This is a genomic window from Halomonas sp. A11-A (genome assembly GCF_003182195.1).
GTDB classification, from domain to species: Bacteria; Pseudomonadota; Gammaproteobacteria; order Pseudomonadales; family Halomonadaceae; genus Halomonas; species Halomonas alkalicola.
Genome location: NZ_QGTM01000009.1, coordinates 1 through 57,288, shown reverse-complemented (window position 1 = coordinate 57,288; position 57,288 = coordinate 1). Strand labels below are relative to the sequence as shown.

46 protein-coding genes and 1 riboswitch (1 of these 47 only partly in view) are annotated in these 57,288 nt (G+C 68.7%); of the genes, 22 read left to right on the top strand and 24 right to left on the bottom strand.

What is annotated here, in order from left to right:
* Window positions 1-742 carry the 5' portion of a LysR family transcriptional regulator gene (locus DER72_RS08530; RefSeq protein WP_110069608.1) on the bottom strand. The gene continues 209 nt to the left of window position 1, outside the view, so only the first 742 of its 951 coding nucleotides appear in the window; its start codon is at window positions 740-742; the stop codon falls past the left edge of the window.
* A 115-nt stretch (window positions 743-857) separates the two neighbouring features.
* Here DER72_RS08530 and DER72_RS08525 point away from each other — a divergent pair, with 115 nt between their 5' ends.
* Complete coding sequence (locus DER72_RS08525; protein WP_110069574.1) at window positions 858-1,931, top strand: tartrate dehydrogenase; 1,074 nt, start codon at window positions 858-860, stop codon at window positions 1,929-1,931.
* An 86-nt stretch (window positions 1,932-2,017) separates the two neighbouring features.
* Here DER72_RS08525 and wrbA read toward each other — a convergent pair whose 3' ends face one another.
* Window positions 2,018-2,614: an NAD(P)H:quinone oxidoreductase gene (gene wrbA / locus DER72_RS08520; RefSeq protein ID WP_110069573.1), complete on the bottom strand. Its 597-nt coding sequence runs from the start codon at window positions 2,612-2,614 to the stop codon at window positions 2,018-2,020.
* A gap of 123 nt (window positions 2,615-2,737) precedes the next feature.
* Entirely contained in the window at window positions 2,738-3,613 is an 876-nt protein-coding gene (locus DER72_RS08515) for a class I SAM-dependent methyltransferase (RefSeq protein WP_110069572.1), read from the bottom strand.
* A gap of 189 nt (window positions 3,614-3,802) precedes the next feature.
* On the opposite strand from DER72_RS08515, the gene DER72_RS08510 reads away from it, so the two are divergent.
* From DER72_RS08510 to DER72_RS08485, 6 genes are all read left to right on the top strand, one after another.
* Window positions 3,803-4,831, top strand: coding sequence for a succinylglutamate desuccinylase (locus tag DER72_RS08510; RefSeq protein WP_110069571.1), 1,029 nt, complete (start codon window positions 3,803-3,805; stop codon window positions 4,829-4,831).
* 232 nt (window positions 4,832-5,063) lie between these two features.
* Entirely contained in the window at window positions 5,064-5,834 is a 771-nt protein-coding gene (locus DER72_RS08505; RefSeq protein WP_110069570.1) for an ABC transporter ATP-binding protein, read from the top strand.
* A gap of 13 nt (window positions 5,835-5,847) precedes the next feature.
* Entirely contained in the window at window positions 5,848-6,549 is a 702-nt protein-coding gene (locus DER72_RS08500; protein WP_110069569.1) for an ABC transporter permease, read from the top strand.
* 1 nt (window position 6,550) lies between these two features.
* Window positions 6,551-7,279, top strand: coding sequence for an ABC transporter permease (locus DER72_RS08495; RefSeq protein ID WP_110069568.1), 729 nt, complete (start codon window positions 6,551-6,553; stop codon window positions 7,277-7,279).
* Between the two features lie 142 nt (window positions 7,280-7,421).
* Entirely contained in the window at window positions 7,422-8,186 is a 765-nt protein-coding gene (locus DER72_RS08490) for a transporter substrate-binding domain-containing protein (RefSeq protein ID WP_110069567.1), read from the top strand.
* A 212-nt stretch (window positions 8,187-8,398) separates the two neighbouring features.
* On the top strand, window positions 8,399-9,202 hold the full coding sequence (locus DER72_RS08485) for a TraX family protein (RefSeq protein ID WP_110069566.1): 804 nt from the start codon (window positions 8,399-8,401) through the stop codon (window positions 9,200-9,202).
* A 15-nt stretch (window positions 9,203-9,217) separates the two neighbouring features.
* Here DER72_RS08485 and DER72_RS08480 read toward each other — a convergent pair whose 3' ends face one another.
* A complete protein-coding gene (locus DER72_RS08480; RefSeq protein WP_110069565.1) occupies window positions 9,218-10,117 on the bottom strand; it encodes a prenyltransferase in 900 nt (299 codons plus the stop codon).
* Window positions 10,118-10,316: 199 nt separating this feature from the next.
* Between DER72_RS08480 and DER72_RS08475 the strand changes: the two genes are divergently transcribed.
* The 3 genes from DER72_RS08475 (at window position 10,317) to DER72_RS08465 (ending at window position 14,551) form a co-directional block, all read left to right on the top strand.
* Window positions 10,317-11,771 carry an ethylbenzene dehydrogenase-related protein gene (locus DER72_RS08475; RefSeq protein WP_110069564.1) on the top strand — a complete coding sequence of 485 codons (1,455 nt, stop codon included), beginning with the start codon at window positions 10,317-10,319 and terminating at the stop codon, window positions 11,769-11,771.
* Window positions 11,771-12,322, top strand: a complete 552-nt coding sequence (locus DER72_RS08470; protein WP_110069563.1) for a DUF2231 domain-containing protein — start codon at window positions 11,771-11,773, stop codon at window positions 12,320-12,322. Before DER72_RS08475 ends, DER72_RS08470 begins: the two co-directional genes overlap by 1 nt.
* Before the next feature lie 204 nt (window positions 12,323-12,526).
* Window positions 12,527-14,551, top strand: a complete 2,025-nt coding sequence (locus DER72_RS08465; RefSeq protein WP_110069562.1) for a PhoX family phosphatase — start codon at window positions 12,527-12,529, stop codon at window positions 14,549-14,551.
* A gap of 74 nt (window positions 14,552-14,625) precedes the next feature.
* Here DER72_RS08465 and DER72_RS08460 read toward each other — a convergent pair whose 3' ends face one another.
* From DER72_RS08460 to lhgO, 6 genes are all read right to left on the bottom strand, one after another.
* Window positions 14,626-15,750 (bottom strand): 5-(carboxyamino)imidazole ribonucleotide synthase, encoded by a 1,125-nt coding sequence (locus tag DER72_RS08460; RefSeq protein WP_110069561.1) that lies wholly within the window; start codon window positions 15,748-15,750, stop codon window positions 14,626-14,628.
* Between the two features lie 51 nt (window positions 15,751-15,801).
* Window positions 15,802-16,308: a 5-(carboxyamino)imidazole ribonucleotide mutase gene (gene purE, locus DER72_RS08455; RefSeq protein ID WP_110069560.1), complete on the bottom strand. Its 507-nt coding sequence runs from the start codon at window positions 16,306-16,308 to the stop codon at window positions 15,802-15,804.
* A 92-nt stretch (window positions 16,309-16,400) separates the two neighbouring features.
* The gene (locus DER72_RS08450; RefSeq protein ID WP_110069559.1) at window positions 16,401-18,425 is read right to left on the bottom strand and encodes a TRAP transporter permease; all 2,025 of its coding nucleotides are present in this window, start codon (window positions 18,423-18,425) and stop codon (window positions 16,401-16,403) included.
* A gap of 10 nt (window positions 18,426-18,435) precedes the next feature.
* Window positions 18,436-18,942 (bottom strand): DUF1850 domain-containing protein, encoded by a 507-nt coding sequence (locus DER72_RS08445; protein ID WP_181395630.1) that lies wholly within the window; start codon window positions 18,940-18,942, stop codon window positions 18,436-18,438.
* A 23-nt stretch (window positions 18,943-18,965) separates the two neighbouring features.
* The gene (locus DER72_RS08440) at window positions 18,966-19,925 is read right to left on the bottom strand and encodes a TAXI family TRAP transporter solute-binding subunit (RefSeq protein WP_110069558.1); all 960 of its coding nucleotides are present in this window, start codon (window positions 19,923-19,925) and stop codon (window positions 18,966-18,968) included.
* 159 nt (window positions 19,926-20,084) lie between these two features.
* Window positions 20,085-21,281: an L-2-hydroxyglutarate oxidase gene (gene lhgO, locus DER72_RS08435; RefSeq protein ID WP_110069557.1), complete on the bottom strand. Its 1,197-nt coding sequence runs from the start codon at window positions 21,279-21,281 to the stop codon at window positions 20,085-20,087.
* Between lhgO and DER72_RS16590 the strand changes: the two genes are divergently transcribed.
* The 4 genes from DER72_RS16590 (at window position 21,229) to DER72_RS08415 (ending at window position 27,105) form a co-directional block, all read left to right on the top strand.
* Window positions 21,229-21,699 (top strand): XRE family transcriptional regulator, encoded by a 471-nt coding sequence (locus DER72_RS16590; RefSeq protein WP_309064162.1) that lies wholly within the window; start codon window positions 21,229-21,231, stop codon window positions 21,697-21,699. The two genes, lhgO and DER72_RS16590, sit on opposite strands and share 53 nt — an antisense overlap.
* Before the next feature lie 331 nt (window positions 21,700-22,030).
* Window positions 22,031-22,810, top strand: a complete 780-nt coding sequence (gene dsrO, locus DER72_RS08425; protein WP_110069556.1) for a sulfate reduction electron transfer complex DsrMKJOP subunit DsrO — start codon at window positions 22,031-22,033, stop codon at window positions 22,808-22,810.
* Window positions 22,791-24,017 (top strand): NrfD/PsrC family molybdoenzyme membrane anchor subunit, encoded by a 1,227-nt coding sequence (gene nrfD / locus DER72_RS08420; RefSeq protein WP_110069555.1) that lies wholly within the window; start codon window positions 22,791-22,793, stop codon window positions 24,015-24,017. Before dsrO ends, nrfD begins: the two co-directional genes overlap by 20 nt.
* Window positions 24,010-27,105, top strand: a complete 3,096-nt coding sequence (locus DER72_RS08415) for a molybdopterin dinucleotide binding domain-containing protein (protein WP_110069554.1) — start codon at window positions 24,010-24,012, stop codon at window positions 27,103-27,105. The genes nrfD and DER72_RS08415 overlap by 8 nt, the downstream gene beginning before the upstream one ends.
* A 111-nt stretch (window positions 27,106-27,216) precedes the next feature.
* Here the strand turns inward: DER72_RS08415 and ilvD are convergent, their stop codons facing one another.
* A complete protein-coding gene (gene ilvD / locus DER72_RS08410) occupies window positions 27,217-28,905 on the bottom strand; it encodes a dihydroxy-acid dehydratase (protein ID WP_110069553.1) in 1,689 nt (562 codons plus the stop codon).
* A 182-nt stretch (window positions 28,906-29,087) separates the two neighbouring features.
* On the opposite strand from ilvD, the gene DER72_RS08405 reads away from it, so the two are divergent.
* The 3 genes from DER72_RS08405 to DER72_RS08395 all read left to right on the top strand — a co-directional run bounded on the left by DER72_RS08405 (window position 29,088) and on the right by DER72_RS08395 (window position 30,283).
* On the top strand, window positions 29,088-29,453 hold the full coding sequence (locus tag DER72_RS08405) for a DUF5362 family protein (RefSeq protein WP_110069552.1): 366 nt from the start codon (window positions 29,088-29,090) through the stop codon (window positions 29,451-29,453).
* A gap of 135 nt (window positions 29,454-29,588) precedes the next feature.
* Window positions 29,589-29,876 (top strand): type II toxin-antitoxin system HigB family toxin, encoded by a 288-nt coding sequence (locus tag DER72_RS08400; protein ID WP_110069551.1) that lies wholly within the window; start codon window positions 29,589-29,591, stop codon window positions 29,874-29,876.
* A gap of 2 nt (window positions 29,877-29,878) precedes the next feature.
* On the top strand, window positions 29,879-30,283 hold the full coding sequence (locus DER72_RS08395) for a type II toxin-antitoxin system HigA family antitoxin (RefSeq protein WP_110069550.1): 405 nt from the start codon (window positions 29,879-29,881) through the stop codon (window positions 30,281-30,283).
* 77 nt (window positions 30,284-30,360) lie between these two features.
* Here DER72_RS08395 and DER72_RS08390 read toward each other — a convergent pair whose 3' ends face one another.
* The 5 genes from DER72_RS08390 to DER72_RS08370 all read right to left on the bottom strand — a co-directional run bounded on the left by DER72_RS08390 (window position 30,361) and on the right by DER72_RS08370 (window position 35,989).
* The gene (locus tag DER72_RS08390) at window positions 30,361-31,056 is read right to left on the bottom strand and encodes a TenA family protein (RefSeq protein ID WP_110069549.1); all 696 of its coding nucleotides are present in this window, start codon (window positions 31,054-31,056) and stop codon (window positions 30,361-30,363) included.
* Entirely contained in the window at window positions 31,053-32,459 is a 1,407-nt protein-coding gene (locus DER72_RS08385; protein ID WP_110069548.1) for a sodium:solute symporter, read from the bottom strand. Before DER72_RS08385 ends, DER72_RS08390 begins: the two co-directional genes overlap by 4 nt.
* Window positions 32,449-32,559: riboswitch (TPP riboswitch) on the bottom strand. (Overlaps the previous gene by 11 nt.)
* Before the next feature lie 95 nt (window positions 32,560-32,654).
* Window positions 32,655-33,410 (bottom strand): HNH endonuclease, encoded by a 756-nt coding sequence (locus tag DER72_RS08380; protein WP_110069547.1) that lies wholly within the window; start codon window positions 33,408-33,410, stop codon window positions 32,655-32,657.
* A gap of 70 nt (window positions 33,411-33,480) precedes the next feature.
* Window positions 33,481-34,068, bottom strand: a complete 588-nt coding sequence (locus DER72_RS08375; RefSeq protein ID WP_110069546.1) for a peroxidase-related enzyme — start codon at window positions 34,066-34,068, stop codon at window positions 33,481-33,483.
* A 421-nt stretch (window positions 34,069-34,489) separates the two neighbouring features.
* On the bottom strand, window positions 34,490-35,989 hold the full coding sequence (locus DER72_RS08370) for a CoA-acylating methylmalonate-semialdehyde dehydrogenase (protein WP_110069545.1): 1,500 nt from the start codon (window positions 35,987-35,989) through the stop codon (window positions 34,490-34,492).
* A gap of 217 nt (window positions 35,990-36,206) precedes the next feature.
* Between DER72_RS08370 and DER72_RS08365 the strand changes: the two genes are divergently transcribed.
* Together DER72_RS08365 and katG are read left to right on the top strand one after the other, a co-directional pair.
* Complete coding sequence (locus tag DER72_RS08365) at window positions 36,207-37,148, top strand: LysR family transcriptional regulator (RefSeq protein WP_110069544.1); 942 nt, start codon at window positions 36,207-36,209, stop codon at window positions 37,146-37,148.
* 260 nt (window positions 37,149-37,408) lie between these two features.
* Entirely contained in the window at window positions 37,409-39,577 is a 2,169-nt protein-coding gene (katG, locus tag DER72_RS08360; RefSeq protein WP_110069543.1) for a catalase/peroxidase HPI, read from the top strand.
* A gap of 100 nt (window positions 39,578-39,677) precedes the next feature.
* Here the strand turns inward: katG and DER72_RS08355 are convergent, their stop codons facing one another.
* From DER72_RS08355 to DER72_RS08320, 7 genes are all read right to left on the bottom strand, one after another.
* Window positions 39,678-41,168, bottom strand: coding sequence for a YdiU family protein (locus tag DER72_RS08355; protein ID WP_110069542.1), 1,491 nt, complete (start codon window positions 41,166-41,168; stop codon window positions 39,678-39,680).
* A gap of 91 nt (window positions 41,169-41,259) precedes the next feature.
* Complete coding sequence (locus DER72_RS16260; RefSeq protein WP_219983242.1) at window positions 41,260-41,370, bottom strand: DUF86 domain-containing protein; 111 nt, start codon at window positions 41,368-41,370, stop codon at window positions 41,260-41,262.
* 72 nt (window positions 41,371-41,442) lie between these two features.
* A complete protein-coding gene (locus DER72_RS08345) occupies window positions 41,443-41,856 on the bottom strand; it encodes a nucleotidyltransferase family protein (protein ID WP_110069541.1) in 414 nt (137 codons plus the stop codon).
* A gap of 127 nt (window positions 41,857-41,983) precedes the next feature.
* Window positions 41,984-43,249, bottom strand: a complete 1,266-nt coding sequence (locus DER72_RS08340) for a TRAP transporter large permease (RefSeq protein ID WP_110069540.1) — start codon at window positions 43,247-43,249, stop codon at window positions 41,984-41,986.
* Entirely contained in the window at window positions 43,246-43,806 is a 561-nt protein-coding gene (locus DER72_RS08335; RefSeq protein WP_110069539.1) for a TRAP transporter small permease, read from the bottom strand. The genes DER72_RS08340 and DER72_RS08335 overlap by 4 nt, the downstream gene beginning before the upstream one ends.
* A 15-nt stretch (window positions 43,807-43,821) precedes the next feature.
* Entirely contained in the window at window positions 43,822-44,805 is a 984-nt protein-coding gene (locus DER72_RS08330; protein WP_110069538.1) for a TRAP transporter substrate-binding protein, read from the bottom strand.
* A 210-nt stretch (window positions 44,806-45,015) separates the two neighbouring features.
* Window positions 45,016-45,669, bottom strand: a complete 654-nt coding sequence (locus DER72_RS08320; protein ID WP_110069537.1) for a flavin reductase family protein — start codon at window positions 45,667-45,669, stop codon at window positions 45,016-45,018.
* Window positions 45,670-45,781: 112 nt separating this feature from the next.
* On the opposite strand from DER72_RS08320, the gene recC reads away from it, so the two are divergent.
* From recC to recD, 3 genes are read left to right on the top strand one after another with little or no spacing between them, the layout of a single operon-like run.
* Complete coding sequence (gene recC, locus DER72_RS08315) at window positions 45,782-49,441, top strand: exodeoxyribonuclease V subunit gamma (protein ID WP_110069536.1); 3,660 nt, start codon at window positions 45,782-45,784, stop codon at window positions 49,439-49,441.
* Window positions 49,438-53,442 carry an exodeoxyribonuclease V subunit beta gene (gene recB / locus DER72_RS08310; protein WP_110069535.1) on the top strand — a complete coding sequence of 1,335 codons (4,005 nt, stop codon included), beginning with the start codon at window positions 49,438-49,440 and terminating at the stop codon, window positions 53,440-53,442. The genes recC and recB overlap by 4 nt, the downstream gene beginning before the upstream one ends.
* A gap of 17 nt (window positions 53,443-53,459) precedes the next feature.
* Window positions 53,460-55,775 carry an exodeoxyribonuclease V subunit alpha gene (recD, locus tag DER72_RS08305; RefSeq protein WP_110069534.1) on the top strand — a complete coding sequence of 772 codons (2,316 nt, stop codon included), beginning with the start codon at window positions 53,460-53,462 and terminating at the stop codon, window positions 55,773-55,775.
* A 79-nt stretch (window positions 55,776-55,854) separates the two neighbouring features.
* On the opposite strand, the gene DER72_RS08300 is transcribed toward recD, so the two are convergent.
* A partial coding sequence (locus DER72_RS08300; protein WP_110069605.1) for a type I restriction-modification system subunit M occupies window positions 55,855-57,288 on the bottom strand: 1,434 nt, incomplete at its 5' end.

Below are 57,288 nucleotides of genomic sequence, written 5' to 3'. Positions count from 1 at the left end.
CGTCCCACCAGGAGCGCAGCACGATGCCGTGGCCATCCAGCGCCAAATTGACGATCACCTCGCCGTCGTTGCTGGCCAGCGGCCCCGAGACCTTCACCGCCTGCTCCTCGCCTGCGGCGCCACGGCGCGTCAGGCGCCACAGGGCGAAGTCGCTGTCATTCTCACGCAGCACCAGGCAGGGATGCTTCGCCAGGTCCGCTGGCTTTGCCAGGCGGGGCATCCGCTCGACATAGGCGGGCGCCGCGCAGAGGATCCGGCGGTTGGCGAGGATACGCCGGGCCACCAGGCGCGAGTCGGGCGGCTCTCCCACCCGGATGCTAATGTCTACCCCCTGTTCGCCTGGGGTCAGCGGGAAGTTGGTCAGCTCAAGCGTGCTCTCCACCCCCGGGTGGCGGGCGCAGAAGCAAGAGAGTAGCGGCGCCACGTGGCGTCGCCCGAAACCGAAGGTGGCGTTGATCTTGAGCGGGCCGGAGAGCTCGGCGCGCTGCGCCCCCAGTGCCTCCTCCAGCTCGGCCAGCTCCTCGAGGATCGCCGCCCCGCGCACCAGATAGCGCTCGCCCTCCGGGGTCAGGGTCAGGCGGCGGGTGGTGCGGCTGGCCAGGGTCACTCCCAGGCGCGCCTCCAGCTGCTTGAGCCGCTTGCTGACCGCCGAGAGCGACAGGCCAAGCTCCCGGGCCGTGGCCGTGAGGCTGCCGGCCTGGGCCAGGCGCTGGAAGAAGGCCAGATCATCGAGCTGGGCCACCTCACTCTCCACTTTTACTCAATAATGACTTGCATTCTAGCCCGATTATCGACAGCCATGGGAGAGCTAGACTGTGGGGGTTCGTTCCTCCCCCCGGAAATCGATGGAGCCCGACATGACCCACAGAATCGCCGTGATTCCCGGTGACGGCATCGGCAAGGAAGTGATGCCCGAGGGGCTGCGCGCCCTCGAGGCCGCCGCCAGCCGCTTCGGCATCGCCCTGGAGCTTGCGCACTTCGACTTCGCCAGCTGCGACTACTACGCCGAGCACGGCAAGATGCTGCCCGACGACTGGTTCGAGACCCTGAAGGACTTCGATGCCATCTTCTACGGCGCGGTGGGCTGGCCGGCCACCGTGCCGGACCATGTCTCGCTGTGGGGCTCGCTGCTGCAATTCCGCCGCCGCTTCGACCAGTACATCAACCTGCGCCCCTGCCGGCTGCTGCCCGGCATCCGGAGCCCGCTCGCCGACCGCAAGCCCGGCGACATCGACTTCTACGTGGTGCGCGAGAACACCGAGGGGGAGTACTCCAGCGTCGGTGGCAAGATGTTCGAGGGCACCGAGCGCGAGGTGGTGATCCAGGAGACGGTGATGACCCGCCACGGCACCGACCGGGTGCTGAAGTTCGCCTATGAACTGGCCCGGTCGCGCCCGAGGAAGAAGCTCACCTCGGCCACCAAGTCCAACGGCATCGCCATCACCATGCCCTGGTGGGATGAGCGGGTAGCCGAGATGGGCAAGCGCTATCCGGACGTGGCCGTGGACCAGTTCCATATCGACATCCTGACCGCCAACTTCGTGATGCACCCGGACTGGTTCGACGTGGTGGTGGCCAGCAACCTGTTCGGTGACATCCTCTCCGACCTGGGCCCGGCCTGCACCGGCACCATCGGCGTGGCGCCCTCGGCCAACATCAACCCCGAGGGCACTTTCCCGAGCCTGTTCGAACCGGTCCACGGCAGCGCCCCGGACATCGCGGGCAAGGGCATCGCCAACCCCATCGGCCAGGTCTGGTCCGGCGCCATGATGCTCGAGCACCTGGGCCACAAGGAAGCCGGCGACGCCATCGTCGCCGCCTTCGAGGCGGTACTCGCCGAGGGTGACAAGGCGGTGCTGACGCCGGATGTGGGCGGCACCGGCACCACCGAGGACCTGGGCCGGGCCATTTCGGAGCGCATCACGGGGTAATATCGAGATTCAACCCGCGATCGCAAGGAAGCCCGCCCCGGCAGACCGGAGCGGGCTTCTTCACGTCGGGATCACGCGCTGAAGGATCAGAGAGTCAGCTTCGCCGCAATATTGGCCACGTGCTCGCCCTGGAAGCGCGCGATGGTCAGCTCGCGCTCGTCCGGCTGGCGCGACCCATCGCCGCCGGCGATGGTGGAGGCGCCATAGGGGTTGCCGCCGCCGGCTTGGTCGAAGACGTACTGCTCCTCGATGCCGTAGCCCAGCGGCACGATCAGCATGCCGTGGTGGGCCAGGGTGTGCCAGAAGGAGGTGATGGTGGTCTCCTGGCCACCGCCGGTGCCGGTGGAGGTGAAGACGCTGGCCACCTTGCCGCGCAGCTTCCCATTGGCCCACAGGCCGCCGGTCTGGTCCAGGAAGGTGCGCATCTGGCCGGTCATGTTGCCGAAGCGCGTGGGGCTGCCGAAGAGGATGGCGTCGTAGTCGGCGAGCTCCGCCGGGGACGCCTCGGGCGTGTCGAAGCGCTGGCCGCCGGCCTTCTCGAAGGCCTCGGCGTCCATGGTCTCGGGGGCGCGCTTGACGGTGACCTCGACACCCTCGACGCGGCGGGCCCCTTCGGCCACCGCCTGGGCCAGAGTGTCGATGTGACCGTACATGGAGTGATAGAGCACCAGAACGCGGGTCATGCGGACCTCCTGTGTCAGTGGATGCAACATCACCGAGTCTAGTCGGATGTCCTGAGAGAAAAAGCGAAGGAATTCGAGGGCCGGCGACGATTCGGTCGAACGGACGCGGTCAGCCGGCCTGCCTCAGGCCAACCGCCAGCAGCCCGCCAGGATGCGCACCTTGCCGGCCGCCAGGTTGTCGCGCAGGTTGCGCCCCATCTCGGCGAAGCGCTCGCCGAAGATCACCCCGGGGCCGGGCAGCACCGGGCCGGCCGGGGCCTCCCCGCCGTCCTCTCGCCGGCTGAGCTTCTGTCGCCAGGCCAGGGCCGACTCGGTCACGTCCTCCAGCGCCTCGGGCACGAAACCCGCGTCGGCCAGGCGCGCCTCCAGCGCCTCCCGGGTCTGCAGGTGGCTCGCCGCCGGCGTGCTGGCCCAGGGTACCGGCAGCGCCAGGGGGTCGAGGTTGTCGCCGGCCACCACCTCGTGGAGCAGCAGCCGTCCGCCCGGCACCAGCAGCCGGCGCCACTCCGCGAGCACCGCCGCCATGTCCGGCATGTTCATCAGCGCATGCTGGCACCACACCGCCTCGAAGGCCGCCTCCGGCAGCGGGGTGCGGGAGGCATCCGCGCACAGGAAGCGGGTGCGTTCAGCCAGGCCGGTGGCGCGGCTGAGCCACTCGGCCGCCGTCACGAAGGCCGGGGTGATATCCACGCCCAGCGTCTCGCAGCCCAGCTCAGCGGCCAACAGGCGGCTGGCCCCACCGGTGCCGCAGCCCACGTCCAGCACCCGCATCCCGGGGGCCAAGTGTCCCAGCGCCGCCAGGTGCCGGCTGGCCCGGCGTCCGCCCAGGTGCAGCTGGTCGACCCCGGCGACCTCATCGAGGCTCAGGTGCTCAGGATCGCACCCCGCCGCCCGGAAGGCCGCCGCCAGGCGCGCGACCAGCGGCTCGCCGCCGGCACGGCCCGGGGCATCGTAGTGGCCCGCCAGGGAAGGGCTGGGCGAAGCGGGGGCGGCGGGCATGGCGGGCTCCTGGCAGGGGGGTGGGCCTCCAGCTTAGCGCCGTGCCGCGGGCCGCCCCATAGGCCAAAGGTCCCGCGTCGGGCGACTTTCACCCTGGCACCGGCACTTTCACGGCGTCGACGCGCCCCTTGCCCGGCGGCGCCGGCTGGCGGAAGGTAGCCGGACCCGTAGCGTCGAGGATTCCGCCCCATGAGCCCATCCCGCCCCCCTTCCCCGTCGGCCTCCCGTGCGCCGCTGGCGACCTGGCTGTGGCGCTGCCTGGAGGGCGAGCCCATCGCCCCCTTCGCGCTGCCTGGGGGGAGCGCCGTGCCACGTGGCGAGGGGGTGCTCGAGCTGGTGCCCGAGCGCCCCGCCGTCGACGCCCTCGCCAGCGTGGTCTCGGTCGGCATCCACGGCGACGAGACCGCCCCCATCGAGCTGCTGCAGGGCTGCCTCGAGCGGCTCGCCGAGGGTCAGGCCAGGCTCGGCGCACCGGTCCTGCTGGTGCTCGGCAACCCCGAGGCGACCCGCCAGGGGGTGCGCTACGTGGGCACCAACCTCAACCGCCTCTTCCGCCGGGAGCTCGACGAGCAGGGCATGGAGCCCGACCGGGCGCGGACGCTGATGGCCGCGGTGGACGCCTTCTTCGCCCGCCACGGGGCACTTCCGCGGCTTCACTACGACCTGCACACCGCCATCCGCGACAGCCGCTACCCGCGCTTCGTGGTCAGCCCCTTCACCGAGCGCACGCCGGTGGAGGCGGCCCAGTGGCACTGGCTCGCCGCCGCCGACATCCAGGCGGTACTCCTCCAGCACCGCCACAGCTGGACCTTCTCCCACTACAGCAAGCACTATCATGGCGCCCAGGCCTTCACCCTGGAGCTGGGCCGCGCCCTGCCCTTCGGGCACAATGACCTGGCACCGCTGGCGCCCATGGGCGTGCTGCTGGCGGCGCTGCTCGAGGGGCGCGAGCCCCCCGCGGCAGCGCCCGAGCGCATGGCCTTCTTCCGGGTCGCGCATGAGCTGATGCGGGAGTCCGTGGCGTTTCGCCTGGCCTTCCCCGACGATACGCCCAACTTCACGACCTTCCCGCCGGGCACCCTGCTCGCCGAGGATGGCCAGGCCGGGGAGACCCGGGTCGGCGAGGCACCGCTGGCCGTGGTCTTTCCCAACGCCGAGGTGGAGATCGGCGCCCGCGCCGCCCTGCTGGTGCACCCCGAGCCACCGCCGTCGGGCTGAGGCCGGCGGCCCGCCGAGGCTCCGAGAAGCATCGGCAGCAGAAAAACCCTTATAACAACCACAACGGGAGGGTAAAATCTTGCCCCTTTGCCGATCAGCACTGGACCCGCGCCGCATCCCATCTCGCCCTCCCGCACCTACCGGAGGGCGGATGCGTCGCTGGCATCGCCCCTGTCAAGCGCCGCTTACCCACGGCGTGTCGCCGCGGTGACCCTGACCCGGAGCCCATACCATGGCCGAAACCCCGATTCCGCTGGAAGTCCGCAACATCAAGAAGCGCTTCGGCGATACCGAAGTGCTCAAGGGGCTGTCGCTTTCTGCCCACAAGGGAGACGTGATCACCCTGATCGGCGCCTCCGGCTCCGGCAAGAGCACCTTCCTGCGCTGCATGAACCTGCTCGAGCAGCCCGACGAAGGCGACCTGATCGTCCACGGCGAGGAGATCCGCTTCAGGCAGACTCGCCACGGCCGCGAGCCCGCCGACTGGAAGCAGGTGGTGCGCATGCGCGCCAAGCTCTCCATGGTCTTCCAGGGCTTCAACCTCTGGGCCCACATGACCCTGCTCGAGAACATCATCGAGGCCCCGGTGCACGTGCTCGGCAAGCCGAAGAAGGAAGCCATCGAGCAGGCCCGCGCGCTGCTCGAGCGCGTGGGCCTGACCGCCCGCGCCGACGCCTACCCGGCCCAGATGTCCGGCGGCCAGCAGCAGCGCGGCGCCATCGCCCGGGCGCTGGCCATGGACCCGGAGGTGATGCTGTTCGGCGAGCCCACCTCGGCGCTGGACCCGGAGCTGGTCGGCGATGTCCTCAAGGTGATGCGCGAACTCGCCGAGGAGGGGCGCACCATGATCGTGGTGACCCACGAGATGGGCTTCGCCCGGGACGTCTCCAGCCAGGTCATCTACCTGCATCAGGGCCTGGTCGAGGAGGCCGGCCCGCCGCAACAGGTGCTGGACAACCCGCAATCGCCGCGCCTGAAGCAGTTCCTGGCCCCCAAGTACTGAGCGGGAGAGCACTATGCTGGATCTTCATGGCTACGGCCCACGGCTGCTGGAAGGCGCCGGCGTCACCCTCCAGCTGGCGGCGCTGTCGCTGGCGCTGGCCATCCTGCTGGGCCTGCTCACCGCCAGCGCCAGGATGTCTCGCAGCTGGCTGCTAACCCGCCTCGCCACCCTCTACACCACGGTGATCCGCGGCGTGCCCGACCTGGTGCTGATGATGCTGCTGTTCTTCGGCGGCCAGATGGCGCTCAACGTGGCCACCGACGCCCTCTACGATCGCTTCGGTGTGGACTGGTACGTCAACCTCAACGCCTTCGCCGCCGGGGTGATCACCATCGGTTTCATCTTCGGCGCCTACATGGGCGAGACCTTCCGCGGCGCCTTCATGGCCGTGGACCACGGCCAGATCGAGGCCGGCAAGGCCTACGGCATGAGCCCCTGGCTGGTATTCCGGCGCATCCGCTTCCCGCAGATGATGCGCCACGCCCTGCCGGGGATCTCCAATAACTGGATGGTGCTGCTCAAGACCACCGCCCTGGTCTCGGTGATCGGGCTCTCCGACATGGTGCGGGTGGCCGCCGAGGCCTCCCGGGCCACCCATGAGCCCTTCACCTTCCTGCTCCCGGTGGCGGCCGTCTACCTGCTGATCGCCAGCGTCTCGGAGTGGCTCTTTGCCAGGCTCCAGAAGCGCTACAACGTCGGCTTCGGAGGACACTGAGATGGATGCCCTCACGACCTGGTTCCACGACCTGCTGGCCGGCAACGTCATCTTCACGCCGCAGACCCTCGGCTACTACTGGGACGGCCTGGTGACCACCACCCAGCTGGTGTTCCTGTCGCTGGTGATCGGCCTGGTGCTGGCGGTGCCCCTGGCCATCGGCAGAAGCTCGAGCCGCCGCTGGATCAGCCTGCCGATCTACGCCTACACCTACGTGTTTCGCGGCACGCCGCTGCTGATCCAGCTCTACATCATCTATTACGGGGTGGTGTTCTTCGACGGCATCCAGGAGACCTTCCTGTGGCCGCTGCTGCGCGAAGCCTTCTACCCCGCGCTGATCGCCTTCACCCTCAATACCGCGGCCTATTCCACCGAGATCTTCCGGGGCGCCATCAAGGCGACCGCCCGCGGCGAGATCGAGGCGGCGCGGGCCTACGGCATGTCGGACGCCCTGATGATGCGGCGTATCATCCTGCCCAGCGCCTTCCGCCGTGCCCTGCCCGCCTACGGCAACGAGGTGATCTTCATGCTCCACGCCAGCGCCATCGCCAGCGTGGTCACCCTGATGGACCTCACCGGCGCGGCGCGCTTCGTCTACGCACGCTTCTACGCCCCCTTCGAGGCCTTCCTGTTCGTGGCGGCGATCTATCTCTGCCTGACCTTCGCCATCCTCTACTTCTTCCGCTGGCTGGAGAAGCGGCTGCTGGCCCACCTCATGCCACAGAGCTGAGGCATCGCAGCGGCCGCGGCGCCAGCGTCAAACGCCCGTTGGAAATTCCATCACGTAGGGCTTTCGAGCCCGCGGCGGCTGGGCTAGAGTCTGCCCGGTAGGCACCCGCAGGGTGCCATCTCTCACCATCAGGAGCTCCTCCATGAAGAAACTGCTGACCGTCTCGATCCTCGGCGTGGCCATGGCCGCCGGTACTGCCCTGGCCCGCGACTACGACCACGTGCGCATCGGCGTCGACGTGCCCTACGAGCCCATGGAGTACCGCGGCGCCGACGGCGAGCTGACCGGCTTCGACATCGACCTGGGCAACGCCCTCTGCGCCGAGATCGGCGTGACCTGCGAATGGATCGAGCAGGAGTGGGACGGCATCATCCCGGGCCTGCTGGCACGCAACTACGACGCCATCATGTCCTCCATGTCGATCAACGAGGAGCGCCGCCAGACCGTGCTCTTCTCCGACTCCTACATCACCATCCCCGGCGCCTGGTTCGCCCCGGCCGGCAGCGAGATCGAAGCGATCAACGAAGAGACACTGGCCGGCAAGAGCATCGGCGTGCAACGCGGCACCACCTACGACAACTACGCCACCGACACTTACGGGCACATCGCGACGATCAACCGCTATTCCACCGCCGACGACATGGTGCTGGACCTGCAGGCCCAGCGCCTGGACATCGTCTTCCTGGAGTACGTGGTCGGCCAGGCCACCCTGCTCGACAACGAGGATGCCGACTTCCGGGTGGTGGGCGAGATGGTCACCGAGCCCGAGGAGTACTTCGGTGAAGGCTTCGGCATCGCCTTCCGCCAGCGCGACACCGCGCTTGCCGAGCGCTTCAACGAGGCCCTGGCCACCCTGAAGGAGGACGGCACCTACGACGAGATCTACGCCAAGTACTTCGGTGAGTAGAGGGGCGTTGGCCAATCGGCGCCTTTCGCTGATAGCCAACGGCCCAATCACTCTCGCAGGCCAGCAGGCCTGGCCTGCAATCCCCTGCGTCAAATCAGGCCAAGGCGTCGCGCCCTCGCGGGGCAAGCCCTCTCGTCGGGAACTTGCCACTGCCGCCACGGTCTGTCGTCGCGACTGCCACGCTCTACCGTCGCCACACCAAGGAGGGCCCGATGACGGATGCGACCCTGGCCAACACCCCCGCCCGCCCCGTCTCGACCTGGACAGGCTGGGGGCAGTGGCTGGCCCTGATCACCATGACCCTCGACCACGGAGTGCGCTACCTCGCCCCCGACGCCTGGGGGCTCGAGTGGATCGGCGCCTCGCTGGGCCGCATCGCCTTCCCGCTGTTCGCCGGCATGGTGGCCTGGCACGGCCTGTTCAATACCCGTAACCCGCTGCGCTATGCCCGGCGCATCCTGGTGATCGGCCTGGTCGCCCAGTTGCCCTTCATGCTGATGCCCCGCGCCTCGGATGCCCTGCTGCTCAACGTCTGCTTCACCCTGGCGCTGGGGCTGGCTGCGGTGGCCTGGTACCAACGATGGAACATCCGCTGGAGCGCCGGCAGCCTGCCCCGGTGGCAACGGGTCGGCGAGCCGCTACTGATGCTGTCGGCTTGGTTCCTAGCGGGGAATTGGGTGGAGTATGGCCACGCGGGGCTGCTGCTGGTGCCCGCCTTCACGCTGGCGATCGCCGGCCTCGCCCAGACCGGCGAGACGCGGCGGGAACGCCTGGTGCCAGTGGCCGGCACCCTACCACTGCTGGCGGTGGCGGGCCTGATGAATAGCTCAGCCATGGCCAAATCGTTCACCGTCGCCACCTGCCTGGGCGTGCTGCTGCTAGCCGCTGGGGCCCATGCCGCCATCCCCCGAATCCCCTGGCCGATGCCGCGCCGCCTGTGGCTCGCCTGGTACCCGGCCCACTTCACGGCCATCGCCGCGCTGTTGCTGATAGTGGGCCAAGCGGCGTGGCCCTGAAGGTCCAGCGTGGCATCATCCGGCCCAGAGACCCAGCGCCAGCAGCGCCAGGGTGGCCAGCAGCACCACCACGTTAACGCCCATCAGCGCTTCCAGACGGTCAGGCGCCTCCAGCACCCCAGGGAGGCGCCAGGCCACCCACAGCGCCCCGGGGAGCGCCAGACAGGCCAATCCGGCCGCCACGGGAAGCTCACCAAGCAGCACGCCCAGGCCGACCAGCGCCTGGCTGCCCAACAACAACCCCGCCACCAGACGCGCGGCACGCCGTGGGCCGAGCAGAATCGGCAGATGACGGCGGCCGACGCGTCGATCCGCCTCACAGTCGGGAAACTGATTGAGCAGCAGCAGCTCGCTGACCAGCAGCCCCACCACCGCCGCCACAATGAATGCCGTAGCGTCTGGCCAGCCGCCCAGCGCGATCAAGCTGCCCAGGACCACCACAGGCCCGAAGCCCAGCCCCGGCGCCAGCAGGCAAAGCCAGGGCGAACGGGTAATCCAGCGGGTGTAGCAAACGATCAGCACCAGCCCCGTCAGCCCCACAGCGAGCACCGGCCAGCCCCGCCACCACAGGAAGAGCGCACCGATGGCCACCACCCCCGCCAGCGCCGTGATCCCAGCGACCAGCACCGCCGACGCTGCACCGGGAACCTCTGGGAGGGCCCCACTGCCACCAGAGAAGGGAGTGCGGCGAGTCAGGTGATCCAGCCCCGAACGGAAATCGTCATACTCGTTGAGCAGGTTGACCGCGACATGGGCCAATAAGCCGCCAAGCAGCACCAGCGCCACCTCCAGCGGGGCGATGGCGATCGGTTGCCGACCCGCCAGGACAATGCCCAGCAGCACGCACAGCGGCGCCAGCACCAAAAACCCCGGGCGGGTCGCCCGCAGCACTGCCAACGCAAGTTGCCGCTCCATTGATGGGTCTCCGATGTCAGAAGTCGACATGTCAGAAATCAACCTGCCGATTGTCGACATAGTGTCGACTGCTGAGGGCTCTGCCTTCAAGTATCTAGACAAGTTAATGAGCCTTCTTTGATCTGCGTCAGGCAGTAGCAGGAAGATTCTACTATCATGAAAGCCCTGCATCACGTTGCCCGCCGATTAAGGAGTTTGCATGGCACGTCAAGACAAGGCACATCAAGTTAGGGGCACCACCCCCTGGCTGGTCCTCGGACTGCCGGTGGCACTCGGGCTGGCCTGGATCACCCAGGGCACCGGGGTCATCGAGAACGACCTCGAGCGCAACATCTGGATTCCCGACGAGCTGACCATGCCGCTGCAGGTGCAGGCCGCCTACAACGGTGATCAGATCTTCTTCCGCTATCGCTGGCCCGCCTCACAACCCCATGTCTATCACGACATGCTGCGCTACGAGGACGGCGAGTGGATACGCCACGGCAGTTCGGTTCCTGGGCCCGATCCCGACGGCACCTACGAGGATCGAGTGGCCATGCTGGTGGACGATGGCGGCGTTCCTGATTTCGGTCGTTATGGCGGCTACATCACCGTCGGCAATCAGATGCGCTTCTTCAGCAACTCGGCCTCACCGGCTGACGTGCGCGCCCATCCCCACCTGGGGGAAACCCTCGGCGAGAGCGATGTCCGCAAGTACCTGCCTGCCACCCGCTCCGACCAGAACGACTGGCGCAGCGTAGCGGATGCCGATGTGCTGCAGGCCCAGCGCGAGGCCGGCTACTTCCTGGATCTCTGGCACTGGCGTGCCGGGCGCTCCAATGCCATCGGTGCCTCCGATGACCAGTGGGTCGGCGAGTATCGCCACGGCGATGCCGGCACCGGTCCCTTCACGACCAACTGGGACGGCGACAACAACCAGCCGCGCTGGATGCTCGACCCCGACCTGACCGGCCAGCGCGCCCTGCGCTGGGAGGACGTGACCTCCGGAGGTGTCGATTTCGACAGCATCTACTACCTCTCCGAGGACAATCGCACTGATTTCGACCCCGACCACGACTGGCAGAATGGTGACGTCATCCCGCGGCGCCTGCTGCGCGAGCCAGCCGGCTCCCGCGGCGACATCATGGTGAACGAAGGTCCTGCCCGCTGGGAGGACGGCTACTGGGACGTGACCCTGGTACGTGACATGGACACCCGAAGCCCGCTGGATGACAAGGCCTTCCGCGATCAGGGGGTCTACGACATCGGCATCGGCGTCTACCGCAACGCCACCGGCAGCCGCTGGCACTATGTCTCGCACCCCTACACCGTGGGCCTGGGCCGCGAGGCCGACTTCCAGGCCATGGCCTTCGATGGGGACTCGCCGGAGTGGTCGAACGACTGGTTCGAGATGACGCTCTTCTATCCCGGGCAGGTCGACTGGCCACTGCTGATCAGTCGTGCTCACGCCGGCGCCGACGATATCGCCGAAGGCAAGCCAGTCAGGCCACGCCACAGCGAGCGCCAGCTTGCCCTCTACGGTGTGGAGATGGAGTTCAACGATGCTATCACTACCCGGTGGTGGATGACCCTGATCGCCGGCCTGATCACCATGTTCGGCGTCACCCTGGCACTGCTGCCCGCCTTTCGTTCCACTCGCCAAGGAGACCACTGATGACCGGCATGCACCATATGCTCGTCCACTTCCCGCTGGGGTTGTGGGCACTCGCTACCCTGATGATCCTGGTCGGCGCCCTGCTGCCCGGTCGGCTGGCCGAGCTCAGCCGCGCCGCCCTGCTGCCGGTGCTGGTGCTCAGCCTGCTCGGCGCCCTGGCCGCTATCGTCACGGGGTTTCTGGTCTGGCCACTGGAGGCCAGCACCCACAGCCCGCTGACCCGCAATCACATCCTGATGGCGTTCTGGTCGCTGGGCATCTTCACCATGCTCACCGTGCTGGTGTGGCGGGCCGGCGAGGCCGCCTTCGACGGCGCCCGCCGCTGGGTGCTGGTGCTCCTGGCACTGATCGGCGGGTTGCTCTTCGCCACTGCCGGTACCCTGGGTGGCCACCTCGTCGGCGCCCCGACACTGTTCTCCGATATACTCGGCCTGCTGGGCTGGGAGGTCTACACCACCTTCTATAGCCCCTTGTGGGTCGTGGTCGTGATGGTGATCATCGGCATCGCGGCGGGGGGGCTCGGCCTCAAGAGCCAGCGCAGCAGCGGCTGACGCCGTCATTTCCTCCGTCACTGGCAGGGCCCCGCTTCGGCGGGGCCCTGTCGTTGACGGCCTCACCGGCCGCTGCCGTCCGCCGGAACAGGCTCCCCCGCAGCGCTGTCATCTAACCGCCTTCATTCATACATGCTGATGTAACCCGTCGCGGTCACCCTCTCCCTTCAGAGTTCCCACGAAAGCCCCACTTGAGAGAGCCCCATGACCCAGCATCAACTTCCCGGCCACGTCGACGCCATTCTTGCCGCAGGCGACGAGCCCATGAGCAACCCCTCGTCCAACGGCTACTTCGGCGATATCCTCGAGGCGCGCATCAGCCGCCGCGCCATGCTGCGCGGCAGCCTCGCCGCCGCCGTGGCCGGCGCCATGGCCACCAGCCTGCCCTTCGGCAGCGCCTTCGCCGCCGGTGGCGCCAGCGCCCCGGCGCCGAGCCTCGGCTTCAAGGCCATTCCGGTCAGCGCCGCCGACAGCGTGGTGGTCCCGGAAGGCTACCGGGTCAGCACCATCCTGCCCTGGGGCACCCCGATCAGCGGCGACATGCCCGCCTGGTCGCCTGGCGCCAGCGGCGAGGCCCAGGCCCACCAGGTGGGCAGCCACCACGATGGCATGCACTTCTTCCCCCTGGAGGGCAGCTCCCGGGACGGCCTGCTGGTGATGAACCACGAGTACGTGGAGCCGCGCTTCCTGCACGCGGCCGCCGCGGGCCTCGCCCTGGATCGCAACGGCTTCCCCCAGAACGCCGACGGCAGCCGCGACGACGACCAGGTGCTCAAGGAGCTCAACGCCCACGGCGTCAGCGTGGTGCGCATCCGCGAGGACGACAGCGGCCAGTGGCAGGTGGTGGAGGACGCCCGCAACCGCCGCATCACCGGCCTGACCCCGATGCGCCTGGCCGGCCCGGTGGCCGGCACCCACCATGTGGTGACCAGGTACAGCCCGGACGGCACCATGACCCGCGGCACCCTCAACAACTGCGCCCATGGCGTCACCCCCTGGAACACCTACCTGGCCGCCGAGGAGAACTGGGCCGGCTACTTCGCCAACGCAGACGCCGAGATCGATCGCCGTCAGGCCCGCTACGGCATCCAGACCCGCGACACCGGCCGCTACCAGTGGCACCGGGCGGCGAGCGGTGCCGACGAGTACGTGCGCTTCGACGCCAGCGCCCGGGGTGCCTCTCCCGCCGAGGACTACCGCAACGAGCCCCACGCCTTCGGCTGGATGGTGGAGATCGACCCCATGGACCCGGAGGCCACCCCGGTCAAGCGCACCCATCTGGGCCGCTTCGCCCACGAGGGGGTGATCTTCGCTCCGGCGGTGGAGGGCCAGCCGGTGGTGGCCTACTCCGGTGACGACGCCCGCTTCGAGTACATCTACAAGTTCGTCTCCTCCCGCCCCTTCCACGCCGCCACCGCCGACGGCTCCCTGCTCGACGAGGGCACCCTCTACGTGGCCAGGTTCCACGAGGATGGCCGCGGCGAGTGGCTGGCCCTGGCCCCCGGCGAGAACGGCCTGACCCCGGAGAACGGCTTCGCCGATCTCGCCGATATCCTGGTCAACACCCGCGCCGCCGCCGACCAGGCCGGCGCCACGAAGATGGACCGCCCAGAGTGGGGCGCGGTGGACCCGGTCACCGGCCAGGTCTACTTCACCCTGACCAACAACACCCGCCGCGAGGCGGGCGACGAGCACGCCGCCAACCCCCGCGCCGAGAACCACTTCGGGCATATCATCCGCTGGCAGGAAGAGGGCAGCCACGCCGGCACCCGCTTCGCCTGGGACCTCTTCGTGCTGGCCGGGGACGGCGACGACAGCCGCGACCTGGCCGGCGAGCCCCTGGGCCAGGAGGCGATCTTCGCCAGCCCTGACGGCCTCTGGATCGACGCCGACCGCCGGGTGTGGATCCAGACCGACATCAGCGAGTCGGTGATGAACACCGGTATCTTCGAGGTGTTCGGCAACAACCAGATGCTGGCCGCCAACCCCGAGACCGGCGAGATCCGCCGCTTCCTCACCGGCCCCGTGGGCCAGGAGATCACCGGCGTGGTGACCACCCCGGACCAGCGCACCATGTTCGTCAACGTCCAGCACCCCGGCGCCACCACCGAAGCCGAGGCCTTCGCCGCAGGCGAGCTGGTGAGCCACTGGCCGGATGGCGGCAGCGCCATCCCGCGCTCGGCGACCCTGGTCATTACCCGGGAGGACGGCGGCATCATCGGGGCCTGAGGGTTCCCCTCCGCCATACGCAAGCGGCCCCGCCATCTGGCGGGGCCGCTTGCGTTGCCGATGGGGAGCGCCGCTCAGTCGGCCTGCTCGAAGCTGAAGCGGGGCTCGGGGGCCTCTGGCAGGAGGGCCGCACAGGCGCGCACCCGCGCCATCAGCGCCTCGTGGGTCGGCGCCACCAGGTTGACGTGGGCCAGCTTGCGCCCGGGGCGCTCGCTCTTGTCGTAGCGGTGCAGGTGGGCATCTGGCAGGGTGAGGATCGCCGCCGGGTCGCCCTCGCGGCCAACCACGTTGACCATGCAGGTGGGAAGGCGCGCCGCGGTATCGCCAAGCGGCAGGCCCTGGATGGCACGCAGGTGGTTCTCGAACTGGCTGGTCACCGCGCCGTCCATGGTCCAGTGGCCGGAGTTGTGCACCCGCGGCGCCATCTCGTTGGCCAGCAGGCTGCCGTCGGCGCACTGGAAGAGCTCCAGGGTCAGCACCCCCACGTAGTCGAGCTCGTCGAGCAGCGCGCGGATGTAGCCGTCGGCGGTCTGCTGGACGCTGTCGTCCAGGTCCGGCATGGGCGCCACGGAGTAACGCAGGATGCCGTCCACGTGCTGATTCTCGGCCATGGGGTAGAAGACCACCTGGCCGTCGCGGCCGCGCACGGCGATGATCGACACCTCGCGCACGAACTCCACGAAGGCTTCGACGATCAGCCTGGGATGGCCGATGGCGCGCCAGGCTTCCGCCGCCTCGGCGGGGTCGCGGATCACCGCCTGGCCCTTGCCGTCGTAGCCCTCGGTGACCGACTTGGCCACCACCGGGCAGCCGAGCTCCCGGGCCGCGGCCTCGAGCTCGTCGGCGTGCGCCACCAGGCGGTAGCTGGGGGTGGGAATGCCCAGGCGGTCGAACAGCGCCTTCTCCTCGGCGCGGTTCTGGCAGACGCGGATCGCCTCGCTGGAGGGATAGACCGGCTTCACCTCCTCGATGGCCTGGACCAGGGAGACCGGCAGGTGCTCGAACTCGTAGGTGACGAGGTCCACCTTCGCCAGGAAATCGTCGAGCAGATGGTGCTGGTCGGTATGGATCAGGACCTCCCCGATCCCGGCGCTGGGGTGGCCGGTGGTATCGAGGAAGGTGAAGCGGTTGGCCAGCGGGTAGCCGGCCAGGGCCAGCATGCGGCCGAGCTGGCCGGCACCCAGGACGCCGATGTTCATGGCTTTTTCCACGACCTTCTCCTCACTCGTCTCTCTATCAGGGCTGGGCTATCAGGGCTCGGGACGGGGATCGGGGTTGTCGAGCACCGTCTGCGTCTGCTCGGCACGGAACGCCTCCACCGCACCACGCACCGCCGCATCCTGCAGGCCGACGATCTGGGCCGCCAGCAGGCCGGCATTGGTGGCGCCGGCCTTGCCGATGGCGAGCGTGCCCACGGCGATGCCGCCCGGCATCTGCACGATGGAGAGCAGCGAATCGAGCCCCTTGAGCGCCTTGGACTCCACCGGCACGCCGAGCACCGGCAGCGCGGTCTGGGAGGCCACCATGCCCGGCAGGTGGGCCGCGCCGCCGGCGCCGGCCACGATCACTTGAAGCCCCCGCTCGGCGGCGGTCTTGGCGTAGTCGAACAGCAGGTCCGGCGTGCGGTGGGCGGAAACGACGCGGGTCTCGAAGGGCACACCCAGGCGTTCGAGCATCGCCACGGCGTGTTCCATCACCGGCCAGTCGGACTTCGACCCCATGATCACGCCGACCTTCGGCGACTGTTCGGACTGCATGGATGCTCCTCGGCAACGGCCTCTGTGCGGAAAAAGAGTGCGGAAAGGAAAGCCGCACATTCTAGCCGCGCGGCCCTCCCCCGTCACCTTGACTAGCCGGACAGCTCGGCCTCGCGCCGGCTGGCCAGCCAGTTGCCGCCGATGGCCACGATCATCACCGCCACCCCGATCGCCTCCACCAGGAAGTTCGGCCAGAACACCGCGACGATGGCGCCGGCGATGGCGATGCGCGGCAGCCACGACATCCGCGTGAAGAGATACCCCTCCAGCGCCGCGGCGAAGGCCCCCAGGGCGAGGATCGCGATCAGCCCGTTCCAGGCCACCACCGCCCAGGGGCCGCCCATGATGATCTCCGGGTTGAAGACCATGAACATCGGGATCAGGTAGAGCCCCTTGGCGAACTTCCAGGCCTGGAAGCCGGTTTCCATGGGCTTGGAGCCGGCAATGGCCGCCCCGGCGAAGCCGGCCAGGGCGATGGGAGGCGTCACGTTGGAGTCCTGGGAGTACCAGAACACCACCAGGTGGGCGATCAGCAGCGGGATGCCGAACTCGGCGGTCAGCGCCGGGCCCACCAGCACGATCAGCACGATGTAGCTGGCGGTCACCGGCAGGCCCATGCCCAGCACCAGGCTGGCCAGCAGCACCATGATCAGCGCCAGCACGATATTGCCGCCGGAGAAGGCCAGCATCATGGCGGAGAACTTCAGGCCCAGGCCGGTGAGGCCCACGATGCCGACGATGATGCCGGCCACCGCACAGGCCATGGAGACCGCCACGGCGTTGCGGGCGCCGAGCTCCAGGCCCTGCACCAGCTTCTTCCAGCCGGCCCAGGCCGCCGAGGCCATGTTCGCCAGGGTCACCTGCTGGCCCTGGCGCGGGGCCACGAACAGGAACCAGACCGCGTAGCGCAGCACCGCCACGGCGAGCATGGTGACCACCGCATAGAAGCCCACCCGCATGGGTGACATGTGCATCACCAGCAGCCACACCAGCACGCCCAGGGGCAGCAGGAAGTGCCAGCCCTCCTTCATCACCTCGCGCACCTGGGGCAGCTCGCTCTTGGCCATGCCCTGCATGCCCTGCTTGAGGGCGATGATGTGTACGAAGAGATAGACGGTGGCGAAATACATGATCGCCGGCAGCACGCTGACCTTGACCACCTCCAGGTAGGAGACCCCGGTGTACTCGGCGATCAGGAAAGCGCCGGCGCCCATCAGCGGCGGCATGATCTGCCCGCCGGTGGAGGCCGCCGCCTCGATGCCCCCGGCCTGCTTGGGCTTATAACCCAGGCGCTTCATCAGCGGGATGGTGAAGGCGCCGGTGGTCACCACGTTGGCGATGGCGCTGCCGGAGATGGAGCCCATGCCGGCGGAGGCGATGACCGCCGCCTTGGCGGGCCCCCCGCGCTGGCGTCCGGTGGCGGCGTAGGCCAGGTCGATGAAGAACTTGCCGGCGCCGGTGATCTCGAGGAAGGCGCCGAACAGCACGAAGATGAAGATGTAGGTGGCCGCCACGCCCAGCGGCAGGCCGAAGATGCCCTCCTGGCCCAGGTAGAGCTGGCCCACCACACGGTCGATGTTGTAGCCGCGATGCTCCAGGATGCCGGGCAGCCACTGCCCGAGCCACGGCAGCTCGCCCCGCGGGCCGGCGAAGGCGTAGAGGATGGCCACGGCACCGATGATGGTCATGCCCAGGCCCACCGCGCGGCGGCTGGCCTCCAGCACGGTCAGGGTGGCGATGCAGCCGACGATGATGTCGGTCTGGCTCCAGAACCCGGCACGGCGGAAGATCTCGTCCAGGTAGATCACCAGGTAGCCCCCGGTCAGCAGGGCCCCGGCCAGGAACAGGCAGTCGATGGTCCAGCCCAGCACGCCGCGCTTGCGGTGGGGGCCGAAGACCGGAAAGATCAGGAAGGCCAGCACCATGATCAGCATCAGGTGGATGCTGCGCTGGTAGAAGAGTCCCAGCGGCTGGATGCCGGCCGAATAGAGCTGGAACAGGGAGAGCCCCACGGCCACCAGGGTGATCAGCCAGAGGATGGGACGCGCCTGGATGGCGTTGCCACCGGGCACGGTGACGTCGGGCGCGGTGACAGTGGGCTTGGCGGATTCGCTCATGGGCGTCTCGTCAGGAGGTGGATGCCGAGGTGCGCAGGTGGATCGTCACCCGCTCGCCGGCGGCCTGATCGCTCAGGCTGAGCCGGCGGCCCTCGTGCAGCAGTCGATGATTGACCTCCGGGGATCCGACCCGGAGGTGATAGCGGTTGCCGGGCACCGGCTCGTCGATCTCCTCGATCCAGTAGCCGCCCTCGCCGTCGGAGACCTGCCGCCCCCGGCCGGGCACGTGGCCGAGCCCGGCGGCGAAGTCGGGCTGGTGGCTGCGCTCCAGCACCATCAGGCCATCGCGGTGGCGATAGCAGTCCTGCACGGGAAAGCCGGCCACGGAGTGGTTCCACTCCAGGCACCAGGCCTCGCCCTCGGGCATCGGCAGCGAGGCGATCCGCCGACCGTTGTCGGCGGTGACCTCCAGCCAGCCCTCGTCGTCGGCATGGGCCGACGGAGCGAGCAGCAGACAGAGCGCAAAGGCCGCCGGCCCGAAGGCACGGCGGCTGACGTCATGGATCGAAGAAGACATCGGGGTGCCCGGCTCGGGGCGCGTTACGGGCGCTGGTGGTCCTGGACCTCGGCGCCGATCTCCTCATAGTAGCGCAGCGCGCCATCATGGAAGGGCACCGGGGTGGAGTCGATGCTGAACTCCACGGTGGTGTCGTTGGCCGCCGGGTGCACCGCGATCAGCTCGTCAGTGTTCTCGAAGAGCAGCTTGGTGATCTGGTAGGCCAGCTCATCGTCCATCTCGCTGCTCACCGCCAGCACGTTGGGGATGCTAATGGTCTGCACCGCCTCGTCCATGCCGTCATACATGCCGGCGCGCAGGTCGTAGGCGGCGAAGACCGGCTCCACCTCGCGGGCGTTGGCGATCTCCTCGTCGGAGAGGCCGATCAGGCGAATGTCGCGGGTGGTGGCCAGGTTGAGGATCGAGCTGGTGGGCGGCCCCACGCTCCAGAAGCCGGCGTCGATGTCGCCGTCGCGGATGGCGTCGGCGGTCTCGTTGAAGTTCAGGCGCTGGGGGGTGAAGTCGTCGTAGGTGATGCCGTTGGCTTCCAGCAGGGCGCGGGCGTTGAGCTCGGTACCGCTGCCCGGAGCGCCCACCGAGACCCGCTTGCCGCGCAGGTCCTCGAGGGACTCCACGCCGGAGTCGGCCAGGGTGACCAGCTGCACGGCATTGGGATAGACCGAGGCCAGGGCACGGATGTTGTCGAGCTGGCGGCCCTCGAAGTCACCGGTGCCGTTATAGGCCTGATAGACGGTATCGGCCAGGGCGAAGGCGATATCGGAATCGCCGCGCCACACCAGGCCCATGTTCTCCACCGAGGCCCCGGTGACCTCGGCCACGGCGCTGGCGCCCTCCAGATGATTGTTGATCATCTCGGCCAGGCCGCCGCCCAGCGGGTAGTAGACCCCGCCGGTACCGCCGGTGGCGATGGAGAGCTGCTGGGCAGCGGCCAGCGGGGCCGTGGCGAGCAGCGAAGCGGCGATGGCGTACTTCATGGCGTTCATGGCAATCCTCCGGGCTGGAACCCGATTCTCTTATGGGGTTGTTATCGGCGCAGTGGTCGTCGCGCCTGCACGAAACCTAGCATGGCCCCTGCGTGGGAGGCCAACCGCCATATTTCTACGTTTCCGGATTCTTTCGGCAATTCCACCAAGGTCGCCCGCTCAGCCCTCCACCAGCGACTTCACCTGCTCGACGATATGGGCACCGATGGGAATCGCCGAGGTCGCCGCGGGCGACGGGGCATTGCCCACGTTGAGGGTGCGCCGGGTGTTCACGAACAGGAAGTCGTCCACCAGCCTGCCGTCCCGGGAGACCGCCTGGGCGCGCACCCCGGCCGGATAGGGCTCGAGGTCCTCGAGGGTCAGGCTCGGGCAGTACTTGCGCACCAGCTCCAGGTAGCCCCGCTTGTAGAGGGAGTTCTTCATCTCCACCAGGCCCGGACGCAGGTTCTTGCCCAGCACCTTGAGGATGCCGGGGTTGGTGAACATCCGCGCCATGTCGGGAAGCGAGATATCACGCTTGTGGTAGCCCTCGCGCTTGAGCGCCAGCACCGCGTTGGGCCCCACGGTGACGCTGCCGTCGATCATCCGCGTCAGGTGCACGCCCAGGAAGGGCATGGAGGGGTCGGGGATCGGATAGATCAGGTGGTTGACGATCGCATTGTGCTTCGCCGGCAGCCGGTAGTACTCGCCGCGGAAGGGGCAGATGGTGAAGCCTGGGTCCTGGCCCAGCAGGCGGATCACCCGGTCGGCCATCAGCCCCGAGCAGGTCACCAGATAGTGCCCCGTGAACTCGCCTCCACTGCTGCTTACCACCACCTCGCGGCTTCGCTCCTCGAGGCCCGTCACCTCGCAGCCGTAGCGGATCTCGCCGCCCATCCGCTCGAACTCGGCGGCCATGGCGCGGGTCACCGCGGCGTAGTCGACGATGCCGCTGGAGGGCACGAAGATGCCGCCGACCCCGGTGATATTGGGCTCGCGCTCGGCCAACGCCTCGGCGGAGAGCCACTCACGCTCGAGGCCGTTGGCCGCGGTGCGCTCCCAGAGCGCCTTCATGCGCTCCATCTCCAGGTCGTTGGTGGCCACCAGCAGCTTGCCGCAGGTGTCGTAGGGAATGCCGTGGGCCTCGCAGAACTCGACGGTGGCCCGGTTGCCGGCCAGGCAGAAGCGCGCCTTGAGGCTGCCCGGGGTGTAGTAGACCCCGGCGTGGATCACGCCGCTGTTGTGGCCGGTCTGGTGCATGGCCGGCGCGGCTTCCTTCTCCAGCAGCAGCATGCGCTGGTCGGGGTAGGCCTGCTTGAGCTGCATGGCGGTGGACATGCCCAGGATGCCGCCGCCGACAATGATGAAATCGTGCATCTCGTCTCGCTCGCCGTTTGGGTCGCCGGACCTTCCCGGCCCTGTCGAACCATGCCACGAAAGCATCATCGAATCGACACTGGCAAAATCGCCAAAGAGCCTCCATAGTGTGCATGTCGCAATCGCCTACTGGAGCACCATGAGTACTGCACGTCACACCCAAAGCGCGGACCTTCTCGACCCCCCGCGAAGTAGCCCTGACCTCGACGTCAGGGACCTGGAAAAACGTACACGCCTCATGCGCATCGTGACTCGGCTGATCGCCGTATCCGACCTCGGCTGCCGAGAGATCGCCCGCCGCGCCGGGCTGCCGGCCCAGAAGGTCAGCGACCTGCTCTCCGGCCGGCTGGAGCACCTCTCCGTCGAGGAGCTGCAGATTCTCTACCGCACCATCGATCCTCAGCCGACGGCCCACTGACGCCGCCGCACCCCCATCCCACATCACGCCCTGCCGGGCCACCGGCGGGGCGTGATGCTTGATGGGCCCCCGGAACACACGCTTCCGCGCTTTCTGCCTCTCTCTTCTTCCCCTTTCGCTCTACCGCTCTCTTTTTTCCCACTTCTTCCTCTCTACTTTCCCTTATCTGCCAAACGCTTGCGTGAACATTAAGCGAGGATTAAAAGCTTGTTAATCATCTCTTGATGCATATCAAGCCAATCGACCTTGGTCGCAGGTAGGCTTTCCGGTGTCACCCCTTTCTTCCTGTCGCGGGGCGATCCCCCGCGGCACCCAGGCCACCGGAGGCGCCATGGACCACCTTCGCCGCTCCCTTCTCGGCCAGCTGGCCCGCCTCAGTGCGGGTGCCGCCCTGATACCGCTCTCGAGCGTTGCCAGCGCCGGCATCAACCGCCAGCCGCCGCGCCGAGAAGGCGACCCTACCAAGCGCTACGGCATGCTCATCGACCTGCGCCAGTGCATCGGCTGCCAGGCCTGCACCGTGTCGTGCCATATCGAGAACGCCGCCCCCCTGGGCAAGTTCCGCACCACCGTCTCCCAGTACGAGGTGGCGCACCAGGAGAGCGGCGAGCTAGCCACCTTCATGCTGCCCCGTCTGTGCAACCACTGCGAGAACCCGCCCTGCGTGCCGGTCTGCCCAGTCCAGGCGACCTTCCAGCGCCAAGACGGCATCGTGGTGGTGGACAGCGACCGCTGCGTGGGCTGCGCCTACTGCGTCAACGCCTGCCCCTATGACGCCCGCTTCATCAACGACCGGACCCAGACCGCCGACAAGTGCACCTTCTGTGCCCACCGCCTGGAGGCTGGCCTGCTGCCGGCCTGCGTGGAGAGCTGCGTGGGCGGCGCGCGGATCATCGGCGATATGCGCGACCCCGAGAGCCAGATCAGCCGCATGATCAAAGAGCACCGCGACGAGTTGATGGTGCTGCAGCCCGAAAAGAACACCCTGCCCCAGGTCTTCTACCTCGGCATGGACGAGCGCTTCACTACGCGCCCGCTCGCCGAGCCGGTGGCCCTGGAAGTCCTCGACCCCCACGGCAAGGAGATGGGTTATGAATTCCATGGCCATTGAGCTGCTCGCCCCGCGCTACACCATCGCCTGGTACCCCTGGGCGGTGCAGTACTTCTTCCTGATCGCCCTCTCCTACGCCACTCTGTGGCTGGCGGCCCCGGCGCTGGTGTTCGGCCGGCAGCGCTGGCTGCCCACCGCACGCCTGGCGCTGCTGGCCTGCCTGACCACCACCCTGGTGGCGCCGGTGGCGCTGCTGGCCGATCTGCATCAGCCGCTGCGCTTCTGGCACTTCTACGCCTACCCCACCTCGAGCTCCTGGATGTCCATCGGCAGCCTGCTCCTGCCGCTCTACGTGGTGGGCGTGCTCGTGCTCAGCTGGTTGGCCTGGCGCCCTGCCCTGCAGGCCAACCGCCAGGCCCCCGGCCTTGCTGGCCTTGCCGCACGCGGGCTCTCCTTCGGTTCCACCCCCACCCCGCGCGCGGCGCTGGTGCTGGTGGGCCTGGGCACCCTGGCGCTCTCCACCGGCATCATGCTCTACACCGGGGCGGAGCTGGCCGTGGTCAAGGCGCGTCCGCTGTGGAACACCGTCTGGCTGCCGCCGATGCTGGTCGCCACCGGCTTTATCGCCGCGGCGGGTCTCGTGCTGGTCTTGAACCGGGTCAGCGGTCTGCGCGACCGGGCCACCATTGGCCAGATGCTCAGGGTGCTGCTGGGCGCCTGTCTGGTGGCCGGCCTCGTCGCCGGCAGCTGGTTCCTGGACGGCATCAACGCCAACGTCGGCTCGGTGGCCGCGGCGCTGGACTCGGTGCGCGCAAGCCCCTCCTGGCGCAGCACCGCCCTCTGGGGCGGCCTGACCGGGGTGGCCCTGTTCGGCGCCGTGCTCTACCTGCTCACCCGCCCCGCCGCCCGCCGCCCGGCCCTCTTCGCCTGGGCCTGGGTGCTGGGCCTGGTGGCCATCCACATGGGCTGGATGTTCCGCTGGGTGGTGCTGATGGACGTGCAGCACGTGGCCCGCAACAGCGCCGGCTTCCACCACTACGGCATCCCCGCCGGCTCCTCCGGCATCCTCGGCATCGTCGGCACCTTCGGCCTGTGGCTCGCCGCGGTCCTGGTGATCGACCTGCTGATCCCGTGGCGCCAGGCGCGCCAGGGCGGCAGCGCCGCCGACGTCTCGCTCTCGGACAGCACAGCGTCATCCGACAGCACCGCACAGTCCGACGCCCAACGCGCTGCACACAACATGGAAGGAGCGCCCCGCCATGGCTAAGTCCCCCGTCGATACCTCACGCCGCCGCTTCATGAAGGGTGCCGTCGCCGCCGGCGGTGCCGCCACCTTCGTCGCCGGCTACTCAGACCCCCTGGCCAAGATGGCCAAGGGCGTCACCGGCAGCGCCGGCGAGAAGCCGAAGGACCGCATCCACGGCAACTCCCTGGCGCCGGAGTACCGGGTCGACCTCGACACCGGCGAGCTCACCCTCAACCCGGACCAGCGCACCGCCTTCACCATCTGCTACGGCTGCACCACCCAGTGCGGCGTGCGGGTGCGCGTCGACAACGCGAGCGACCGGGTGCTGCGCGTCTCCGGCAACCCCTACCACCCGCTCTCCGCGGACGACCACCTGCCCATGCGCACCCCGGTGGCCGAGGCGCTGCGCCACGTCAGCGCCTTCGGCGGCCAGGGCCAGGTCAACCGCTCCACCGCCTGCGCCCGCGGCAACGCCATGATGAGCCAGCTGGAGAGCCCCTTCCGCATCGACCACTGCCTCAAGCGGGTGGGCGGGCGCGGCGAGCGCCGCTGGGAGAAGATCTCCTTCGAGCAGCTGATCGAGGAGGTCTGCGAGGGCGGCGACCTGTTCGGCGAGGGCCACGTGGACGGCCTGCGCGCCATCCACGACCACGACACCCCGATCGACCCGGAGAACCCGGAGTACGGCCCGAAGGCCAACCAGCTGATGGTGATGGAGGCCACCGACTACGGCCGCTCGGAGCTCCTCAAGCGCTTCACCCTCAACGCCTTCGCCACCCGCAACTACGGCCACCACGGCTCCTACTGCGGCCTGGCCTTCCGCATGGGCTCCGGTGCGGTGATGAACGACCTGGGCGCCAACGCCCACGTCAAGCCGGACATCCAGAACGCCCGCTTCATCATGTACATCGGCACCGCGCCGAGCCAGGCGGGCAACCCCTTCAAGCGCCAGGGCCGGCTGATCGCCAAGGCCCGGGCCGAGGGTACCCTGGAGTACGTGGTGGTGGACCCGGCGCTGAACGCCTCCACCTCCCACGCCGCCGACCACAACCGCTGGGTGCCCATCCGCCCTGGCACCGACAGCGCCTTCGCCATGGCCATCATCCAGTGGCTGCTGGACAACGAGGGCTACGCCAGGGCGTTCCTGGAGCTGCCGGGCAAGGCCGCCGCGGACGCCGCCGGCGAGGCCACCCACTCCAACGCCACCCACCTGGTGATCGACACCGAGGATCACCCCCGCCGCGGCCACTTCCTGCGCGCCAGCGACCTGGGCCTGGCGGAGGCCGACAGCGACGCCGACGCCCCCATGGTGGTGGTCGACGGCGAGCTCGTTCACGGCGAGGAGGCGATGGCCGCCGAGCTCTTCGTGGAGCGCGAGGTCGAGCTCGCCGACGGAACTGCCGTGCGGGTGAAAAGCAGCATGACCCTGCTGCGGGAGTCGGCCAACGAGTACGACCTGGCCACCTACGCCGAGCACTGCGGCATCCCCGAGGCCACCATCGTCGAGCTGGCAGAACGCTACGCCAGCCACGGCCGCCGCGCCGTGGTCAACTGCCACGGCGGCATGATGTCCGGCAACGGCTTCTACGCCGCCTTCGCGGTGCAGATGCTCAACCTGCTGGCCGGCAACTACAACATGAAGGGCGGCAGCGCCGTGGGCGGCGGCCAGTTCAACGGCTTCAGCAAGGGCCCCCGCTACGACCTGGTGGACTTCCCCGGCAAGCGCGGCCCCCAGGGGGTCTTCCTCTCCCGCTCGCGCTTCCCCTACGAGAAGTCCTCCGAGTACCGCCGCCGCGTGGAGGCCGGCGAGAACCCCTACCCCGCCCGGGCACCGTGGCGCTCCTTCGCCCCGCCCACCCTCACCGAGCACCTGCCCTCGGCGCTGGACGGCTACCCCTACCCGATCAAGGCGCTCATCGGCTGCATGGCCAACCCCATCTACGGCCAGGCCGGGCTCGAGGCGATGATCGCCGACAAGCTCAAGGACCCGAAGCGCCTGGGGCTCTTCGTGGCCGTGGACGGCTTCATCAACGAGACCAACCGCTACGCCGACTACATCGTGCCCGACTCGGTGATGTACGAGGTGTGGGGCTTCACCGGCGCCTGGAAGGGGGCGCTGGGCCGCCTGACCACCGCCTGCTGGCCGGTGGTGGAACCGCGCCAGCAGAAGACCGCCGAGGGCGAGCCGGTGTGCCAGGACAGCTTCTTCATCGCCGTGGCCAAGCGCCTGGGCCTTTCCGGCTTCGGCGACGAGGCGATCCCGGATGCCGACGGCAAGCTGCACCCGCTCAACCGCGCCGAGGACTACTACCTGCGCGCCGCCGCCAACATCGCCTTCATGGACGAGCCGCTGCCCGAGGCCGACGAGAGCGATATCGACCACGGCGGCATCGCCCCGCTGCTGCCGCGGCTCGAGCGCACCCTCAAGGCCGAGGAGCGCGCCCGGGTGGCCTACCTCTACGCCCGCGGCGGGCGCTTCCAGGACGCCAGCGACCACTTCCGGGGCGAGCGGCTGACCAACGCCTGGCGCCGGACCCTGTGCGTCTACAACGAGGTGGTGGGCACCAGCATCGACACCATGAGCGGCGAGCCCAACCGCGGCGTACCCAACCACAAGCTGCCGCTGCTGGCCAACAAGCAGACCATGCGCGAGGTATTCACCGAGGAGGAGTGGCCGCTGCTCGCCTTCTCGTTCAAGTCCAACCTGATGAACTCCTACGCCATCGGCAACGAGCGGCTGCGCATGATCAAGCCCTACAACCCGGTGCAGATGCATCGTGAGGACGCCGAGCGCTTCGGCATCAGCCACGGCGATACCATCCGCATCGAGAGCCCCGGCGGCAGCGTGGTGGGCCTGGCCCTGGTCAGCGAGAGCGTGATGCCGGGGTCGCTCGGCATCGAGCACGGCTACGGCCACCGGGATCTCGGCGCCACGCCGCATGTGATCGACGGGGAGTCCCAGCCGGACATGCCCTGGCTGCGCGCCGGCATCAACATCAACGACCTGGGCTTCCGGGACCCGACCCGCAACGTGGACGGCACCTGGCTCGAGCCCATCAGCGGCGCCAGCGTGCGCCAGGGGCTGCCGGTCAGGGTCCGCAAGGCCTGAACCCGCCGCGCCCGAACCAACCGAGCCTGGATAAACCACTGAAAGGCAGAGCGCCCCCGCCGGGAAACCGGCGGGGGCGCTGTCGTTGGCGCTCCTGTCAGCCGCGGGGGCTCAGTCGAAGGCGTCGGTGACCGCCCCGGTGCTGGCGGAGCTGACGGTCCTCGCGTACTTGGCCAGCACCCCGCGGGTGTAGCGCGGCGCCGGCTGCTGCCAGGCGGCGCGGCGGCGCATCAGCTCCTCGTCGGAGAGGTCGACCTCGATGGTATCGGCCTCGGCGTCGATGGTGATCACATCGCCATCCTCCACCAGCGCCAGCGGGCCGCCGTCGAAGGCCTCTGGGGTCACGTGGCCGACCACGAAGCCGTGGCTACCACCGGAGAAGCGCCCGTCGGTGATCAGCGCCACCTCGCTGCCGAGCCCGCGGCCCATGATCGCCGAGGTGGGCGTGAGCATCTCGCGCATGCCCGGCCCGCCCTTCGGGCCCTCATAGCGGATCACCACCACGTCCCCGGCCACCACGGTGCCGTCGTTGATGCGCGCCTGGGCCTCCTCCTCGGAGCCGAACACCCGGGCGGTGCCGGAGAAGCGGGTGCCCTCCTTGCCGGTGATCTTGGCTACCGCCCCCTCCGGCGCCAGGTTGCCGAAGAGGATGCGCAGGTGGCTCTCCGCCTTGAGGGGCGCATCCAGCGCCGCGATGATCTTCTGATCGTCGGGATAGGGGGCGACACTGGCCAGGTTCTCGGCGAGTGTGCTGCCGGTCACCGTCAGGCAGTCGCCGTGGAGCAGGCCGGCATCGAGCAGGGTCTTCATCAGCGGCTGGATGCCGCCGATGGCGACCAGCTCGCTCATCATGTAGTGGCCGCTGGGGCGCAGGTCGGCCACCACCGGCACGCGCCGCCCGATGCGGGTGAAGTCCTCGAGGGCGAGGTCCACCCCAACGGTGCGGGCCATGCCGATCAGGTGCAGCACCGCATTGGTGGAGCCGCCGAGTGCGATCACCACGGTGATGGCGTTCTCGAAGGCCTCCCGGGTCATGATGTCGGAGGGCTTGATGTCACGTTCGAGCAGCGCGAGCACCGCGGCGCCCGCCGCCTCGCAGTCCGCGCGCTTGTCGCTGGAGACGGCGTTCTGCGCCGAGCTGCCGGGCAGGCTCATGCCCAGCGCCTCGATGGCCGAGGCCATGGTGTTGGCGGTGTACATGCCGCCGCAGGAGCCGGGGCCGGGGATCGCCGTCTCCTCGATCTGCTTGAGCTCGATCAGGTCGATATCGCCGCGGCTGTGGGCGCCCATGGCCTCGAACACCGAAACGATGTCGGTGTGGCCCTTGCCGGGCAGGATGGTGCCGCCGTAGACGAAGACACTGGGGCGATTCAGCCGCGCCAGCCCCATCAGGCAGCCCGGCATGTTCTTGTCGCAGCCGCCGATGGCCACCAGGCCGTCGAAGCCCTCGCAGCCGGCCACCGTCTCGATGGAGTCGGCGATCACCTCCCGGGAGACCAGGGAGTACTTCATGCCCTCGGTGCCGTTGGCGATGCCGTCGGAGATGGTGATGGTGTTGAAGATCACCCCCTTGCCGCCGGCGGCGTCGGCGCCGTCCCGGGCGTGCTCGGCCAGCTCGTTGATGTGGCTGTTGCAGGGCGTGACCATGCTCCAGGTGGAGGCAATACCCACCTGGGGCTTGGCGAAGTCCTCATCACGAAAGCCCACCGCGCGCAGCATGGCGCGGCTGGCCGCCTTGCCGGGGCCGTCCACCACCTTGGCGGAGTGGCGGCGGCGGGGGTCCTTGGGGGTGTCGCTCATGGCGGGGCTCCTTGTGAAGATGGGGTAACCCCCAGAGGGTGGACCTCAAGGCCCGGCATGACAAGCAATGGTGCCCATGCATCGAAACGGGGCAAGGCCCCTGACGGGCTGCTAGAGTGTCTCGCAGCTCATCGCTACCCCTTGGTATCGATTCGCTCATCAACCACGACAAGGAACGTGACATGGACAACAACTCCCAGGAACTGCTGCGCGACCTGATCGAGCCGCTCTACCGCGGCAAGTTCTGGATGCAGCTCACCGGCGTGATGCTGATCCTCTCGGGGGTGCTGACCGCCCTCTCCATCGTCGGCCTGATCGTGGCCTGGATTCCGATCTGGGCGGGCTGGGTGCTGATGCAGGCGGCGGGCGCCGCCGGCCGGGTCTTCGAGAGCGGCGACTCCCGGGACATGAAGTTCGCCCTCGGCAAGCTCAAGACCTACTTCACCATCTTCGGCGTCCTGATCCTGATCTACCTGGCCATCGCCGTGGGCGGCATGCTGTTCGGCGCCATCGGTATGATGGGCATGATGGGCGGCAGCGGCTGGTAGCGGCTGAAGCTCCACAGCGGCCCATCACGCGAGCGCCCCCGTCGGTTACCCGGCGGGGGCGCTCTTGCCTGGCGCCATTGCCGTGTCCGCAGGTAGAACCTATACTCTATCGCAAAGTGCGATAGAACAGACGCCATGCATGTCATCACCCAGAAGCGCATCTGGGAAGCCAAGCAGAAATGGCCCCAGGCCGCCTCTGCACTGGATGCCTGGTATCGGCTCATGAAGTCGAGCGAGCCCGGCAGCTTTGCCGAGATGAAGGCGCTGTTTCCCGCCACCGACAAGGTCGGCCGGCAGCATGTCTTCGATATCGGCGGCAACAAGATTCGTCTCATCGCCGTGGTGCATTATCGATTCAGGAAGATCTATATCCAGCACATCCTCGACCATACCGAATACGACAGGGGTACCTGGAAGGAGTGAACATGACCAGCATCGTCCAACAGGCGGCCGCCCACTGGCGCTTCGTGGCTCCCCTGCTCAGCGCTCCGGAAACGGAAGACGACTACGACGCCCTGGTCGCGGCGCTCGATGAGCTGCTGGAGCTGGTCGGAGACGACGAGGAGCACCCCCTGGCGAGCCTCGCCTCTCACATGGGTGACCTCATCGAGGAATATGACGATGCCCATCGCCCGATGCCTGAGGTGAGGGGCGCCGACATGCTCCGCCACCTGATGCAGTGGCACGGTCTCGACCAGTCGAGCCTGCCGGACGTCGGCACCCAATCGGTGATCTCGGAGATCCTCAACGGCAAGCGACGCCTGAACGTGCGCCAGATCAAGGCCCTAACCCAGCGCTTCGGGCTCCCCGCCGACCTCTTCCTCGACTGAGGGGGCCTCCCCTCTTCCCCTGAGCAACGCCCACCGCAAGCAAGGCGGGTATGGCGACGGCTACCCGCGCAGCCCGCTCAGCGCGGCATCACGGCGTCGTGGAAGGCGCGCTCCCTGGCGACGGTCTCGCGGAAGCACTCGGCCATGCGGGTGAAGGCGGCGTCATCGAGCGCTTCGGCCTCCTCGTCCAGGCGGCGGCGCAGCCAGGCCACGAACTCCTGGAAGGCGGGGTTGTCGTGCAGGTCGATCCACTCCACCATCAGCGGGTGCAGGTCGCCTGCACGCGTCACCCGCAGCGCCCACTCCAGGTAGACCCACTCGGTGACCACCAGCACAGCCAGGATCTCCGCATAGCCGCCGCCATCACCGGTCTCGCGCAGCAGCGCCTGGAAGGCCCGGGTCTCGGGCAGGTAGTCCGGCGCCTCGCGCTGGGCGGCGGGCACCGCGAAGGCCTCGAAGGTGCGCTGGAAGGCGCTGTTCTCGTCGCTGGTCAACATGCCCATGAACTGCCCCAGCACCACCCGGTCCTCCATGCTCGGTGCACGGCCGATGGCGAAGCCGATCAGCGCGGTGAAGGGATCCACGAAGCCGTAGTCCTGCACCATATAGGCGGCGAAGTCGGCGCCGGCGAGGCGACCCTCGGCCATGGCGTCGAAGAGCGGGTGGTTCACGGTGGCGGACCAGTCGGGCTCGCTGATCTCGCGCAGCCAGTCGGTGAGGCGCGGCGCGTCCTGCTGCGCCGCCCAGGCGGTCCAGTCGGCTCGAGTCGTCATCGGGCATCTCCTTGGAGTGTCGGTTGGAATCTCGCCCCCGGGTACCGCCAGGCGATCAGCAGGCTCACCAGCGTGGAGGCGAGCAGCGCCCCCAGGAAGGGCGGAAGCGTCGGAATGCTGTCCGGGAAGGTGGCGGCGAGCACGCCGGCGGAGAGGCTTCCCAGGGTGATCCAGCCTGGCAGCACCGCACCGAGCAGGCCCGCCACGCCGCCGGCCACCGCGGCGAGCGGCGACATGCGCCGCCACAGGCCCAGCAGCACCGGCAGCAGGATGGCGGCGCACAGCAGATCCGCGATCAGGAAGAGGCGCAGCACCGAGAATCCCTGCAGGGCCACCCACACCACCGGCAGCATCAGCGCCACCGTGACCAGGCGCGCCGCCCGCACCGAGAGCCCGCGCCGGCCGGAGCTGGCCACCGCCATGGAGGCGATGGCGTTCTGCAGGGTATCGACGCTGGAGGCCACCAGGGTCACCGCCAGCACCAGGGCCGGCAGGCCCAGCCAGGCCGGCGCGGCGGAGAGCAGCGCGAAGAAGGGAATCGGCGGCTCGCCCAGAGGCAGCGCATGCATGGCCGCCACGATGCCTAGCCCGCCGATGGCCATCACCACCAGCAGGCTGCTGGCTCCACCCAGCAGGGCCCCACGGGCCAGGGCGCGGTCATCCTCGGCGGCCCATACCCGCTGCCAGTAGCCCTGATGGAAGAGGTTGGCCGCGGTGACGGCGATCACTAGGGTGAGCGCCACCGAGAGCGCACTGCTCGTGGGAATCGAGGGCATCACGGCTTCGGCCGGCATCGGCGGCAGCCACCACCAGGCCACGCCGCCCACCAGCACCAGCAGGGCCAGCAGCAGCCAGGCCTGCCAGCGGTCGGTGGCGAGGCTCGCCCGCAGCCCGCCCAGGGTGGTGTAGACCAGGGTGACCACGGCCACCCCGAGGACCACCAGCGCCGGCGGCACGTCGGAGAGCAGCGCGGCGATGGCGCCGATGGCGGTGAGCTCGGCGGCCAGGAAGATCGCCATGTAGGCCACCGAGACGAAGGAGACCCAGCGCCGCACCCCGGCGCCGTAGCAGGACTCCGCGAACTCGCCGATGCTGCGCCCCTGCGGCAGGTGGCGACGGATCGCCGGGCCGTAGAGCCCCAGCACGATAAAGGGCAGCGAGGAGCCGATGGCGTAGCCGGCCAGCGCCACCGGCCCCACGAAGGCGCCGATCTCCGGCGGCGCGAAGAGGATCCAGGCTCCCATGCTGGAGGCCAGGAACGACAGGCCGATGGCCTGGGCGCCCTGGGAGTTGCGGGCGGTGACGTAGTCATCGAGCAGGCCGTCGGCCCGGCGGGCCCGCAGGCCCAGGAAAGCAAAGCACAGAAGCGCCGCGCCGAGCACGGCAGACGTCAGGTAAGGCATGTCGCGCTTCCTCCGCCGGTATGAACCGGATCAGGTTCCAGGGTCGGCGCTTGGCCCTCTCAGCCCCCGCGGATGCGGCGGGACTCCCCTGGCGACAAGTGAATGAGTTGTGTGGGCCCGCCGTGCTCAGCAACACAACGGGCCGGAGGCATCATAGCGAGGCCATGGGCCGGCGGCCAGGGGTCGCCGGGGGTATCAGCGTCGGAAGCACTCCCGGAAGTGCCAGGCGAGATAGTCTCGGTTCGGAAAGGCGCGAGGGCTCAGGATCAAGGGCTGGCCCTCGAGGTCATGGAGCTGCGCCTTGAGCCGGCCGTTGGGGGCCGCGCCGGTCAGCTCAGGAGAGATGCGAATGCGGTCCCGGTCGTCGATGGCCAGCAGTCCCTTATCGAAGGCGCGGTCATGGAGCGCGTTGAGGCAGAGCCCATTAGCGGGATCGAGGCGAGACTCTGGGCGCGCCTGCCAAGGCACGATATGGCTCGCAATCAGTAGATCCTCGTGACGAAGCCCGGTAATCACGCATCGCGTGTCGTAGCGCACCATCACGGCCTTGCGGAATAGCGACTGCCCAATACGCCGTCGCTGCAGGGCATAGGCCTCGCTGCCGGTGTAATCCTCATCTGCCTCGGCACTATCGCCACAGGGATCGAGCTCTACCCAGGCCGACTCACTCTCGGCGGCGACACTCTTCGGGTCGGCGATAAAGCGCTCCCACAGCAGGCGATCCTGGCGTGAGGCACCCGACAGCCCCTTTTTGCCCAGCGCCCGTACCTCTGGGTCGAGGCTCGCGTAGTTGGAGAGCTTCATGGCCACCGAGCTGGCAGAGCGGCCCATCTGCTCGGCCAGGTGAATGACCTCGGGCCGCTCGCGATGCAACTGACCGAAGCTCAGGCGGCAGTAGAGCGCCAGCGCCTGCAGTCGGTCTTGGTCGCTCCATGCCTTACGCTCTGCCACTGAACATGCCTCGCATCATTCCCCTTTTCATCTTCGAGCGTACCGGCAGCCCTTCTGGATGCCAACGACGTTACTTCTCCCTCGGCACCCGGCCCATCAGGTAGAACTCCGGGTTGGGCGGCGTGCCGGTGAGCGTGACCAGGCGGTTGGAGAGACCGAAGAAGGCGGCGATGGCGCCGATGTCCCAGATGTCGTCGTGGGTGAAGCCCGCCTCGATCAGACGCGCCTGCCACTCATCGGTGAGCTCCCCCACGTCCAGGCCGCAGTGCAGGGCAAAGTCGAGCATCACCCGATGCCGCTCGCTGATCGGCGCGGTACGGTGGTTGATGGCGACCTGGTCGGCCAGCAGGGGGTCCTTGCTGTAGATGCGCACCAGCGCGCCATGGGCCACCACGCAGTACAGGCAGCGGTTGCGGGCGCTGGTGGCCACCACGATCATCTCCTTCTCCGCCTTGGTGAGGGTGTCGGCCTCCCTCTCCATCAGGGCGTCGTGGTAGGCGAAGAAGGCGCGGAACTCGGCCGGGCGGTGGGCCAGCATCAGGAAGACGTTGGGGATGAAGCCGGCCTTCTCCTGCACCGCCAGCATGGCGTCGCGGATGTCCTCGGGAAGGTCCTGGATCGATTCGGGGATGGGAAAGCGGCTGATGGGCGCGGTCATGGTGGCTCCTGGCGTTGTGGTTGTTGTTGGAAACCTCCAGTTAACGTTAACGTCAGGGTGCTGTCCATACGATCTCGGTCGCAGGCGGCCCCGAAAGGCATGGTAGCCATGCCTGACCATTGGCGACCACCGCGGGAGGCCTGCGGCCTCCATTCGCCCGGCGTAGCCGGCCTCCCACAGAAAGACAGCCAAGGAGTCATGGACCGGGGGAGGCCTTCGGCCTCCAATCGCCCGGGCGGACCCGGGCTCCTGCAGAAAGACAGCCACGAGGGAGGCCTGCGGCCTCCATTCGCCCGGCGAAGCCGGCCTCCCACAAGGGAGCCGGCCTCCCACAGAAAGGCAGCCACGGGAGTCATGGACCGAAACGCAGCCGGCCCCGCCTCTCTCGAGGCGGGGCCGCGCTGTCACCGAGCAGGTGGGATCAGCTCAGCGAGATGGTGCTGTTGATGCCGCTGGAGACGTTCTCCGGCTCGAACCAGCGGGCGGTGACGGTCTTGGTCTGAGTCCAGAAGGCGATGGCCTGCTTGCCGTTGGGGCCCAGGTCGCCCAGCTTGGAGGCGCGTGAGCCGGTGAAGCTGAAGTAGGCGACCGGCACCGGGATCGGCACGTTGATGCCCACCTGGCCGACGTCGATGTCGCTCTCGAAGCGGCGCGCCACCCAGCCGGAGTTGGTGAAGATGGAGGTGCCGTTGCCGTTGGGGTTGGCGTTGATGAACTCGATCGCCTCGTCGAGGGTGTCGACGGTCACCACGCAGAGCACCGGGCCGAAGATCTCCTCGCGGTAGATGCTCATCTCCGGGGTCACGTCGGCGAACAGGGTCGGGCCGACGAAGTTGCCGTTCGGGTAGCCCTCGACCCGGTAGCCGCGGCCGTCCACCAGCAGCTTGGCGCCCTCCTTCTCGCCTGCGGTGATCAGCCGCTCGACGCGCTCCTTGGCCTGGGGGGAGACCAGCGGGCCGAGGTCGGCATCACGCTGGGTGCCGGGGCCCACCTTCATGCTCTTGGTGCCCTCGACGATGTCCTCCAGCCACTCGCGGGCCTCGCCCACCAGCACCACCACGGAGTTGGCCATGCAGCGCTGGCCGGCGGCGCCATAGGCGGAGCCAAGCAGGTTGTTGATGGCCTGGCTGCGGTTGGCATCGGGCATGATCACGCAGTGGTTCTTGGCGCCCATCATCGACTGCATGCGCTTGCCGGCAGCGGCGGCGCGGTTGTAGAGCAGCGAGCCCACGTGGGTGGAGCCGATGAAGGAGAGCGCCTTGATGTCGGTATGGTCGGCGATCTGGTTGGCGACGTCCGGGCCGCCGTGAACCACGTTGAGCACCCCGGCCGGGATGCCCGCCTCGTGGGCCAGCTCGACCAGGCGCATGGTGGAGCTCGGGTCCTGCTCGGAGGGCTTGAGCACGAAGGTGTTACCGGTGGCGATGGCCAGCGGGAACATGAAGCAGGGCAACATGATAGGGAAGTTGAAGGCGGTGATGCCGGCACCCACGCCCAGCGGCTGGTGCATGGTGTAGACGTCCACCTCGCTTGCCGCGTTCTCGGCAAGCTCGCCCAGCTGCAGGGAGGTGATCGAGCAGGCGTGCTCCACCACCTCCAGGCCGCGACCCACCTCGCCGGCGGCGTCGGGCAGGGTCTTGCCGTGCTCCTCGGTGATCAGCGCGGCCAGCTCGTCGGTGTGCTCGCGGATCAGCGCCTGCAGCTTGAGCATGATGCGCATGCGCTTGGCCAGCGGCACCTTGCGCCAGGTCTTGAAGGCCTCCTTGGCACTGGCCACGGCGCGCTCGACCTCCTCGGCGGTGCAGAACGGCACCCGGGCGACCACCTCCTGGGTGGCCGGGTTGACCACGTCGCGCCACTCCTGACTCTGGGACTGAACGGGCTGGCCGTCGATGTACATGGGGATTTCGCGGACTGACATGGGCGTGCTCCTCTGGGTGCTGTCGCTGCCGGTGGGCGGCTTGTGGTTGTGGCGGCCGCTGGCCGCTGCCGTCGCCCGGCATTAGACTTTGTGTGTATAAAAACACGAGCGATGATGGCATCGAGTGTATCCAGAGGTCGGATGGCGTGACAACGGGCACTCAGGCACATTGCTTGTGCACTGATGCACAACCAAGTTTCCTCCGTGGAGCCCTGCCATGCTCGACTGGCACGACATCCAGATCTTCCTGGAGGTGGCGCGCACCCAGCGCCTCACCGACGCCGCCCGGCGCCTGGGGCTGGACCACTCCACCCTGTCGCGGCGCACCCGGCGCTTCGAGCAGAAGCTCAACACCCAGCTCTTCGAGCGCAGCACCCACGGCTACCACCTCACCGAGGCGGGCCAGCAGCTGCTCGCCCATGCCGAGGAGATGGCCCGCCACGCCTTCGAGGCCGGCGAGAGCCTCTCCGACAAGAACCACCAGGTGAGCGGCCAGATCCGCCTGGGGGTGACCGAGGGCTTCGGCACCTGGGTGATCGCCCCGCTGCTCTCGGCCTTCTGCAGCCGCCACCCCGGGGTGACCCTGGACCTGCTCGCCCTGCCTCGGGTGGTCAACCTGAGCCGCCACGAGGCGGACCTGGCCATCACCGTGGAGCGCCCGGTGAGCCCGGGGCTGGTGATCTCGCGGCTGTGCGACTATCGGCTGCGGCTCTACGGCAGCGAGAGCTACCTCGAGCGCCACGGCGCGCCCGGCCGCGTCGCCGAGCTGGGGGAGCATCGGCTGGTCGGCTACGTGGACGACCTGATTTTCAGCGAGCAGCTCAGCTACCTGGAGCCGCTGCTCGACCCCGCGGTGGTCGGCCACCCCGGGCCGCACTTCGCCATGCGCAGCACCAGCGTGACCACCCAGCACGCCGCCTGCCTGCACGGGGCGGGGCTCGCCGTGCTGCCCTGTTTCATGGCGGAAAGCAGCGGGCCACTGGTCAGGGTGCTGACAGACGAGGTGGCGATCGACCGCCAGTTCTGGATCACCGCCCGCCAGGAGCAGCGCCGCCTGGCCCGGGTACGCCTGCTGTGGGACTTCCTGCGCGAGGCGCTGGAGGCCAACCGCGACTTCCTGATGGGCGAGGCCCGAGAACTGCGCCTTCCCGAGGCCTGACCGGCCGCGTCAGGCATAGCAGTTCCGCCGCCGCCTGCCGATTGAGATTGCCTATCGCCGCGGTGGGCAATGCCGCATTGTGCTAATGGATTTCGTAGGAGTAGGTTAGGGGTGATGCGGACAGGGAGCCGCGACCGTCGCACCCGCAAGGTGGGCGATGGTTGATATGGCTCATTGCCCCCCAGGGAAGCCATCGTCTATACAAGGATGGCTATTCCCGAAACACAGCCAAGCTCAAAGCAGCCAAGATGGAGTGCGACATGGGTGATCAACAGAACACAGGCAAATGCCCGGTGATGCACGGGTCCAACACGCAGGAGAAGGCGGATGTGAAGGCTTGGTGGCCTGAGAGCCTGAACCTGAACATTCTTCATCAGCATGACCGCAAGACCAATCCGATGGACGAGGACTTCGACTATCGCGAGGAGGTCAAGAAGCTCGACTTCGAGGCGCTAAAGCAGGACCTGCATGCGCTGATGACCGACAGCCAGGAGTGGTGGCCGGCCGACTGGGGTCACTACGGCGGCCTGATGATCCGCATGGCCTGGCACTCGGCGGGCACCTATCGCCTGGCCGACGGCCGCGGTGGCGGCGGCACAGGCAATCAGCGCTTCGCTCCGCTCAACTCCTGGCCCGACAACGGCAACCTGGACAAGGCCCGCCGCCTGCTCTGGCCGATCAAGAAGAAGTACGGCAACAAGATCAGCTGGGCCGACCTCTTCATCCTGGCCGGCAACGTGGCCTACGAGTCCATGGGCCTGAAGACCTTCGGCTTCTCCTACGGCCGCGAGGATATTTGGCACCCGGAAGAAGACATCTACTGGGGGGCCGAGAAAGAGTGGCTGGCACCTTCCGACGAGCGCTACGGCGACGTCGACAAGCCGAGCACCCTGGAAAACCCGCTGGCGGCTGTCCAGATGGGTCTGATCTACGTGAACCCGGAGGGGGTCAACGGCCAGCCCGACCCGCTCAAGACCGCCGAACAGGTGCGCGTCACCTTCGCCCGCATGGCGATGAACGACGAAGAAACGGTAGCCCTGACGGCCGGCGGCCACACCGTTGGCAAGGCCCACGGCAACGGCGATGCCGGTGCGCTGGGCCCGGAGCCGGAAGGCGCCGACGTGGAGAACCAGGGCCTCGGCTGGCTCAACCCGCACATGGACGGCAAGGCGGCCAATGCCGTCACATCGGGCATCGAGGGGGCCTGGACCACCAACCCCACCGTGTTCGACATGGGCTACTTCGACCTGCTGTTCGGCTATGAGTGGGAGCTGACCAAGAGCCCAGCTGGTGCCAACCAGTACGAGCCGATTGGCATCAAAGAAGAAGACATGCCGGTTGACCCGACCGACATGAAGACCCGCGTCAAGCCAATGATGACCGACGCCGACATGGCCATGAAGGTTGACCCGAAGTACCGGGCCATCTGCGAGAAGTTCATGGCGGATCCCGAGTACTTCAAGGACTGCTTCGCCCGCGCCTGGTTCAAGCTGACCCACCGTGACATGGGGCCGAAGTCCCGCTACATAGGTCCGGAAGTCCCGGCCGAGGACCTGATCTGGCAGGACCCGGTGCCCCAGGGCGAGACCAACTACATCGAGGAGGTGGTCAAGGAGAAGATCGCCGAGGCCGGCCTCTCCCTCGAAGAACTGGTCTGCACCGCCTGGGACAGCGCCCGGACCTTCCGCGGCTCCGACATGCGCGGCGGCGCCAACGGTGCACGCATCCGCCTGGCGCCCCAGAAGGACTGGGAAGGCAACGAGCCTGCGCGACTGGCCAAGGTGCTGAAGGTCTACGAGCAGATCTCTGCCGAGACCGGTGCCAGCATCGCCGACGTGATCGTGCTGGGCGGCAACCTGGGCATCGAGCAGGCCGCCAGGGCCGCGGGCCATGACGTCCACGTGCCCTTCCTGAAGGGACGCGGCGATGCCACCGACGAGATGACCGACGCCGAATCCTTCGAGCCGCTGGAGCCGCTGGCCGATGGCTTCCGCAACTGGCAGAAGAAGGATTACGTGGTCAAGCCGGAGGAGATGCTGCTCGACCGCGCCCAGCTGATGGGCCTGACCGCGCCGGAGATGACCGTGCTGCTGGGCGGCATGCGGGTGCTGGGCACCAACCACGGCGGCAGCCAGCACGGGGTCTTCACCGATCGCGTGGGCCAGCTGACCAACGACTTCTTCGTCAACCTGACCGACATGGCGAACCGCTGGGAGCCCACCGGCAAGAACTCGTACAACATCGTGGACCGCAAGAGCGGCAGCACCAAGTTCACCGCGACCCGCGTCGACCTGGTATTCGGCTCCAACTCCATCCTGCGCGCCTACGCCGAGCTCTACGCCCAGGATGACAACCAGGAGAAGTTCGTGAAGGACTTCGTTGCCGCCTGGACCAAGGTGATGAACGCCGACCGCTTCGACGTCGCGTAACGCGCAAGCGCTGGCCGGGGAGCCCCGGCCACGCCGTCACCCACAGAGACGCCCGGGCTTTCCCGGGCGTCTTTTTTGATGCAGGGTATTCCGCTGCGGCTCAGGTCCCGCAGAAGGTGCGGAAGACCCGCTCGGTGGACGGCGCCGGCTGGGCGTATTCTTCCCGGCCCGGCTGCTCGGTGAAGGGCTCGGCCAGCACCTGGCGCAGGGCCTCGAAGGGGCCGAAGTCATCCTGCTCGGCGGCGGCCGCGATCATCCTCTCCACCAGGTGGTTGCGGGGGATATAGAGCGGATTGACGGCGTTCAGGCGCGCGGCGATCTCCTCCCTGCCGACACCTTCCCGAGCCAGACGCTCGCGCCAGCGCGGCAGCCACTTCCGCAGGGCCGCGTCGTTCTCGAACAGCGCCAGCAGCGCGGGGGCGTCGTCCTCCACCGCCTCACCCTCTTCAACCGCTTCACTCAGGCGACGGAAGGCCAGGGTGAAGTCGGCCCGGCCGGCCTGCAGTGCTTCCAGCAGGCCCTCGACCAGCTCGCGGTCGCCCGCCTCCTCCTGCGCCAGCCCCAGCTTCTCGCGAAAGACCGCCAGCCACTCGGCCCCATAGCGCGGCTCGAAGGCCTCGACCAGCGCCGTGGCCCGCTCAACGGCGCGCTGCTGGTCCGCATCGATCAGCGGCAGCAGCGCCTCGGCCAGCCGCGCCAGGTTCCACTGGGCGAGCCAGGGCTGGTTGCGATAGGCGTAGCGCCCCTGCTCGTCGATGGAGCTGAACACCGTCGCAGGATCATAGGCCTCCATGAAAGCGCAGGGGCCGTAGTCGATGGTCTCGCCGGAGATCGCGCAGTTGTCGGTGTTCATCACCCCGTGAATGAAGCCGAGCCCCATCCACTTCGCCACCAGCGCCGCCTGGCGCCCGACTGCCGCCTCCAGCAACGCCGCGTAGCGCTCACCCTCTTCCAGGCCCTTAAGCTGGGGATAGTGTCGCTCGATGGCCAGGTCGGCCAGGGTGCGCACCGCCTCATGCTCGCCCCGGGCGGCGAAGTACTGGAAGGTGCCCACCCGCAGGTGGCTCGACGCCACCCGGGTCAGCACCGCACCGGGCTCCGGCACTCGGCGGAAGACCCGCTCGCCGCTGGTCACCGCGGCCAGCGCCCGGGTGGTGGGCACGCCGAGGCGATGCATCGCCTCGCTCACCAGGTACTCACGCAGCACCGGCCCGAGGGGAGCGCGACCGTCGGCGCCGCGGGAAAAGGGCGTCATCCCGGCGCCCTTGAGCTGGATATCGCGCAGGCGCCCGTCGCGGTCGGTCACCTCGCCGAGCAGCACCGCCCGGCCGTCGCCGAGGCGCGGGTTGAAGTGGCCGAACTGGTGGCCGGCGTAGGCCTGGGCGATGGGCTCGGCGCCGGGCGGCACGGCGTTGCCGGAGAACCACTCGGCGGCGCGCGCCTCGTCGAAGGCATCGAGATCGAAGCCGAGTTCCTCGGCCAGCGGCCGGTTGAAGGCCACCAGCCGCGGCGCGGGCACCGGCACGGGGTCGAAGCGGATATAGAAGTGTTCCGGCAGGCGAACGTAGCGCAGGGTGAACTCGGGGAACATGGCAACTCCGGTCGCGGCGAGGGGCGTGAATACCCGAGTATAACGCTCGGGATTCTCCCTTTCGACCTATCGCCGCCATAGGAGGCAGCGTTCAGCGCACGGTGGGGTCCATGAAGGTGCGGGCAAACTGCTTGAACTGGCCGAGGTGTTCCTGGCAGATGGAGAAAACCACCTGCCAGTTAACGGCTTCGTAGTTGTGCACCACCAAGGGTATCGGGGCAGCGACTCTCCAGCCGCACGACACAGCGGCGCAGCGACTCGAGTTTCTGATTGATCAGGAGTTGATCCATGCGTCCTGCCTCGCCCTGAGAATCCTCTGCTGGAGAGGCACGAAGTCCTCGTTATCGATGATGTTGCGATAGACCAGCCTGGCCCAGCAGGTATCGCTGCCCTTGAGCCGAACGCCGGTCGTGACGATCCGAGTCAGCAGCGGCTGCCCCGCCGACCTGAGATCGACCAGGTCCACCGGGCGCGACGACGCCAGCGCCAGCGCCTCGATCATGGCCATCTTCTGCTGGCTGCTCAGGGGCTCGCGGCTCTCCACGGCGACGTCGAGATCGCTCTCGGGCCGCGCCCTGCCTACCGCCAGGGAGCCGAACAGCACGACCTGCTCGACTTCGAAGGGCGCCAGGGCCTGAAGAATCGCCTGGTGAAGCTCTCGATCCACATCGTTAACCACGGGCTGCATGTCGTCGCCTCTGGGGATGACTTCGATTACAGGCAGTGTACCCCGACGGTGAGCACCCTGCCTTCCCTGCTCCGCTGCCAGCGCTGTCGGTGGTCGTGATAAGCCAAGTAGCGCATCGAAGCCACCCTCAGCGCCCGATCAGCGCCGTGGTCAGCCAGGGCTGCCAGGCCAGCAGCACCAGGGTGACAAGGCTCGCCAGCAGGAAGGGGAGCAGCGAGCGGAAGATGCGCATCGGCGAGGCCCCGGTCATCGAGGAGGCGATATAGAGCCCCGCCCCCACCGGCGGGGTGAGCAGGCCCAGCACCAGGGTCAGGCAGACCACCACCCCGAACTGGTAGGGGCTGATGCCGAACTGCTGGGTGGCGATGGGCAGCAGGATCGGCACCACCAGGATCAGCGCGGCGATGCCGTCGATGATCATCCCCACCAGCAGCAGCACGCCGATCAGCAGCAGCAGGAACAGGAAGGGATCGGTGGTCAGCGCGGCGATCCAGGCCGCGGCCATCTGCGGCAGCCGCTCGTAGACGATCACCCAGCCGAACACCCCGGCGGCGGCGATCAGCATGATCACGAGCCCCGCATTCACCGCGGTGCGCCGGAGCACCGTCGGCAGCATGGCGAACTTCAGGTCGCGATAGAGGAAGCGCCCCAGCAGCAGCGCGGCCAGCGACGCCAGCGCCGCGGACTCCGTGGGCGTGGCCAGCCCCAGCAGGATGCCACCGATGATGATCAGCGGGATGGAGAGCGCCGGAAGGCCCATGAGCAGCGCCCGCTTCGCCTCGGCGCGGCTCGGCCACTCCCCCTTGGGGTACTGCTGCACCAGCCCCACCACGGCGATGGTCAGGAAGAAGCTGAAGCCCAGCAGCAGGCCCGGCAGGATGCCGGCGATGAACATCTCGGCGATGGGCACCTGAGCCATGACGCCGAACAGCACGAAGAGCATCGAGGGCGGGATGATCGGCGAGAGCAGGCCCCCGGCGGCGGTGATCGCCGCGCCGTAGGAGCGGCTGTAGCCCTCCCGTTCCATGGCCGGCACCATGGCCCGCGACATGATGGCGATCTGCGAGGCGGCCGAGCCGACGATCGCCGCCATCATCATGTTGGCCACCAGGTTGATATAGGCGAGCCCGCCGCGGAAGCCGCCCACCAGCAGCCGCGCCAGGTCGATCAGCCGGCGGGTCACCCCGCCCTCGTTCATCAGTTCGCCTGCCAGCATGAACAGCGGGATCGCCAGCAGCCCGTAGCTCTCGATGGCGCCGAATAGCTGCTGGGGGTAGGAGTCGAAGAGCACGCTGTTGCCCGAGACCTGGATGTAGAACATCGCGGTCAGCGCCAGCACGAGCGCGATGGGCACCGCCCCCAGCAGCAGCAGCGCAAAGATCGCGACCGTCATGGCATCGCCTCCGGGGGTGCCTGGCCGGGGTCACGCAGCCCGCGCAGGGCGCCGCCCAGGTTGACCAGGCCGTGGAAGGTCAGCGAGAGCGCGAACCAGGGCACGATCAGCCACACCCAGAACTTCCTGATGCCGAGCGTCGAGGTGTTCTCGGCATAGATGAAGTTGAAGGTCTCGCCCTGGAAGGCGCGGAAGTCGAAGCCCGCCTGGGCCAGCGCCAGCGGCTGGTACCAGCGCCAGCAGAGCCACAGCAGCAGCACCGCGAAGAGCAGCACGGCGAGATCCACCGCGGCCATCAGCAGCCGATGACCGAAGCCAGGCACCAGGTCGCTGACCAGGGTGACCGAGATGCTCTGGCGGCGCTTGAGCACCGCACTGGCAATCAGGAAGGTCATCCAGATCATGGCGTAGATGGCCAGCTCGCTGATCCAGTAGAGGGGGCTGCCCGCGGCGCGGAAGGCCACGTTGACGAGGATCAGCAGGGTGACCGCCGCCGCAAGGGCGGCGGCGGCGATCTCCTCCAGGTAGGCCAGGCGGTCGGAGAGGCGTGACAGCATCGGCTCGCCTTCCGCTTACTGGCGCAGGCGCTCGGCTTCCTCGCGCAGCGCCTCGAGCATCGGCGCCTTCTCGGCCCAGGTGGCCTCCCACTCGGCGATGGCCTCGCTAAAGAACTCAGCGTCGGCCTCGACGATGTTGAGGTCCAGGCCGCGAATCTCAGCCTCCTGGTCGGCGTCCATCTGCTGGAAGCCGGCCAGCACGTTCTCCAGGTGCTCGGCCATGGTGGTCTCGATCAGCTCGCGATCCTCCGCGGAGAGCTCGCGCCACACCCGGCCCGAGACCACGCCCACCATCGGGAACATCATATGGTTGGAGATCAGCAGGTTGCGCGCCTGCTCGTGGAATTTGAGGATCAGGATCGAGTCGAAGTCCATGTCGATGGCGTCCACCTGGCCGTTGGCCAGGGCGTCATAGACCTCGAGCAGCGGCAGCGGCGCCGGGGCCGCGCCGGTGGCGGTGTAGAAGTCGCGGATGGGCTCGAAGGGGGTGATGCGCAGACGCTGACCGCGCATGTCGTCCATGTTCTCGATGGGGCTGCGGGAGAGCACCTGGCGCATGCCCACCATGCCGTAGCCGAGCCCGACCAGGCCCACCTCGGCGGGCATCAGCTCGAGCAGCTCGGCGGCGGTGTCGGAGCGCAGCAGGCGCGCGGCGTGGTCCACGTCGTCCACCAGGTAGGGGGCGTAGAGGGCACCGAAGTCGGGGATGCGGTTGGAGATCTCGGCGATGGTCAGGAAGGCCATATCGAGTGCGCCGGTCTGCAGCTGCTGGACCATCTGCGCCTCGTTGCCGAGCTGCTGGGCCGGGAAGACGCTGACACTGTGCTCGCCGCCGGAGCGCTCGTGCAGGCTCTCGGCGAAGGCCTCGGCCTCGGTGGACCAGAGGTGCTGCGGCGGGGTGATCAGCCCCAGGCGGAAGTCCCGCGCCTGGGCGGTCAGGGAAGCGGTGGCCAGCGCAGCGGCGGCCACGGCCAGGGTCAGCGTCTTGAGTCGATTCATGGGAGCCTCGTGTCGGTCCAGCGCGGCCCGGCCATGCATGCGGCCGGGCCTTGTGATCATCAAGCTGACGAGATTACCGCAGACGAGGCGTTGATGGCAGCCATGGCCACGAAGGTGCCCTTCTTGGGGGAGACCGTCACCAAGCCGCTGGCCACCAGCTGCTCTTCGGCTTGCCCTCAGCGCCCCTCGCTTCATCCCTTTCACCAAACCCTATCGACCGCCGCGCTGCTGTGCGCTCATGGCGCTGCCCGAGGCGGGGCGCTCCACCTCGAAGAGGTCGGTGCAGCGGGCGTAGTCGTTGCCCGCCATGCGCCCGATGGGCTTGAGCCCATCGGCATCCACGTGGCGGCCGTCCCACAGGGCGTCGTCGATGTGGATCGACACCACCTCGGCCAGCACCAGGTTGCCGGCCAGGGGCTGGTCGCCGAAGCGGATGATCTCGCGCAGCCGGCAGCCGAAGGCCACCGGCGCACCCGCCACCCGTGGCACCGAGACGCCGGCCATGGCCACCTTCTCGAGCCCCGCGTGGATGAACTCGTCGTCGCCGTGCTCGAGCCCCGCGCTGGTGGCGTTCATCTCCGTCACCAGCCCCTCGCCGCTGATATGCACCACGCACTCGCCCACCTCGCCGAGGTTGCGGATGGTGTCCTTCGGGTTGGCGTCACCGGCGAGCAGCGGGGAGAAGCCCAGCACCGGGGGGTTGACGCTGACCACGTTGAAGAACGAGAAGGGCGCCAGGTTGGCGTTGCCGGCCGCGTCCAGGGTCGAGACCCAGGCGATGGGCCGCGGGCAGATGCTGCCCGAGAGCAGGCGGTAGATCTTGCCCGGGCTCAGGGCGTGTTCTTCCAGCAGGTAGTCACTCATGACAGGGGCTCCGTGAGAATCGCGATCCCCCGATGGTAGCCCATCCGGCACCGCGCTGTGGCACCATGAGAGGCCTGTCATCGCCCTCGGCACCCAGCGAAGGAACCGCGCCATGCCCGCCCTCGACGATTCCGCCCTGCAGCCCGGCTTCATGGTGATCCACGGCAACCGCCTGGAGGCCCTGCGCGGCCTGGCGGTGGAGTGGATGCGCCGCCATCCGCTGGGGCCGCTGGAGAACGAGACGATCCTGGTGCAGAGCAACGGCATCAGCCAGTGGCTGAAGCTGGCCCTGGCCGCCGACGAATCCCGGGGCGGCGCCGGGATCGCCTCGGCGCTCGACGTCAGCCTGCCGGCGAGGTTCCTGTGGCAGGCCTACCGCAGCGTGCTGGGGGAGGAGCAGGTGCCGCCGGTCTCCCCCTTCGACAAGCCGCGGCTGGTGTGGCGGCTGATGCGCCTGCTGCCCGCCCTGCTGGACGCCCCCGTGTTCGCCCCCCTGGCACGCTTCCTGGAAGGCGACGACGACCTGCGCAAGCGCCACCAGCTGGCCGAGCGCCTGGCCGACCTCTTCGACCAGTACCAGGTCTACCGCGCCGACTGGCTCACCGCCTGGGCGGCGGGCGAGGACGTGCTGATCACCGCCCGGGGCGAGGCCCGGCCGCTGGCCGAGGAGCAGCGCTGGCAAGCCGAGCTGTGGCGGGCGCTGCGCGATGACATCGCCCGGGCCCATGGCGAGGCGGGGCTGGCCTCCAGCCGCGCGGCGGTCCACGAGCGCTTCCTCGCGGCCTGCCGGGAGCTGGGCGAGCGCCCGCCCGGGCTGCCCCGCCGGGTGATCGTCTTCGGCATCTCCTCGCTGCCCGTCCAGACCCTGGAGGCGCTGGCCGCCATGGCGCGGGTCAGCCAGGTGCTGCTCTGCGTGCACAACCCCTGCCGCCACTACTGGGCGGACATCATCGAGCACAAGGACCTCCTTCGAGCAGAAAGAAAGCGCCAGCGGCGCCGCCCCGGCATGCCGGCGGACCTCGCCGAGACCGAGCTCCACCTCCACGCCCAGCCGCTGCTGGCCGCCTGGGGCAAGCAGGGCCGCGACTACCTGCGCCTGCTGGACGAGTTCGACGAGCAGCAGGCCTACCGCCACCTCTTCGAGGGCGAGGCGCTGCGCATCGACCTCTTCGACTCGCCGCTGGACGGCGCGGATGGCCCTGAAGAGAAAGGCCCTGAAGAGAAAAACGCCACGCCCAGCCTGCTGCGCCAGCTGCAGGACGATATCCTCGAGCTGCGCCCGCTGGCCGAGACCCGCGCCACCTGGCCCGCCGTGGACCCGGCCCGCGACCGCTCGCTGCGCTTCCAGGTGGCCCACAGCGCCCTGCGCGAGGTGGAGATCCTCCACGACCAGCTGCTCGCCGCCTTCAGCGAGGACCCGACCCTCCGGCCCCGGGACATCCTGGTGATGGTTCCCGACGTGGAGCAGTACGCCGCCGCGGTGCAAGCGGTGTTCGGCCGCCTCGACCCCGACGACCCGCGCCATATCCCCTTCACCCTCTCCGACCAGGCCAGTCGCCACCGCCTGCCGCTGCTGATCGCGCTGGAGTCGCTGCTGCGCCTGCCGGAACTGCGCCTCTCGGTGAGCGACCTGCTCGACCTGCTGGAGGTCCCGGCGGTGCGCGCCCGCTTCGCCGTCCCCGAGAGCGGCCTGCCCACCCTGCGCCGCTGGATCGAGGGCGCCGGCATCCGCTGGGGGCTCGACGCCCGCCAGCGCCAGAGCCTCGACCTGCCGGGCGGCATGGCCGCCAACACCTGGGCCTTCGGCCTGCGCCGGCTGCTGCTGGGCTATGCGGTGGGCGACGCCGCCGACGGCCCCTGGCAGGGAGTGGAGCCCTATGACGACATCGGCGGGCTGGAGGCGGCGCTGGCCGGCCCCCTGGTCAGCCTGATCGACACCCTGGAGGCCCAGTGGCAGACCCTCGCCGAGCCCTGCGACGTGGCCACCTGGGGCGAGCGCCTGCGCGAGCTGCTGGCGGCCTGCTTCCTGGCCGACTCCGACCAGGACCTGATGGCGCTGACCCGGCTCGAGCAGGCGCTGGACGCCTGGCAGGAGAGCGCCGAGGAGGCCGGGCTCAGCGAGCCCCTGCCGCTCTCGGTGGTGCGCGAGCACTGGCTCGCCCAGGTGGACGAGGCGAGCCTCTCCCAGCGCTTCCTGGCCGGGGCGGTGAACATCGCCACCCTGATGCCAATGCGCGCCATCCCCTTCCGCCATGTCTGCCTGCTGGGCATGAACGATGCCGACTACCCGCGGGTCCAGCGCCCCCTGGACATCGACCTGATGGCCCAGGACTACCGCCCCGGCGACCGCTCCCGCCGGGAGGACGACCGCTATCTCTTCCTGGAGGCGCTGCTCTCGGCCCGGGACCGGCTGAGCATCAGCTGGGTGGGCCGCAGCATCGTCGACAACAGCGAGCAGCCCCCCTCGGTGCTGCTCGGCCAGCTGCGCGACCACCTGGCCCGGGGCTGGCGGCTTGCCGATCACGAGGAAGACGACGGCGGCAAGGCGCTGCTCGCGGCCCTGACCACCGAGCACCCGCTGCAGCCCTTCAGCATCGAGTACTTCCGCGAAGGTTCTTCATTGACCACCTACGCTCACGAGTGGCGCGAGCTGCACCTGCCCGGCGACGAGGGCGCACCGCCCGAGCCGGTGCCGCTTACTCCCTTCCGGCAGGAGAGCCCGCTGACCCTGGCCCAGCTGGGCGACTTCCTCAGGGCGCCGGTGCAGGCCTTCACCACCACCCGGCTCAAGGTCTTCCTGGAAGTCGAGGCCATGGAGCGCCTCGATCACGAGCCCTTCACCCTCGGCGGCCTGGACCACTGGCAGCTACAGCATGCGCTGATCGAGGCGAGCCGCGCCGCGGTGGAGGCCGGCGAGCCCCATGAGCCCGCCATGCTGGCCACCCTGGAGCGCCTCGAGCGCCAGGGGCGCCTGGCCATGGGCGGCTTCGCCGAGCGCATGCGCGACTCCCTCATCGAGCCCATGGAGAGCCTCTTCGCCGACTACCGCCAGGTGCTCGACGAGTGGCCCCACGCCATGGAGGAGCCCCTCACCGTCTCGCTGGACCTTCGCGAGGCGCTGGGCGAAGGGGGGGAGGAGAAACCTGGCCGCGGCCTGGCCCTGGAGGACTGGCTGGGCGAGCTGCGCGTCAACGACGCCATTGAGCGCTGCCGGGTGCTGCTCACCACCAGCAGCCTGGTCAACAAGGGGAAATACCACTGGAAGCACTGGCTCGGCCCCTGGGTGGCCCACCTGGCCGGCCAGCTGGAGGGCCCCATGACCACCCGGCTGCTCTCCCGCGCCGGCGGCGGCACCCTGGCCCCGCTGCCCGCCGAGGAGGCCCGCGCGCGGCTGGCCGATATCGCCGCGGCCTGGCAGCACGGCATGACCACTCCCCTGCCCCTGGCCCGGGACACCGCCTTCGCCTGGCTGGAGAAGGGCGGAAGCCCCGCTGCCATGGCCCGCTGCCTCGCCGGCACGGCAAGCGAAGAGGACGACAAGGCCTGGAAGGCCGCCAGCACCGTCTTCTACGGCAGCGGCTTCAACAACGACCACGGCGAGCGCGGCCGCGACCCCTACCTGCTGCGCCAGTGGCCGGAGCTCGATGACCTGGTCCACTCGCCGGAGGGTGGCGGCTTCGCCGAGCTCGCCGAGCGGCTCTACGCCCCGCTGCTACGCGCGGTGAAGAAGCCGAAGGAGAAGCACGGCAAGGGCAAGGGAGGCCAGGCATGAGCGCACAGGACCAGACAACGCCCCCTACCCTGGACCCGATCCGCCTGCCGCTCACCGGCAGCCGGCTGATCGAGGCCAGCGCCGGCACCGGCAAGACCTTCACCATCGCCCTGCTCTACGTGCGCCTGGTGCTGGGCCCCCGGGACGAGGCCGACGCCGAGAGCTTCCCCCGCGCCCTCACCCCGCCGGAGATCCTGGTGGTGACCTTCACCAACGCCGCCACCCGCGAGCTGCGCGATCGCATCCGCGCCCGGCTGGTGGAGGCCGCCGAGACGTTTCAATCGGGGACAGACCCTCATTCAAGCAAGGCTGCAGAAGAATCCACCGAAGGGGCGCCTGGGGCAGGTCATCGCGGAGGTCCTATGCCAGGGATGGCATCGGTAGCGCCCAGGGAGGGGTTCACAGCGCCTCCGCAGAGACCTGTCCCAGGGAAAGCCCCGTCCATGACAGGGGACCTCTTCGCCGAACCACCGGTGGATAACTCAGAGGCGGTGGACAGGTCACACGGCAATACGCCGGGCGGCGACCCGCTGCTTGCCCTCCGCGACAGCTACCCCCGCGAGCGCTGGCCCGCCTGCGCCCGCCGCCTGCAGCTGGCCGCCGAGTGGATGGACGAGGCCGCGGTCTCCACCATCCACTCCTGGTGCCACCGCATGCTGCGCGAGCACGCCTTCGAGAGCGGCAGCCTCTTCTCGCTCGAGATGAACCTCGACCAGTCGGAGCTCGAGCTGGAGGTGGCCCGGGACTACTGGCGCAGCTTCTACTATGCCCTGGATGCCGAGGCCCTGGCGGTGGTCACCCGCTACTGGGAGACCCCCGACGCCCTGGCCGAGGACGTCCGCCGACTGCAGGGCGACGCCGAGCTGCTGCCCGAGGCCCCGCCTCCCGCCGGGGCCCTGGCCACCATGCAGGCCGAGCGCACGCGGGTGCTCGCCGAGCTCAAGGCGCCCTGGCTCGCCTGGCTGGAGGAGCTCTCGGACGCCCTGGAGAGCGCCGCCGCCGCCAAGGCCTATGACCAGCGCAGCCTCAACAGCCGTAGCCGTGCGAGCTGGCTGGGCGCCCTGCGCGACTGGGCCCAGGACCCGGCGCTCGCCACCCCCGCGCTCACCGACGCCGCCTGGAAGCGCCTGACGCCCGAGGGCATCGCCGAGATCTGGAAGCAGGGTGAGCCGCTGGACCACCCGGCCCTGCACGCCCTGGCCGCGCTGCCCGGGCAACTCGAGGCCCTGCCCAGCGCCCACGCCGACCTGCTGGCCCACGCCGTGCGCTGGATGAGCGAACGGCGCAGCCGGGTGCAGCAGCGCCGCGCCGAGCTCGGCCCCGACGACCTGCTCGAGCGCCTCGACCGCGCCTTCGCCGGCCCCGCCGGCGGGGCGCTGGCCGAACACGTGCGCCGCCAGTTCCCGGTGGCCCTGGTGGACGAGTTCCAGGACACCGACCCGGTGCAGTACCGGCTCTTCGACCACGTCTACCGCCTGGCCGAGGCCCCCGACCCCGACAACCCCGGTGCCGTCCTGCTGATCGGCGACCCCAAGCAGGCGATCTACGCCTTCCGCGGCGCGGATATCCACACCTACCTGCAGGCGCGCCGCGACACCGCCGGGCGCCACGTCACGCTCGGCACCAACTTCCGCTCCTCCACCGCCATGGTGGAGGCGGTCAACCGGGTGTTCCGCTTCGCCGAGGCCCACCCCACCGGCCGCGGCGCCTTCCTGTTTCGCTCCCCCGAGGGGGACAACCCCGTGCCCTTCCTGCCGGTGTCGGCCAAAGGCCGCAAGGATGCCCTGACCCGCGACGGCGAGCCGCTGCCCGCCATGACGCTTTGGCACCTTTCGGCCCAGGGCGACGATGCCGAGAAGGGCATAAGCAAGGGCGCCTACTTCAAGGAGATGGCCGGGCGCTGCGCCACCGAGATGGCCACTCTCCTGCGCGAGGGCCGGGCCGGGCGCACCGGCTTCGGCGCCCCGGGCGAGCCCTTCCGCCCGCTGAAACCGTCGGATCTCGCCGTGCTGGTCAACAACGGCAGCGAGGCGAAGGCGATCCGCGGCGCGCTGCTCGAGCGCGGCATCAAGAGCGTCTACCTCTCCGACAAGGAGGGGGTCTTCGAGACCCCGGCGGCCCTGGAGCTCGAGGTGTGGCTGGCCGCCTGCGCCGAGCCCGACAGCGAGCGGCGCCTGCACGCCGCCCTGGCCATGCCGAGCCTGGGCATGGGCAATCACGACCTCGACGCCCTGCAGCACGACGAGCTGGCCTGGGAGGCGCGCGTGCTGCAGTTCCGCGGCTACCACCGGCAGTGGCAGCGCCAGGGTGTGCTGCCCATGCTGCACCGGCTGCTGGCCGACTTCGCCGTGCCCACCCGGCTGCTCAGGAGCGCGAGTGGCGAGCGACATCTCACCGATCTCTTGCATCTCGGCGAATTACTACAAGAGGCCAGCGCCGAGCTCGACGGCGAGCACGCCCTGCTGCGCCACCTGAGCGAGGCCCGCGCCCATCCGCCCCAGCAGGCCGATACGCACCGCCTGCGCCTGGAGAGCGATGCCGACCTGGTGCAGGTGATCACCATCCACAAGTCCAAGGGGCTGGAGTACCCGCTGGTCTTCCTGCCCTTCATCTGCGCCTTCCGCGAGAAGAAGGCCACCGACCTGCCGCTCACCTGGCACGACGAGGCGGGCCGCCGCCACCTCTCGCTGGAGCCCGATGAGACCGTGCTGGCCCGCGCCGACGACGAGCGCCTGGGCGAGGACCTGCGCAAGCTCTACGTGGCCCTGACCCGCGCCCGCCACGCCACCTGGCTGGGCATCGCCCCGCTCAAGGGGTTCGAGCGCAGCGCCATCGGCCAGGTGCTCACCGCCGGGGCACCGCTCTCGTCGCCCTCGACGGATGGCCTGCTCGAGGCCCTCTTCCCCCTCGCCCAGGGCGCGGCGGAGACGGAGCTCCGGGTCGAGCCGGCGCCGGAATCCAGCGACCTCATGGTGCCCATGGAGGCGAACGGCGAGGCCCTGCGCGAGGCGCTGACCCCGGCCCGCCGCGCCCGGGAACACTGGTGGATCGCCAGCTACTCGGCGCTACGCCTGGGCGGAGAGCGCATTGGTGATGAAGAAGCACCCGCCCTTCTGGAAGAACCCGAAACGGCGCTCTTCATGGAGCCTGAAAGCGCTCTTGAAGCCACCGCCCGGGAGATGCGCGACGAGCCCAGCGACCCGCCCAGCGCGCCGCTGCCGGTGAGTGATGCCTCGCTTCACCGCTTCCCCCGCGGCCCGGCGGCGGGCACCTTCCTGCACGGCCTGCTGGAGTGGGCCGGCGCCGAGGGCTTCGCCCGGCTGGTCGCGGAGCCCGAGCGGCTGAACGACACCCTGGCGCGGCGCGCCAACCTGCGCGGCTGGCGCGAGCGTATCCCGGCGCTGCAGGCCTGGCTGCGTGGGCTGCTGGCCTGCGAGCTGCCGGTGCCGAACGCCCCCGAGGGGCCGGTGTCGCCGCTGCGGCTGGACCGGTTGGAGAGCGCTCACTATCAGGTGGAGCTGGAGTTCTGGTTCGCTGCCCACCGGGTCGACACCACCCGACTGGACGCCCTCGTAAGCGCTCACACACTGGGCGGCGCCGAGCGCCCGGCGCTGGAGCGCGACCGGCTCAACGGCATGCTCAAGGGCTTCATCGACCTGGTGGTGGAACACGAGGGGCGCTTCTACGTGCTGGACTGGAAGTCCAACTACCTGGGCCGCGACGACGAGGCCTACAGCGAGGCGGTCATGGCGGAGGCGGTGCGCGAGAAGCGCTACGACCTGCAGTACTGCCTCTACCTGCTGGCCCTGCACCGCCTGCTGAAGGCGCGGCTGCCCGACTACGACATCGACCGCCACCTGGGCGGGGCGCTCTACGTCTTCCTGCGCGGCCAGCACGCCCCCTCCCGCGGCGTGCACCGCGAGCGCCCGCCCCGGGTGCTGATCGAAGCACTCGACGCCCTGTTCCGCGATGCCGATGCCACCTCCGAGGAGCAGCCATGAGCGCTGGAGACAAAGCCATGAGTGACCACTCACCCACCGCCCAGGCCACCCCCAACGAGGCCGCCACCGCCGAGGCCCTGCGGTATACCCAGGCGCTCTTCGTGCTGCTCGACCGCTGGGTGGCCCGCGGCTGGCTGCGCGCCCTGGATCGCGCCTTCGCCGCCTTCCTGGCCCGCGAGGTGCCCGACGCCCCTGCCCCGCTGCTGCTGGCCGCGGCACTGGCCAGCCACCAGCTCGGCCGCGGCCACGTCTGCCTGGACCTGGAGCGCACCCTCGCCGAGCCGGACCTCGCCCTCTCGCTGCCCCCGGAGGGCGACAGCCTGGAGGACTCGCCCCCCCTGCCCAGCGCCCTGCTCGGTGAGCTCTCCCTCGCCGACTGGCAGGAAGCGCTCACTCACCCGCTGATCGTCGGCCACGGGCCCGGCAGCACCCCGCTGGTGCTCGACGCCACCCGCCTCTATCTGCGGCGCTACTGGCACCACGAGCGCTCGATCCGGCAGCATATCGCCGCCCGCCTTGGCGAGAGCACCGGGAGCCCTACGGAAACGGGTGGGAGCTCGGCTCTGCCGAGCGAAGAGGACGGCGCCAGCAGAAGCTACTCCAACGGGAGCCCTGCGGAGTCTGGTGGGAGCTCGGCTCCGCCGAGCGAAGGCGCCGACAGGCGCCCGGCGGACCCCACTACCCTCGGCCAGGCCCTCTCCGCCCTCTTCCCCGCAAGCCCCCAGCTGGACTGGCAGAAGGCCGCCTGCGCCCTGGCTGCCCGCTCCCCCTTCGCGGTCATCACCGGCGGCCCCGGCACCGGCAAGACCACCACCGTGGTCAAGCTGCTCGCCCTGCTGCAGACCCTGGCGCTGGGCGAAGGCCGCCGCGCGCTGCGCATCCGCCTCGCCGCCCCCACCGGCAAGGCCGCCGCGCGCCTCAACGAATCCATCGCCGGGCAGGTGGCTGGGTTAAGCCTCGACAGTCTTTCAGACTTGTGGGAGCCCGATTTATCGGGCGATTGCAGTGCCAGCAAACTCAGATCCGCCATTCCCACCGACGTCACCACCCTGCACCGCCTGCTGGGCTCGCGCCCCGACACCCGCCACTTCCGCCATAACGCCCGACACCCGCTGCCCCTGGATGTGCTGGTGGTGGACGAGGCCTCCATGGTCGACGTGGAGATGATGGCCGCGATGCTCGACGCCCTGCCGCCCCGCGCCCGCCTGGTGCTGCTGGGCGACAAGGACCAGCTCGCCTCCGTGGAGGCCGGCTCGGTGCTGGGCGACCTCTGCGCCCGGGCCGAGGGCGGCCACTACACCCCCGAGACCGCCGACTGGCTTGCTGAGGCCACCGGCCAGGCACTGCCCCCCGAGATGATCGACCCCGCGGGCGCCCCTCTGGACCAGGCCATCGCCATGCTTCGCGTAAGCCACCGCTTCGACGCGGCCAGCGGCATCGGCCGGCTGGCCGAGGCGGTGAACCGCGACGCGGCGGGCCGCGAGAAGCGCGCCGCCATCCGCGAGGTGCTTGGTCATGGCTACGCCGACCTCTCACACCTCAAGCTGGAAACGGACAGGGATCGCGGCCTGGAGCGGCTGGTGGTCTCGGGCCACGCCGCGGGCTTTCCTGATCGAGGAAATAGCGCCGGCGAGGACCGCGTGGTAAACGGCAAGGTCCTGCCGCCCCCGGTGGGCTATCGCCACTATCTGGAAGTGATGCGAAGCGCGGCGCCGGAGCCAGGCCCGGACGGCGAGATCGCCCGCGAGGCGCTGGACGACTGGGCCCGACAGGTGCTGGCCGCCCACGGCCAGTTCCAGCTGCTCTGCGCTCTGCGCCGCGGCCCCTGGGGCGTGGAGGGGCTGAACGAGCGCATCCGCGCCGCGCTGGAGAAGGAAGGGCTGATCGACAGCGGCGACGGCCGTAGGCTCTGGTATCCCGGCCGCCCGGTGCTGGTCACCCGCAACGACTACGGCCTGGGGCTGATGAATGGCGATATCGGCATCACCCTGGCGCTGCCCCAGCCCTCGGGCGAGGGCCGCGGCCAGGCGCTGCGTGTCGCCTTCCCGGCAGGCGACGGCAGCGGGCGCATCAAGTGGGTGCTGCCCAGCCGCCTGCAGGCGGTGGAGACGGTGTTTGCCATGACGGTGCACAAGTCCCAGGGCTCGGAGTTCACCCACACCGCCCTGCTGCTCCCCGACGCCCCCAACCCGATCCTCACCCGGGAGCTGGTCTACACCGGCATCACCCGGGCCAGGCACTGGCTCACCCTGGTCGAGACCGGGCGCGGCCAGCTGCTGGATGCGGTGGAGCGTCGGGTGATGCGGGTGAGCGGGCTGGGAAGGTTGCGGTAGTGCAACCTTTCCAACCTAGATGCAAGCTACAAATGCAGACTGGTCTAAATAAGTGATTCCTGACCCTTCGCTCAGCTAATCACACTGGTGGCAGTCCAAGCTCCTTTAGATATTGATTATGCTTTCTGGCTGCCTCGGCAATGCGTTCTTCAATACCAACCAGCTGCCTATGGACAACCGACAAATCAATATCCTGCTCAGCCTCTGCGGTACTGACATAACGGGAGATATTAAGATTGTAATCGTTCTTCTCAATCTCATCCATTCCCACCCGGCGGGCGTAGCGCTCTTCTTCCCGGCGGTGCTGGTAAGTCTCGACAATTTTGTCGATATGTTCGGGCAATAGCTGGTTCTGACGTTTTCCCTTTTCAAAATACTCGGCGGCGTTGATGAAGAGAACATCATCGGGCTTTTTGCACTTTTTCAGTACCAAGATGCACACCGGGATGCCGGTGGAGAAGAACAGGTTGCTCGGCAGGCCAATGACCGTGTCGATATGGCCGTCCTTGAGCAGCTTAGTACGGATACGGCTCTCCACGCCGCCCCGGAACAGCACGCCGTGGGGTAGAATGATGGCCATGGTGCCTTCGTCGCCCAGGAAGTGGAATCCGTGCAGCAGAAAGGCGAAATCCGCAGCTGACTTGGGCGCCAGGCCATAGTTCTTGAAACGAAAGTCCTCGCCCAGCGCTTCGTTGGGCTGCCAGCGATAACTGAAGGGTGGGTTGGCCACCACGGCATCGCACTGAAGTTTTTTGGCCGGATTCATCTCGTTGAGCAGCTCCCAATCATTGGTCAGGGAGTCGCCGTGGTGAATCTCGAACTCACTATCCTTGACCCCGTGCAGCAGCATGTTCATGCGCGCTAGGTTGTAGGTAGTGATGTTCTTTTCCTGGCCGTAGATCTTGCCGATGCCGTGCGGCCCCATCTGATTGCGCACATTTAGCAGCAGGGAGCCGGAGCCGCAGGCGAAGTCCAGCACACTGTTGAGCTTTTTCTTCTTGCCGGTGGCGGGCTCCTGACTGTCCAGCGTGACGATGCGCGACAGGATGGTGGAGACGGTCTGTGGGGTGTAGAACTCCCCGGCCTTCTTGCCGGAGCCGGCAGCAAACTGTCCAATCAGGTACTCGTAGGCATCGCCCAAAATGTCGCTGTCGGTGGAGAACTGTGCGATTCCCTCAGCGATCTTGGTGATGATGGCGCAAAGCTTATCGTTGCGCGCCTTGTGTGTCCGGCCTAGCTTTTCCGAGTTGAGGTTGATCTCGGAAAACAGCCCTTGGAAGGTGCTGGCGAAAGACTCGTTCTCGATGTAATCGAATCCCCGCTCCAAGATTTGCAGCAACTCGTCGCCCTGGGTACGGGCGCGTTCGTAAATGCTGCTCCACAGGTAATCCGGGTGAATCACATAGTGCATCTTGCGCCCCCGAGTTCGACACTTCCAGTCCGATTTTGGCCTGAAATCGGCACTCATGGCATGAGAATTCAGTGACTTAGCCATTTCTGGCCGAATTCTTTG

What these genes read in the sequence shown, in the direction of transcription:
- DER72_RS08525 (WP_110069574.1), top strand. Translation starts at nt 858, where the DNA reads ATGACCCACAGAATCGCCGTGATTCCCGGTGACGGCATCGGCAAGGAA.
- wrbA (WP_110069573.1), bottom strand. Translation starts at nt 2,614, where the DNA reads ATGACCCGCGTTCTGGTGCTCTATCACTCCATGTACGGTCACATCGAC.
- DER72_RS08515 (WP_110069572.1), bottom strand. Translation starts at nt 3,613, where the DNA reads ATGCCCGCCGCCCCCGCTTCGCCCAGCCCTTCCCTGGCGGGCCACTAC.
- DER72_RS08510 (WP_110069571.1), top strand. Translation starts at nt 3,803, where the DNA reads ATGAGCCCATCCCGCCCCCCTTCCCCGTCGGCCTCCCGTGCGCCGCTG.
- DER72_RS08505 (WP_110069570.1), top strand. Translation starts at nt 5,064, where the DNA reads ATGGCCGAAACCCCGATTCCGCTGGAAGTCCGCAACATCAAGAAGCGC.
- DER72_RS08500 (WP_110069569.1), top strand. Translation starts at nt 5,848, where the DNA reads ATGCTGGATCTTCATGGCTACGGCCCACGGCTGCTGGAAGGCGCCGGC.
- DER72_RS08495 (WP_110069568.1), top strand. Translation starts at nt 6,551, where the DNA reads ATGGATGCCCTCACGACCTGGTTCCACGACCTGCTGGCCGGCAACGTC.
- DER72_RS08490 (WP_110069567.1), top strand. Translation starts at nt 7,422, where the DNA reads ATGAAGAAACTGCTGACCGTCTCGATCCTCGGCGTGGCCATGGCCGCC.
- DER72_RS08485 (WP_110069566.1), top strand. Translation starts at nt 8,399, where the DNA reads ATGACGGATGCGACCCTGGCCAACACCCCCGCCCGCCCCGTCTCGACC.
- DER72_RS08480 (WP_110069565.1), bottom strand. Translation starts at nt 10,117, where the DNA reads ATGGAGCGGCAACTTGCGTTGGCAGTGCTGCGGGCGACCCGCCCGGGG.
- DER72_RS08475 (WP_110069564.1), top strand. Translation starts at nt 10,317, where the DNA reads ATGGCACGTCAAGACAAGGCACATCAAGTTAGGGGCACCACCCCCTGG.
- DER72_RS08470 (WP_110069563.1), top strand. Translation starts at nt 11,771, where the DNA reads ATGACCGGCATGCACCATATGCTCGTCCACTTCCCGCTGGGGTTGTGG.
- DER72_RS08465 (WP_110069562.1), top strand. Translation starts at nt 12,527, where the DNA reads ATGACCCAGCATCAACTTCCCGGCCACGTCGACGCCATTCTTGCCGCA.
- DER72_RS08460 (WP_110069561.1), bottom strand. Translation starts at nt 15,750, where the DNA reads ATGAACATCGGCGTCCTGGGTGCCGGCCAGCTCGGCCGCATGCTGGCC.
- purE (WP_110069560.1), bottom strand. Translation starts at nt 16,308, where the DNA reads ATGCAGTCCGAACAGTCGCCGAAGGTCGGCGTGATCATGGGGTCGAAG.
- DER72_RS08450 (WP_110069559.1), bottom strand. Translation starts at nt 18,425, where the DNA reads ATGAGCGAATCCGCCAAGCCCACTGTCACCGCGCCCGACGTCACCGTG.
- DER72_RS08445 (WP_181395630.1), bottom strand. Translation starts at nt 18,942, where the DNA reads ATGTCTTCTTCGATCCATGACGTCAGCCGCCGTGCCTTCGGGCCGGCG.
- DER72_RS08440 (WP_110069558.1), bottom strand. Translation starts at nt 19,925, where the DNA reads ATGAACGCCATGAAGTACGCCATCGCCGCTTCGCTGCTCGCCACGGCC.
- DER72_RS16590 (WP_309064162.1), top strand. Translation starts at nt 21,229, where the DNA reads ATGGCGGTGGACATGCCCAGGATGCCGCCGCCGACAATGATGAAATCG.
- lhgO (WP_110069557.1), bottom strand. Translation starts at nt 21,281, where the DNA reads ATGCACGATTTCATCATTGTCGGCGGCGGCATCCTGGGCATGTCCACC.
- dsrO (WP_110069556.1), top strand. Translation starts at nt 22,031, where the DNA reads ATGGACCACCTTCGCCGCTCCCTTCTCGGCCAGCTGGCCCGCCTCAGT.
- nrfD (WP_110069555.1), top strand. Translation starts at nt 22,791, where the DNA reads ATGAATTCCATGGCCATTGAGCTGCTCGCCCCGCGCTACACCATCGCC.
- DER72_RS08415 (WP_110069554.1), top strand. Translation starts at nt 24,010, where the DNA reads ATGGCTAAGTCCCCCGTCGATACCTCACGCCGCCGCTTCATGAAGGGT.
- ilvD (WP_110069553.1), bottom strand. Translation starts at nt 28,905, where the DNA reads ATGAGCGACACCCCCAAGGACCCCCGCCGCCGCCACTCCGCCAAGGTG.
- DER72_RS08405 (WP_110069552.1), top strand. Translation starts at nt 29,088, where the DNA reads ATGGACAACAACTCCCAGGAACTGCTGCGCGACCTGATCGAGCCGCTC.
- DER72_RS08400 (WP_110069551.1), top strand. Translation starts at nt 29,589, where the DNA reads ATGCATGTCATCACCCAGAAGCGCATCTGGGAAGCCAAGCAGAAATGG.
- DER72_RS08395 (WP_110069550.1), top strand. Translation starts at nt 29,879, where the DNA reads ATGACCAGCATCGTCCAACAGGCGGCCGCCCACTGGCGCTTCGTGGCT.
- DER72_RS08390 (WP_110069549.1), bottom strand. Translation starts at nt 31,056, where the DNA reads ATGACGACTCGAGCCGACTGGACCGCCTGGGCGGCGCAGCAGGACGCG.
- DER72_RS08385 (WP_110069548.1), bottom strand. Translation starts at nt 32,459, where the DNA reads ATGCCTTACCTGACGTCTGCCGTGCTCGGCGCGGCGCTTCTGTGCTTT.
- DER72_RS08375 (WP_110069546.1), bottom strand. Translation starts at nt 34,068, where the DNA reads ATGACCGCGCCCATCAGCCGCTTTCCCATCCCCGAATCGATCCAGGAC.
- DER72_RS08370 (WP_110069545.1), bottom strand. Translation starts at nt 35,989, where the DNA reads ATGTCAGTCCGCGAAATCCCCATGTACATCGACGGCCAGCCCGTTCAG.
- DER72_RS08365 (WP_110069544.1), top strand. Translation starts at nt 36,207, where the DNA reads ATGCTCGACTGGCACGACATCCAGATCTTCCTGGAGGTGGCGCGCACC.
- katG (WP_110069543.1), top strand. Translation starts at nt 37,409, where the DNA reads ATGGGTGATCAACAGAACACAGGCAAATGCCCGGTGATGCACGGGTCC.
- DER72_RS08355 (WP_110069542.1), bottom strand. Translation starts at nt 41,168, where the DNA reads ATGTTCCCCGAGTTCACCCTGCGCTACGTTCGCCTGCCGGAACACTTC.
- DER72_RS08345 (WP_110069541.1), bottom strand. Translation starts at nt 41,856, where the DNA reads ATGCAGCCCGTGGTTAACGATGTGGATCGAGAGCTTCACCAGGCGATT.
- DER72_RS08340 (WP_110069540.1), bottom strand. Translation starts at nt 43,249, where the DNA reads ATGACGGTCGCGATCTTTGCGCTGCTGCTGCTGGGGGCGGTGCCCATC.
- DER72_RS08335 (WP_110069539.1), bottom strand. Translation starts at nt 43,806, where the DNA reads ATGCTGTCACGCCTCTCCGACCGCCTGGCCTACCTGGAGGAGATCGCC.
- DER72_RS08330 (WP_110069538.1), bottom strand. Translation starts at nt 44,805, where the DNA reads ATGAATCGACTCAAGACGCTGACCCTGGCCGTGGCCGCCGCTGCGCTG.
- DER72_RS08320 (WP_110069537.1), bottom strand. Translation starts at nt 45,669, where the DNA reads ATGAGTGACTACCTGCTGGAAGAACACGCCCTGAGCCCGGGCAAGATC.
- recC (WP_110069536.1), top strand. Translation starts at nt 45,782, where the DNA reads ATGCCCGCCCTCGACGATTCCGCCCTGCAGCCCGGCTTCATGGTGATC.
- recB (WP_110069535.1), top strand. Translation starts at nt 49,438, where the DNA reads ATGAGCGCACAGGACCAGACAACGCCCCCTACCCTGGACCCGATCCGC.
- recD (WP_110069534.1), top strand. Translation starts at nt 53,460, where the DNA reads ATGAGTGACCACTCACCCACCGCCCAGGCCACCCCCAACGAGGCCGCC.